38 protein-coding genes and 1 pseudogene are annotated in these 47,273 nt (G+C 65.3%); 17 read left to right on the plus strand and 22 right to left on the minus strand.

Annotation, left to right across the window (positions count from 1 at the left end; genetic code table 11):
- Positions 1–291 precede the first annotated feature (291 nt).
- Genes AB3X99_RS39130 through AB3X99_RS39140 form a run of 3 tightly spaced genes read right to left on the minus strand, consistent with a single transcriptional unit; the run spans position 292 to position 6,443 of the window.
- Positions 292–2,778: a glycosyltransferase family 4 protein gene (locus AB3X99_RS39130; protein WP_368661859.1), complete on the minus strand. Its 2,487-nt coding sequence runs from the start codon at positions 2,776–2,778 to the stop codon at positions 292–294.
- Positions 2,775–4,241 carry a flippase gene (locus tag AB3X99_RS39135; RefSeq protein ID WP_069266039.1) on the minus strand — a complete coding sequence of 489 codons (1,467 nt, stop codon included), beginning with the start codon at positions 4,239–4,241 and terminating at the stop codon, positions 2,775–2,777. Before AB3X99_RS39135 ends, AB3X99_RS39130 begins: the two co-directional genes overlap by 4 nt.
- Positions 4,242–4,271: 30 nt before the next feature.
- A complete protein-coding gene (locus tag AB3X99_RS39140) occupies positions 4,272–6,443 on the minus strand; it encodes a hypothetical protein (RefSeq protein WP_368661873.1) in 2,172 nt (723 codons plus the stop codon).
- Positions 6,444–6,852: 409 nt separating this feature from the next.
- Here AB3X99_RS39140 and AB3X99_RS39145 point away from each other — a divergent pair, with 409 nt between their 5' ends.
- From AB3X99_RS39145 to AB3X99_RS39155, 3 genes are read left to right on the plus strand one after another with little or no spacing between them, the layout of a single operon-like run.
- Entirely contained in the window at positions 6,853–7,947 is a 1,095-nt protein-coding gene (locus tag AB3X99_RS39145) for an acyltransferase (RefSeq protein WP_069266040.1), read from the plus strand.
- Between the two features lie 37 nt (positions 7,948–7,984).
- Positions 7,985–9,028 carry a GDP-mannose 4,6-dehydratase gene (gmd, locus tag AB3X99_RS39150; RefSeq protein ID WP_069266041.1) on the plus strand — a complete coding sequence of 348 codons (1,044 nt, stop codon included), beginning with the start codon at positions 7,985–7,987 and terminating at the stop codon, positions 9,026–9,028.
- Positions 9,015–9,971, plus strand: coding sequence for a GDP-mannose 4,6-dehydratase (locus tag AB3X99_RS39155; RefSeq protein ID WP_368661860.1), 957 nt, complete (start codon positions 9,015–9,017; stop codon positions 9,969–9,971). Before gmd ends, AB3X99_RS39155 begins: the two co-directional genes overlap by 14 nt.
- Before the next feature lie 79 nt (positions 9,972–10,050).
- Here the strand turns inward: AB3X99_RS39155 and AB3X99_RS39160 are convergent, their stop codons facing one another.
- The 10 genes from AB3X99_RS39160 to AB3X99_RS39205 all read right to left on the minus strand — a co-directional run bounded on the left by AB3X99_RS39160 (position 10,051) and on the right by AB3X99_RS39205 (position 22,942).
- A complete protein-coding gene (locus tag AB3X99_RS39160; RefSeq protein WP_069266043.1) occupies positions 10,051–11,208 on the minus strand; it encodes a glycosyltransferase family 4 protein in 1,158 nt (385 codons plus the stop codon).
- A gap of 28 nt (positions 11,209–11,236) precedes the next feature.
- Entirely contained in the window at positions 11,237–12,460 is a 1,224-nt protein-coding gene (locus AB3X99_RS39165; protein ID WP_368661861.1) for a glycosyltransferase family 4 protein, read from the minus strand.
- Positions 12,457–13,938 carry a glucose-6-phosphate isomerase gene (locus tag AB3X99_RS39170; protein WP_368661862.1) on the minus strand — a complete coding sequence of 494 codons (1,482 nt, stop codon included), beginning with the start codon at positions 13,936–13,938 and terminating at the stop codon, positions 12,457–12,459. The genes AB3X99_RS39165 and AB3X99_RS39170 overlap by 4 nt, the downstream gene beginning before the upstream one ends.
- Before the next feature lie 2 nt (positions 13,939–13,940).
- Positions 13,941–15,086 carry a glycosyltransferase gene (locus AB3X99_RS39175; protein ID WP_368661863.1) on the minus strand — a complete coding sequence of 382 codons (1,146 nt, stop codon included), beginning with the start codon at positions 15,084–15,086 and terminating at the stop codon, positions 13,941–13,943.
- A gap of 34 nt (positions 15,087–15,120) precedes the next feature.
- Positions 15,121–16,047, minus strand: a complete 927-nt coding sequence (locus AB3X99_RS39180; RefSeq protein ID WP_069266046.1) for a glycosyltransferase family 2 protein — start codon at positions 16,045–16,047, stop codon at positions 15,121–15,123.
- A 40-nt stretch (positions 16,048–16,087) separates the two neighbouring features.
- A complete protein-coding gene (locus AB3X99_RS39185; protein WP_342947192.1) occupies positions 16,088–18,334 on the minus strand; it encodes a polysaccharide biosynthesis tyrosine autokinase in 2,247 nt (748 codons plus the stop codon).
- Between the two features lie 60 nt (positions 18,335–18,394).
- Complete coding sequence (locus AB3X99_RS39190) at positions 18,395–19,570, minus strand: polysaccharide biosynthesis/export family protein (RefSeq protein ID WP_368661864.1); 1,176 nt, start codon at positions 19,568–19,570, stop codon at positions 18,395–18,397.
- Positions 19,567–20,016, minus strand: a complete 450-nt coding sequence (locus AB3X99_RS39195; RefSeq protein ID WP_069266049.1) for an exopolysaccharide biosynthesis protein — start codon at positions 20,014–20,016, stop codon at positions 19,567–19,569. The genes AB3X99_RS39190 and AB3X99_RS39195 overlap by 4 nt, the downstream gene beginning before the upstream one ends.
- Positions 20,017–20,069: 53 nt before the next feature.
- Positions 20,070–21,485, minus strand: a complete 1,416-nt coding sequence (locus tag AB3X99_RS39200; RefSeq protein WP_368661865.1) for a UDP-glucose/GDP-mannose dehydrogenase family protein — start codon at positions 21,483–21,485, stop codon at positions 20,070–20,072.
- Between the two features lie 77 nt (positions 21,486–21,562).
- Positions 21,563–22,942: an undecaprenyl-phosphate glucose phosphotransferase gene (locus tag AB3X99_RS39205; protein ID WP_069266051.1), complete on the minus strand. Its 1,380-nt coding sequence runs from the start codon at positions 22,940–22,942 to the stop codon at positions 21,563–21,565.
- Between the two features lie 498 nt (positions 22,943–23,440).
- Between AB3X99_RS39205 and AB3X99_RS39210 the strand changes: the two genes are divergently transcribed.
- A complete protein-coding gene (locus AB3X99_RS39210) occupies positions 23,441–24,961 on the plus strand; it encodes a mannose-1-phosphate guanylyltransferase/mannose-6-phosphate isomerase (protein WP_342947150.1) in 1,521 nt (506 codons plus the stop codon).
- A 59-nt stretch (positions 24,962–25,020) separates the two neighbouring features.
- Here the strand turns inward: AB3X99_RS39210 and AB3X99_RS39215 are convergent, their stop codons facing one another.
- Positions 25,021–26,247 (minus strand): transposase, encoded by a 1,227-nt coding sequence (locus AB3X99_RS39215; RefSeq protein WP_342947149.1) that lies wholly within the window; start codon positions 26,245–26,247, stop codon positions 25,021–25,023.
- A gap of 707 nt (positions 26,248–26,954) precedes the next feature.
- On the opposite strand from AB3X99_RS39215, the gene AB3X99_RS39220 reads away from it, so the two are divergent.
- Positions 26,955–27,386 carry a DUF2501 domain-containing protein gene (locus AB3X99_RS39220; protein ID WP_141710744.1) on the plus strand — a complete coding sequence of 144 codons (432 nt, stop codon included), beginning with the start codon at positions 26,955–26,957 and terminating at the stop codon, positions 27,384–27,386.
- Positions 27,387–27,479: 93 nt separating this feature from the next.
- Positions 27,480–28,016, plus strand: a complete 537-nt coding sequence (locus AB3X99_RS39225; protein WP_256094817.1) for a hypothetical protein — start codon at positions 27,480–27,482, stop codon at positions 28,014–28,016.
- A gap of 4 nt (positions 28,017–28,020) precedes the next feature.
- Here the strand turns inward: AB3X99_RS39225 and AB3X99_RS39230 are convergent, their stop codons facing one another.
- The gene (locus tag AB3X99_RS39230) at positions 28,021–28,623 is read right to left on the minus strand and encodes a DUF4337 domain-containing protein (RefSeq protein ID WP_069266055.1); all 603 of its coding nucleotides are present in this window, start codon (positions 28,621–28,623) and stop codon (positions 28,021–28,023) included.
- 365 nt (positions 28,624–28,988) lie between these two features.
- On the opposite strand from AB3X99_RS39230, the gene AB3X99_RS39235 reads away from it, so the two are divergent.
- Entirely contained in the window at positions 28,989–30,200 is a 1,212-nt protein-coding gene (locus AB3X99_RS39235; RefSeq protein ID WP_368661866.1) for a helix-turn-helix transcriptional regulator, read from the plus strand.
- Between the two features lie 95 nt (positions 30,201–30,295).
- Here AB3X99_RS39235 and AB3X99_RS39240 read toward each other — a convergent pair whose 3' ends face one another.
- The 5 genes from AB3X99_RS39240 to AB3X99_RS39260 all read right to left on the minus strand — a co-directional run bounded on the left by AB3X99_RS39240 (position 30,296) and on the right by AB3X99_RS39260 (position 35,232).
- Positions 30,296–30,997, minus strand: coding sequence for an ABC transporter ATP-binding protein (locus tag AB3X99_RS39240; RefSeq protein WP_069266058.1), 702 nt, complete (start codon positions 30,995–30,997; stop codon positions 30,296–30,298).
- Complete coding sequence (gene livG / locus AB3X99_RS39245) at positions 30,997–31,767, minus strand: high-affinity branched-chain amino acid ABC transporter ATP-binding protein LivG (protein WP_342947147.1); 771 nt, start codon at positions 31,765–31,767, stop codon at positions 30,997–30,999. Before livG ends, AB3X99_RS39240 begins: the two co-directional genes overlap by 1 nt.
- On the minus strand, positions 31,764–33,035 hold the full coding sequence (locus tag AB3X99_RS39250) for a high-affinity branched-chain amino acid ABC transporter permease LivM (RefSeq protein WP_342947146.1): 1,272 nt from the start codon (positions 33,033–33,035) through the stop codon (positions 31,764–31,766). Before AB3X99_RS39250 ends, livG begins: the two co-directional genes overlap by 4 nt.
- Positions 33,036–33,042: 7 nt before the next feature.
- The gene (gene livH / locus AB3X99_RS39255; RefSeq protein ID WP_368661867.1) at positions 33,043–33,969 is read right to left on the minus strand and encodes a high-affinity branched-chain amino acid ABC transporter permease LivH; all 927 of its coding nucleotides are present in this window, start codon (positions 33,967–33,969) and stop codon (positions 33,043–33,045) included.
- 147 nt (positions 33,970–34,116) lie between these two features.
- Positions 34,117–35,232: a branched-chain amino acid ABC transporter substrate-binding protein gene (locus AB3X99_RS39260; protein WP_069266179.1), complete on the minus strand. Its 1,116-nt coding sequence runs from the start codon at positions 35,230–35,232 to the stop codon at positions 34,117–34,119.
- Positions 35,233–36,246: 1,014 nt separating this feature from the next.
- Here AB3X99_RS39260 and AB3X99_RS39265 point away from each other — a divergent pair.
- From AB3X99_RS39265 to AB3X99_RS39275, 3 genes are all read left to right on the plus strand, one after another.
- Positions 36,247–37,236: an ABC transporter substrate-binding protein gene (locus AB3X99_RS39265; protein WP_368661868.1), complete on the plus strand. Its 990-nt coding sequence runs from the start codon at positions 36,247–36,249 to the stop codon at positions 37,234–37,236.
- Positions 37,237–37,385: 149 nt separating this feature from the next.
- The gene (locus tag AB3X99_RS39270; protein WP_368661869.1) at positions 37,386–38,282 is read left to right on the plus strand and encodes an ABC transporter permease; all 897 of its coding nucleotides are present in this window, start codon (positions 37,386–37,388) and stop codon (positions 38,280–38,282) included.
- Position 38,283: 1 nt separating this feature from the next.
- Positions 38,284–39,078 (plus strand): ABC transporter ATP-binding protein, encoded by a 795-nt coding sequence (locus AB3X99_RS39275; RefSeq protein ID WP_368661870.1) that lies wholly within the window; start codon positions 38,284–38,286, stop codon positions 39,076–39,078.
- Positions 39,079–39,183: 105 nt separating this feature from the next.
- Here the strand turns inward: AB3X99_RS39275 and AB3X99_RS39280 are convergent, their stop codons facing one another.
- On the minus strand, positions 39,184–39,585 hold the full coding sequence (locus tag AB3X99_RS39280) for a PaaI family thioesterase (RefSeq protein WP_069266065.1): 402 nt from the start codon (positions 39,583–39,585) through the stop codon (positions 39,184–39,186).
- A 346-nt stretch (positions 39,586–39,931) separates the two neighbouring features.
- On the opposite strand from AB3X99_RS39280, the gene AB3X99_RS39285 reads away from it, so the two are divergent.
- A complete protein-coding gene (locus tag AB3X99_RS39285; protein WP_368661874.1) occupies positions 39,932–41,077 on the plus strand; it encodes an alanine--glyoxylate aminotransferase family protein in 1,146 nt (381 codons plus the stop codon).
- Between the two features lie 32 nt (positions 41,078–41,109).
- Here the strand turns inward: AB3X99_RS39285 and AB3X99_RS39290 are convergent, their stop codons facing one another.
- Positions 41,110–41,856, minus strand: a complete 747-nt coding sequence (locus tag AB3X99_RS39290; protein WP_368606635.1) for a class I SAM-dependent methyltransferase — start codon at positions 41,854–41,856, stop codon at positions 41,110–41,112.
- Positions 41,857–42,053: 197 nt separating this feature from the next.
- Here AB3X99_RS39290 and AB3X99_RS39295 point away from each other — a divergent pair, with 197 nt between their 5' ends.
- From AB3X99_RS39295 to AB3X99_RS39320, 6 genes and pseudogenes are all read left to right on the plus strand, one after another.
- Positions 42,054–42,755 carry an HAD family hydrolase gene (locus AB3X99_RS39295; protein ID WP_368661871.1) on the plus strand — a complete coding sequence of 234 codons (702 nt, stop codon included), beginning with the start codon at positions 42,054–42,056 and terminating at the stop codon, positions 42,753–42,755.
- Between the two features lie 173 nt (positions 42,756–42,928).
- On the plus strand, positions 42,929–43,393 hold the full coding sequence (locus AB3X99_RS39300) for a MarR family winged helix-turn-helix transcriptional regulator (protein WP_069266182.1): 465 nt from the start codon (positions 42,929–42,931) through the stop codon (positions 43,391–43,393).
- A gap of 17 nt (positions 43,394–43,410) precedes the next feature.
- Positions 43,411–45,549, plus strand: a complete 2,139-nt coding sequence (locus tag AB3X99_RS39305; RefSeq protein WP_368661872.1) for an FUSC family protein — start codon at positions 43,411–43,413, stop codon at positions 45,547–45,549.
- A 37-nt stretch (positions 45,550–45,586) separates the two neighbouring features.
- A complete protein-coding gene (locus tag AB3X99_RS39310; RefSeq protein WP_342947141.1) occupies positions 45,587–45,796 on the plus strand; it encodes a DUF1656 domain-containing protein in 210 nt (69 codons plus the stop codon).
- 7 nt (positions 45,797–45,803) lie between these two features.
- A complete protein-coding gene (locus AB3X99_RS39315; protein ID WP_368661875.1) occupies positions 45,804–46,784 on the plus strand; it encodes an efflux RND transporter periplasmic adaptor subunit in 981 nt (326 codons plus the stop codon).
- Positions 46,781–47,273: pseudogene (locus AB3X99_RS39320) on the plus strand (TolC family protein); the annotation flags it as partial. The gene AB3X99_RS39315 and the pseudogene AB3X99_RS39320, both read left to right, overlap by 4 nt.

Consider the following 47,273-nt stretch of genomic DNA (forward strand, 5'->3'; position numbering starts at 1 on the left):
TTCGGTTATGCCCTTCGGCGCGCGCAGCGCCGCCGGAAGGATGAGCGCCTTGTCACTACCTTTGAAGGTGCGAGGTGACAGACGCTCCGGAGCCATTCACCATTTACGTCGAGATGTGAACTGTGGCGGGCGCTGGCGGTTTGAGCGGCTTTCTTTGCCTACTTTCTTTGCCGCCGCAAAGAAAGTAGGTGCCGCCCCGCACAGGGGCAACACTTGCATACCGACGCGAACACAAGGAAAGGCCAACGCGGCCAGAAGCCGCGAAAAAAGGCCTAAAAAAAGCAAAAAAACTTACTTGCCCCGAGCAACAACCCCATCGAGCACCCGCTCGACAGCATCGACATACTGCTGCTTCCCAAACCGCTCCCGGGCAGTAGCCAGCCCTTGCACAGCAAGCCGATCCCGCAACGCCGCGTCGTCGTGCAACCTGCCGATGGTGGCAGCCAGTTCCTTGGCATCACCTGGCGTACAAAGCAGCCCGCTTTCACCATGCTCGACGATCTCAGTCACACCACCATCGCGAGAAGCAACCACGGGCCTTTGCGCCAGCATCCCCTCAACGACCACACGCCCAAACGGTTCAGGCGTAATAGACGTATGCGCGATCACATCGACCGCCCGCATACAAGCCGCAATGTCATGCCGGAAGCCGAGAAAATGCACACGCTCCTGCAGCCCGTTCGCCTCGACGAATGCACGCAGCTCGGCAGCGTAAGCGTCCTCACCGAACAGCGGCGCACCAACAAACACAGCATGCGCACGCGGCTCGTCGAGCAACGCTTCGAGCAGCACATGCTGGCCTTTCCAGCGCGCCAGACGGCTGAAAGCACCAACCAGGAACGCATCCTCGGGCAACCCGATCTGCACCCGCAGTTGAGCCGGCGGCACGCGCGCGAGCGCACGGAACGGCGATTCATCCACGCCGTTGTGCACCACGTCGATGCGCTTCGCGTCGAAGCGCGTGAGCTGCGCAAACACCTTCGCCGATGCATGCGAGTTCGCGATCACATGCGCGAGCCCCAGCTTCGCGCAGCCCTTGATCACCGCGCGCTGCACGCGGCCGAAATGCTCGTCGCTAACAATGTCGCGCAAATGCCAGACCACCGGCTTGCGCGCGAGCTTGCCCGCAAGCACGCCGATTACCATCGCGCGCTGCGTGTTGGCGTAGAGCACGTCGGCTTCGCGCGCGCGGCGGCGCGTCTCGCGCACGAGCGCGGCGATGCCCGTAAGCACGCCCAGTCGCGGCGCCGTGCCGCCATCGCGGCGCACCTTGTTCAACGCACCCGAATCGATCACCTCCACGCGCGCGCCGGCTTTGTCGAGCGCCTCCCTGAAGGGCCCGTCGTTGAAGAGCAGCACGTCGATGCGCGAGCGCAAGCCCTTCACCACTTCCAGCAGCGATAGCTCGGCGCCGCCCAGCACGCCGCTCTGGTCGATGGCGAGCACGCGCGGCGCGTCCGCTGCGTCCGCTTCGATCTCGTACGGCGCTGCGCCGTGTGCCGAGCCCGCCTGCGCGATCGCCGGCACCGCTTTCGCCACGCGCGCGAAGAATTGCTCGCGGAAATGCCGCGAAGAAAAGCGCTCGGCATTCGCGCGGCAATCCTCGGCGCGGAATCGGCCAGGATCGCTTTCGAACGACTCGACGGCGTCGATGATCGCGTCCGCGTTTTGCTCTTCGAAGAAAATGCCCGTGGGCCGCGAACCGGTGTCGCGCACCGTTTCGAGCGCGCCGCCCTTGCCGAATGCAATCACGGGCGTGCCGCAGGCCTGCGCCTCGACCACCGAAATGCCGAAGTCTTCTTCCGCTGCGAACACGAACGCCTTGGCGCGGCGCATGCGGTCGTGCAGTACGGCGAACGGCTGATAGCCCAGCACTTCCACATTGGGCGTCGCCTTCGCGCGCACCTTGTGCATGTCGGGGCCGTCGCCGATCACCACGAGGCGCCGCTCGGGCATGCGCGCGAATGCCTCGACAATCAGGTCGATCTTCTTGTACGGCACGAGCCGCGAGGCCGTCAAATAGAAGTCGTCTTTAGTGGTTTCCAGCTCGAACGCGTCGATATCCACGGGCGGATAGACCACCTCGGCCTGGCGCTGATACACCTTCTGAATGCGTCGCGCAATGAACTCCGAGTTGGCGACGAACTGGTCCACCGAATTCGCAGTGCGCACGTCCCAGTTGCGGATGTAGTGCAGGATCAGGCGCGCGAGCATCGACTTCGGCCCGCGCGTGAGGCTCGACTCCTGCAGGTACTGATGCTGGAGATCCCACGCATAGCGGATCGGCGAATGCACGTAGCTGATATGGAACTGGTCCGGTCCCGTGAGCACGCCCTTGGCCACCGCATGGCTGCTCGAAATCACCACGTCGTAGCCCGACACGTCGAGCTGCTCGATGGCGAGCGGCATGAACGGCAGGTACGCGCGATAACGCTTGCGCGCGCCCGGCAGCTTCTGGATGAACGAGGTCGTCGCGCGCTTGCCGCGCAAGAACGTGCGGTCTTTCGCATCGACGAAATCGACGACCGAGAACAGGTCTGCATCCGGAAAGCAGGCGAGGATCTGCTCGAGCACCCGCTCCGCGCCCGCGTAGGTCACGAGCCAGTCGTGCACGATGGCCACGCGCGGCGCACGGCCTGCGGCGAGGGCGGGCCGCAGTGGCCGCAGCGGCATGACGGCGCCCGTTTCGGAGCGTCGCGGTTTGGTGGCGTCGCGCCGTTGAAGGGGCGCGGCAGCGCTTTCGGACGGCGCCGCTTCGTCGATCAGTTCGTGACTCATGCGCTTTTCCGTGAATTCAGTCGAAAGAGAAGGGAACGGGCGTAGCCGCGCAGCATCGGCGTGGTCGCAACCGACCACACCACGTTGGCAAGTGCGAGCACGACACCGGCGCCGATTGCGTACAGCGCGTCCGGCAGCCACCACGCAAGAGCGAGCGCAGCGGCGAGAAAACTCAGGTGAGCGAACATATCGACGATGATCGTGCGGCTATGAATGCGCGAAAGCCACAGCAGTACGACGTAGTCGAACAGTGCGCGAAACAGCACGGCGGCGGCCGCGCCCGGCAAGCCGAAGCGCGAAATGCCGAGCCATAGCAGACCGGCAAAGAGCGGCAGTTCCACGAGCCCCACGCGCGCGGCGGCGGCAGGATTGTTTTGCGACTGGATGAGAATGCGCGTGACGCCCGCCTGCCCGACGAGCCACACGGCGATGATCAGCACGCGCCCAACCGGTGCGCCATGCGCGGCGATCACGGGCCCGACCCACGCATGCAGGAAGGGCTGGAGCACCACGATCGCGCCGATGGCGATCGGCGTGAACACGGCATTGAGAAACTGCAGCGACTGCGCGGCGATTTCATCGGCATGCTCGCGGCCCAGCGCGGACAGGCGCGGAAACAGCGTGCGCACGAGCGCATTGGGCACCATGTTCAGGCGCGTGACGAGGTTCTGCGGCACGGTGTAATACGTGACGAAGCGCGCACCGAGGCCCGCGCCCAGCATCATGCGGTCGAGCGAGTCCGCGACCATCGTCGTGATGCTCGCGACCAGCATCCAGCCGCCGAAATTGAAGAGCGCCTTCGACGTATCGAGGCGCGGCCCGCGCACCTTGCGAATGCCGAGCACGCGCAGCGCCGAGCGGCCGAGCAGGATCGCGGCGGCCAGACGCGCGAATACGGCGGCGGCCAGCACGGTCTGCAGATTCGGCTCGTACGCCCAGGCAGCGGCAAGCGGCAGCAGCTGGAACAGGAACGTGCCGAGCGTCTGGTTCGTGTTGTAGATGCCGAAGCGCTCCGCGCCGTTGATCGCACCCGCGAACACCCACGAGACGTTCGCCACCGGAATCGCCACGGCGAGCCAGGGCAGCGCGAGATAGACTTCGTGCCGCAACTCGGGCGTGACGTGCGTGAAATACGCGGTATAAAGCGCGCCGCCCGAATAGATCAGCAGGCCGCCAATCGCGCCGGTCGTGAAGTTCAGCCAGAACGCGCTCCAGAACACACGCTCGCAGGCGTCGGCGTCTTTCGACGCATACGCCTTCGAGATCTGGTTCTGCGCGGCCATGCTCATGCCGAGGTCGAGCACGCTGAAGTAGCCGATCAGCGTCCAGACGAGCGCGATCACGCCGTAGCGCTCGACACCGAGCAGGCGGATGTAGGAAGGCACCGTGACGAGCGACACGAAGGTCGGCAGCACGAGACCGAACAGATTGATTGCGACGTTGCGCAGTATGCCTTTATCCATTGGGTATCCAGTTGCGGGGCCCGTAGCGGGTCAGGCCGGTTTCCAGCGGTACATGAGCACCTTGCCGCGCGCGTCTTCCTCGACGAACACGAGGTATTCGCCGTTCGCTTCGCGATGCGCGGTGATGCCGAACGGCACGTCGACCCAGCCCGAGGTATTGCCCACTTCGGCGCCCGGGCCGCAGGTGCCGATCTCCTTCGCACTGTCCTTGTCGTACACATGGACGTTGCCCGCGGGCTCGACCACGAACACGTACTGGCCTTCCACCGTGAGCCCCGCGGGCGTGACGGGCGGTTTCGCTTTCGGGTCCCACGGCAGGCGCAGCATGTAGTGCTGCTCGGGGTGGCCGCTCGACCACTTGTCGTAGCGCACCAGCACGCGCCCCGCTTCCTTCCAGAAGCCCGGATCGTGCGGCGCATCGGCCGTATAGCCCGTCACGTAGAGCGTGTCGGTCTGCGGCTCGTAGATCGCGCGATGCACTTCGGTGAACGGCGCGGGGACCGCGTATTTGTCGAGCTTGTCGTACGAGTAGATCGGATTGCCCTTCGCGTCGAGCCCGCCATAGCGGAAGCGCCAGATGCCCTTGTCGTCGCGCGCGCGCCAGATGTCGCCGCGCGTGTCGATCCACCAGCCCCACCCGCCTGCCAGATGGTCGCGGCCCGGATTGCGCGTGAATTCGTCGGCGTCGAAGGCACCGTTTCCGTTCGCATCGCGCCAGATCCAGTCGCCGCCGGGCGGCGGCGCGTTCGGCACGTTCTGCACCCCGCGGCCGCGGCCCGCAATGAAGCCGGAGGGAATCGCGGTCTCGCCGTCGCGCTGCGCGTCGAAGCGGTAGATCTTCAGGTGGTCCGCGTACATGTCGGTGAGGAACAGGAACGTGTGCCCGTTCAACACGCGCGCGATTGGAAGGCCCGGCCACTGGTCCGTGTGGAAAACGGGATCGTCGGGATAGCGGAAACGATTGGACAGGAATCCGACATATTTCCAGTCCTGCCCCGGCGGCTTCGACAAGTCGAGTTCGAAGCGCTTGTTGCCCGTGTAGACGCTGTCGGGGCGCTGCGGGTCCACCCACGCGCCGTCCACGAACAGCAGGCCTTCCAGGTTCCACAGGCGCTTGCCGGCAGGCGTATAGGCCTCCAGCGTTGCGCCAAGACCCGCGCCGATGTTGTCTTCGTGCTGCGGCCCGACGCCGTTGGTCGAGACGTAGATGTTCCCGCGCGCGTCGGTGCCGACGCCCGTGAGGCCATTGAAGCGGCCCGGCCCCGGCCGCCCCGCGACGCCCGAAAAAATGCCGCCGCTCTCGCCGAGCGTGGCGCTCTGCGTCCACCTCTTGCCGTTGCGCGTGAAAATGAGGATCTGCTGGCGCGGACCGTTATCGGCGATCAGCAGCCGTTGCTGCGGATCGAACGCGAGATCCACCGGCACCGAATCATCGGGCAGCGCGAGCGTGTCGTCGAGGCGCTTGCCGTCCGCCGAGTAGTGCTCGACGCGCGGATGCGCGGCGCCCTTACCCGCTTCGGCGCCCGAGAGCACCCACACCGACCCGTCGGCTGCAAGCGCGATGCGGCCCGGCGCCTGCACGTCCCATTGTCCCTTGCGCTGCATCGAATTCGCGTCGTACACCTCGATGCGGTTCATCGGCGTGTTGCTCACATAGAGCGTCGAATCCGTCGCGGCGAGTCCGCCAATGTCGGCATGCGTGCCCATGGGCACGTCGTTGATCTTCAGGAACGACGCGGAAAGCTGCGCATGCGGATTGAGCGGATCGGGCGAAGCCTGAAATGCGGCGGCGCGCTTGGGCTCGTCGAGCGGCCGGCGCGTGATGCCGTACCACTGGCTGCCCTTCGCAGGCCAGATGCCGCTGCCGACCAGATGACCCTTCTCGTTGCCCACGCCGACCGCTGCATACAGATAGCGATGATTCACGGCCACGGCGTTGCCGCCGGCTCCCCCCCAGCCATGCGTGCCGCCGGCGAAGCCGAGCGGCTTGCCGTCCTGGTACGCGCTGATCTCGGCGCCGCTCTCGTCCCACGGCGCATTGGTGAACACTTTGCCTTCGGGCGTGACGGCGATGGCCGTGACGTTGATTTGCATCCAGGTGCCCTGGCCGTTGCCAAAGCTATTGCCGATCCACGAGGTCGTCACATTGAGTTGCGGCGCGGCGATGGTCTGAACCGACGACGTGCAGATAAACGTGCACATCGCGGCCAGTGCCAACGTCCTGCGCAAGCGGCGATCGGGATTCGATAACGGCAAGGCAATTCCTCCGGTCAAGTGACGGCAATCTGCCAGGATCATGCCGTACAAATCCGCTGAAAAATCGCCTCCAAAAAAGGGAAAATAATTCAAAAAAATTCAGTATTTATGACCCATTTCTGAGTCATCCGGAAATAAACTCCTGAACACCGGATATCACGCCAAAAAGCCGTGCGGCGCGGTGTTCGGCACGCCCGCCACACTTTCCATTCGGCAATGCGTATTTCATATCGCGCAAATTCCGGCATTTAAATTCAAAAATCCAGAATCAATATATTTCGGCTTTTTGAACATTTAATTCTTTCTAGAATGAATCGCGAAGCAATCGCGCATGCATGACCCCACCGGAGAACCGATGACCGTAAGCCGCCCAGTCAGTCAACAAGGCCTCGCCGACCATTCCCACCGCATCGTTCAGCTGGACGGTCTGCGTGCCTTCGCCGTGCTCGCCGTGTTCGCGCAGCACGCGTTGCGCGCGCCGCTGTGGATGGGCGTCGACCTGTTCTTCGTGCTGAGCGGCTTTCTCATCACCGGCATCCTGCTCGAGCGCAAGGCGCGCGGGCAATCGTATTTCAGCTACTTCTATGCGCGCCGGGTGCGCCGTATCCTGCCGCCCTACGTGCTGCTGCTCATCGTTTCGTCGCTGCTGTTCGGCTTCGGCTGGGCACACTACTGGCCGTGGTATGCGTTCTTCGCGACCAATATCGGCGACGCACTCGGCCAGAGCGGGCACGACAGCCTCAACATTCTCTGGTCGCTCGCCGTCGAAGAGCAGTTCTACATCGTGTGGCCCTTCGTCGTGCTGCTTCTGCCGCAACGGCTCATGGCTGTCGTGGCCGCCGCGCTCATTTTTGTCGTACCCGTGCTGCGCGCCGTCGCGACCCCGTGGTTCGACTCGTACTGGCCCATTTACTACCTCACGCCGTTCCGCATGGATTTGCTGGCCGCCGGCGCGCTGCTCGCCGTGCTCGTGCGCCGCGACCGCAATGCGCTCGAGCCCTTCAAATGGCCCGCCGCCGTGCTCTTTTTCGCGGCGCTCGGCGTGCTGGCCTGGCTGCACCTGCACTACCCGCGCTTTCGAGGCATGAACACGCCGCTCTCCAACGCCATGCTCTATAGCGTTTCGCTCGTGCTCTGCACCTCCATCGTCGTGTTCGCGCTGCAGTCGAAAGGCATCGTGCGGCGCCTGCTGTCCAACCCGGTGCTCGTGTATATCGGCACGATCAGCTACACGATCTACCTCATTCATCTCACGATTCTCTATGCCGTGTGGCCGCTCCATTACGGCCGCATCCAGAGCGCCGCGATTGCGCTCGTCCTCACGCTCGCTTATGCGAGCGCGAGCTGGTTTCTCTTCGAGCGCCGCCTCACGCGCGGTCCGCGCCGCCGCCCAGCGGTTGAGCCGGTCGACCTCACCGCGCGCGTGAGCCAGTCGAGCCCGCAGTCGTAATTCCTGAATCCCGTTCGATACTTCAAAGGCACATCACATGAACGAACGTCGCAAAGCGATCATCACCGGTGTTTCCGGCCAGGACGGCGCCTACCTCACGCGTCTTCTGCTCGACAAGGGCTACAACGTCACGGGCACCTATCGCCGCACCAGTTCCGTCAACTTCTGGCGCATGAACGAGCTGGGGATCCTCGACCATCCGTCGCTCGACCTCGTCGAACACGACCTCACGGACGCGGGCTCGACCCTGCGCCTCGTCGAACGCGCCCAGGCGCAGGAGGTCTACAACCTCGCCGCCCAGAGCTTCGTGGGCGTGTCGTTCGACCAGCCCGCCACGACCGCCGAAGTCACCGGCATCGGCGTGCTGAACATGCTCGAAGCGATTCGCGTCGTGAATCCGAAGGCGCGTTTCTACCAGGCTTCGACCTCCGAAATGTTCGGCAAGGTCCAGGCCATTCCGCAATGCGAGGACACGCCGTTCTATCCGCGCAGCCCCTATGGCGTGGCCAAGCTGTTCGCGCACTGGTCCACGGTCAACTACCGCGAGTCCTACGACATCTTCGCGACGAGCGGCATTCTCTTCAACCACGAGTCGCCGCTGCGCGGGCGCGAGTTCGTCACGCGCAAGATCACCGACAGTGTCGCCAAGATCAAGCTCGGCAAGCTGAACATGCTCGAACTCGGCAACCTCGACGCCAAGCGCGACTGGGGCTACGCCTCCGAATACGTCGAGGGCATGTGGCGCATGCTGCAGGCCGACGAGCCCGACACCTACGTGCTCGCCACGGGCCGCACCGAAACCGTGCGCGACTTCGTGAAGATGGCCTTCGCCGCCGCCGGTTTCCAGCTCGAATGGTCGGGCAAGGGCGAGCGCGAAACCGGCATCTGCGTCGCCACGGGCCGCACGCTCGTGCGCGTGAGCCCGCGCTACTACCGCCCCGCCGAAGTCGATCTGCTCATCGGTGACGCGACCAAGGCGCAGGAGAAACTCGGCTGGAAACCGCAGACTTCGCTCGAGCAGCTCTGCCAGATGATGGTCACGGCCGACCTTGCGCGTAACGAACGCCATGACACATTCTGAGCCCGCTAGCCGTCCGCGCGCGCTCATCACGGGCATTGGCGGCTTTACGGGCCGCTATATGGCCGCTCGCCTCGCGGCGGACGGCTACCGCGTGTGGGGCACCGTGCGGACGGGCGAATCGCTGGACGCGGAAGCTTTCCCGTTCGGCGCCACCGCAATCGAGGCGGACTTGCTCGACCGCGCCGCGATCGCCCATGCGCTCGAAACCGTGCAGCCCGACGTGGTCGTGCATCTCGCCGCAGTGGCCCACGTGGCCGACAGCGACGTGGCGCGCACCTACGTCGTGAACGTCGTCGGCACCCGCAATCTGCTCGAGGCGCTCGCGCAGCAAAAGCACGTGCCGCGCGCCGTCTTGCTGGCCAGCAGCGCGAACGTCTACGGCAACGCCACGAACGGCGTGATCGACGAACAGGTCGATCCCCAACCCGCCAACGACTACGCGGTCAGCAAGCTCGCGATGGAATACGTCGCGAGGCGTTTTCAGGCGCAGTTGCCGATCATCATCGCGCGCCCGTTCAACTACACGGGCGTAGGCCAGTCGCCGGACTTCCTGATCCCGAAGATCGTCGAGCACTACGCACGCGGCGAAAAAGAGATCTCGCTCGGCAACCTGCACGTGGCCCGCGACTTCTCCGATGTGCGCGACGTGGTGAACGCCTATGCGCGGCTCGTCGAAGTCGCGCCGCGCGGCACCACCGTCAACGTCTGCTCGGGCAGCGGTCAGACGCTTGGTGCGCTGCTCGACATGCTCGCGCGCATCGCCGGCTACGAGATCGAGGTGCATGTCGATCCGCGGTTCGTGCGCGCCAACGAAGTGCGTCAGCTGATCGGGTCGAATGCGAAGCTGCGTTCCATCGTTGGCGACAGCTCGCGCAAACACCTCGAAGAAACCTTGCGCTGGATGTACGAAGAGGCCCGCGAACGCGTAGTCGAAACGCAATAGCGCTGCTTGCTTCCTCTTGCTCTACAAATAAACCGCCGCTCTCCCGAGCGGCGGTTTTCTTTTGGTCGATCGACTCGCTTCAGTGAGCGGCGATGGCTTCCGCGTACACACCGGCCACGCGCTTCGCGATCACGGCGTTGTCGAAGTGCTCGCGCGCGTACGCCTTGCATGCCTCTTCATCCGGCAGCTTGATGCGGCCCGAAAGCGCGCCGTCGATGCCATCGGCGATCGCGTTCGCGCCCGTGCTCGGCAGCACGAGATCTTGCGACAGACCCGCCACCGCCTCCGGCAGACCGCCCACGGGCGTCACCAGAACCGGCGTACCCGCGGAAAGCGACTCCACCGTGATCAGGCCGAAACCCTCCAGCGCCACTGTCGGCACCACGCTCAGCGTGGCCGCGCGATAGAGCGAGGGCAGGTGCGCGTCGGGCACGAAACCGAGCAGCTTCACGTTGTCAGCCAACCCTGCTTCGTCGATACGCTGCTGAAGTTCGGACTCCAGACGGCCTCGCCCCGCGATCAGCAGGAGCACGTCCGGGTGGCGTTGCTTCACCATCTTGATCGCGTCGATCAGGTCTTCGAGGCCCATGCGGCGCACGAGGCGGCGCACGGCGAGGATGATCGGGCGGCCTTGCGGCAACTGGAGCTTCAGGCGCGCTTCCGCCGTCGTGCAGGCCGGGTCGAAATGCGCCGTATCCACGCAGCCCGGCACGATGCGCACGCGCTCGGGCGAAATAGCGTAGCGGCGCGTGAGAATGTCGCCAAACGCCTTCGACAGCACGATGAGCCGCGAGGAGCGCTCATACACCGACTGCTCCAGCGAGTGCTTGATGCGCTGGCTCAGCGTGGCCGCACCTTCCACGAAACTTTCGTCGGCCCACGGGCCCTGGAAGTGCGAAACCTGCGGAATGCCGCGCGTGACGTCGAGCCCGGGGAAGGTGTACAGCGCGAAGTGCGAGGAAATCACGTCGGGGCGGTGGCGGCGAATCTCGCTGCGCAGCGCACGGCGCGCGTCCATGAGGCGAAACGGCAGCGAGCGCGAAGCGGAGCCGAAGCCGTGAATCGCGCCGCCGCTGTCCTGGGCCACCTTGGGCGAGCCGGCCACGACGCCGCGCACGCGCACGCCCGCGCCGGGCAGCGCGCCGACGAGCGAGTAGTACATGCGGTCGAGGCCGCCTGCGCGCTCGGGAAACCAGTGCATGCCGATCTGCAGCGATTGAATGGATTGTGTGGTCATCGCGTGTCCTTATTCTGCACGTATGCGGTTATCGGGGGGTCTCTGCGCGCTGGAGCGTTTGACCGCCCGGCAGCGTCGCAGCAGCGAACGCGGGTTCTTCGCGGCGTACGGCCTCGCTCGCGTCGCCGGCCAGTTGCCGGTAGAGCGCGATGTACTGCGCGGCCATGCGCGCCCAGCCGAACTGCGTGGCCAGTTCCGCCGCCGCCTCGCCCATCGCGAGCCGGCGCGGCGTGTCGGTGGCGAGCGTCTTCACGGCGTTGGCGAGCGCGGGCACGTCGTCGGGGTCTTCGAGCACGATGCCGCAATCGGACGTGATGATTTCGGCGCCGCCTGCCGTACGCGCGGTGACGACGGGCAAGCCCGCCGCCATCGCTTCGAGCAGCGAGAGGCTCATTGCTTCGTAGCGCGAAGGAAATACGTAGGTATCGACGGAGCGCATGAGCGTAGGCATCTCGCGCACGAGGCCGAGAAAATGCACCCGCGACTCGATGCCCAGCTCGCGTGCGAGGTCGGGATACGGGCTGCCCGGCAGGTAGCCCGCCACGGCCAGATGCACGTTGTCGGGCATCTGCTTCATGGCGTGCAGCACCGTGCCGAGGTTCTTGCGCGGCGTGCGCAGATCGCCCACGAAGAGCAGCAGGAACGCGTCGGCGGGCAGCGAGAACTTCGCGCGGTCCGCGCTCGCGGCCGAGAAGCCACGCGTATCGACGCCGTTGTAGATCACGTCGAGCCGCTCCACGGGGTTGCCGCCCGACGCGCGAATTTCGTCGGCGACCTTGCGCGAAACGGCCGCGATCACGCGCGAGCGCCGATACGCCCAGCGCTCCAGCACCGCATTGGCGCGCGTGTAGACGAACTGGTAAGCGGACCACACGCCGCGCGTGAGACCGAACGGGTAGTACTTGCTGCGCGCCCAGCCGCCGTGCACGAAGTGTGCGGTGTTGACGTCGGCGTGCGCCCAGGTGATGAAGCCGTTCACATGGAGCACATCGTATGCGCGCCGGTTGCGGCGCAGCCACAGCGCGCTCTTCACCGCGAATACCTGCTGGCGCAGCAGGTTGGTGGGCCACGCGCGCGAAGGTTGCACATTCACCCATTTCACCTTAGGGTGGGCAAGCAGCTCCGGCGCGACATGCGAGGCGACCAGCGTCACCTCGAACCCCTCGTCGAGCGCGGCGCGCGCGATTTCATGATTGACGCGGCCCTGGCCGTCATTGTGGCGCACGACATGCGTGACGATTGCGACTCTCAATCGGAGACCTCCGTGGTAGGGGCCCGGCGTTGCAGCTTCGCCCAATGCCCCGCGCTGAGAATGGAAAACACGCTCGAAAAGAGCAGCAGGCCGCCGGTACCCACGAGCGAGTTGGTGAATACGAGCATGGCGAAGATCGATATCGCGAGGCTCAGGCACGCGCACACGTAGCGGTCCTCGGGAAAACGCATCGACACGCGCACCGCGCGCACGAGCAGCCACAGCACGCCCGACATGTAGAGCAGCGTGCCGGGCCAGCCCAGCACGAACGGAATGTTCATCACGCCGCTGTCGAAGCTGCCGTATTGGCCGAGCTGGCCGTTGTTACTGGAAAGCTTGGTCGATGCGCCGGTGGCGCCGAGACCCTCGCCCGTCACGTCGGTGAAGGCCTTCTTCGCGAAGTCGGCATAAAACTGGTTACGCGCCTCGTAGCTCTGGTCGTCCTTCAGGTTCACGAGCGTATTCAGACGCTGCTGCATGCGGTCCGCCACGGGACCGAACGTGAGCAGCGGCACGCACACGCCCGCCAGCATGATCGCGCTGACGATGATGCGAATGCGCACCTTGTTGCTCGACTTCATCAGCTGGATCACCATGGCGATTGCCCAGCCGCCCCACGTGGAGCGCACGAGCGAGAGCGCGAACGAGAAGAAACCGAACGCCGCTGCGATCCAGCGCACCCGATGCTTCGCGGCCATCACGAACACCATCGCGCCCATCATCGCGAACGCGAACGGGCCCGACGAGTTCATCGTGCTGAACACACGCACGCCGAGCGGCACGGGGTCGCCCTGCGAGTTCATGTCCGAGCCGATCATCCACATCGCATCCCATGGCGGCATGATGAAGAACTGCACGAGACCATACGCGCCCATCACGAGCATGCCGTAGATGAAGGTGTTGATGATGGTCTTGCTGCACTCGGGATACTGGCGCGTGAGCACCATGATGTGAAAGCCGATCAGGAACGGATAGATCCAGTTGGCAAGGTCATAGACCGCCGCGGCCGGGCCGCTGCCCACCACGCCCACCACGAACCCATAGCCGATGCCGAGCAGCGCGAGCAGGAGCGGCAGACCGCGCCGCTGCCCGAGGATCGGGTAGTAGCGCAGCAGCGAAATACCGCTGATCATCGTGACGGCGAGCGGCGCGACCTGAATGAGGCTGGTGGGCGTGAAGCCGCCCTTGCCGTAGTCGGCGAGGCGCCGCACTTCGGGGCTCAGGAACCACAGCCACCACATGAAGCCGATATAGCGCACCGGGTTCACGAAGTAGAGCCAGAATCCCACCGCGATCGACAGCACGGGAAACGCCAGCGTCAGCACGGTGCCCTGGTGCGCGCCGATCAGCAGCACCGTGAATACCCACAAGGCGAGCGGCGGCAGCGTATCGCGGCCGAGCAGGCTGCGCAGGCCGCCGCGGCGGCGGCCCGGCTGGCTCGCCGGCGCGGGTGCGGGGATAGCGGTCGTGACGTCCATGATCACATCCCGCGCGCGGCGACGCCCCGGCCTTGGGGTTCGCTCGCGATCGACTCGCCGTTGCGCGCGTCGCGCTCGTGCAGCATCTCGCGCGTGAGCTGCGCGTGCTGCCGCGCGAAGTGCTCAGTCGTGAGATCGCGCGTGCGCAGCTGCTCGCAGGCTTCGCGCGCCTGGGCGAGCGCCCGCGCCGGGTCGGCCACGAGCGCATTCGCCGCGTCGCGCAGTTGCTGTGCGTTGAACGGCTCGACGTACGAGGCGGCCTTGTCGTCGAAGTAATCTTCGAGCGCACCGACCTTCGTCGCGATCATCGGCTTGCCGAGCGCCGCGGCTTCCAGCATCACCGTGATGCCCGAAGCATGCGTGTTGGGACGCAGCGGCACGACGATGATGTCCGCCCAGTCATACAGCGCGTGCTGTTGCTTGATGCCGGAAACGCGCACGATCTCGACGTTGTCCGCGCGCGCCGATGCTGGCATGCGCCGGCGCGTGGCGATACGTACCTCGTAGCGCGAATCGTTGCCGAGCGCGCTGACGAGCGTGGTCCAGTCGCGGTCGCGGTCGTTGCCGATCGCGGCCACGCGCACGGGCGTATGCGGCGTCCACTGCGCAGGCGGACGCAGCGGAAAATCGCTGGTATTGAGCCCATAGAGCACGTGACGCGCCTCGCGCCCGAAATACTCGCCGCACAGCGCGGCATTCTCGCTCGCGAGCGTGGTGAGCAGATCGGCACGCTTGAGCAGCCGCTTGTAGATCGCACGGCGCAGCGCGCCGTAGCCGGGCCAACGGTCGAGCAGCCACACGCTTTGTGCGAGCAGCAGCGGGCGCGCGCCGCCCTTCTTCGCGTTCATCAGCAGCACCAGCGCCACGGCCAGATGCTCCTGCTCGGTGTGCGTCCAGATGACGTCGGACTGCAGAATGGCGCGGCGATTGCGCCAGGCGTGAATGAAGTCGAAACCGGCCGCGGCCTTCAGCGCACGCCGCATGAAGCGCATGGGCGTGCTTTCGCTCGCGTCCTGCGCGTAATTGAGGGCGAATTCCGCAGATTCCGCGTGGTGGTAGCCATACAGGCTGCCGATGTTCTCGCCTTTGCGATAGCGGCGCGGATCGGCGCCATAGAAAAGGTGGACGTGGACTTGCGTACTGCTCATTCGGGGTCCTCCCTGTAGTCGTTGGCCGCGCCAGTCAAACGAGCGCGCGGCGCGCCTCTCGTGCGCCGCCGCGCACCGCGCGCCAGCGTGCGAACGCCGCGCCCGCGGAATCGCCGCGCACGGCGCTCAGGCCCGTGTGCACGAGGCCCGGATACACGCGCGTGCCGACGAGCGCGTACCACCACCAGGCGGTTTCGCGGCGCAGCGGCGTGAGATGGCCGAGCAGGATCAGATGCAGGTTGTAGGCGGCGTTGCGGATCGAGGCGAGCGTCTGCGCGTTGCGGGGGTCTTCGCCCGGGCGCGGCGCGGGGTAATGGTCGACCGCCACGAGCGGGTCGTAGACGAGCTTCCAGCCCGCGCGCTTCACGCTCAGGCTGAACGCCATGTCGTTGTGCGTTTGCGCGCCGGTGCCGCGCAGGCGCCGGTCGAAGCGCAGGTCGCCGATCGCCGCGCGTCGATAGCTCATGTTCGCACCCTTGAGCAGGTCGACTTCGCGCGCACCGCCCGCGCCCAGATGATGGTTGCCGATGATGCGGCCCGAGCGCTGCAGCTTGCCCACCAGCGTGCGCTCGCCGTCGATCACGCGGCCGCCTTCATGCACCCAGTCGCGGCCGCCCAGCGCCCCGAGCTTCGGGTCGGCCTCGAAGGCCGCCGCAATGCGCGCGACCCAGTCGGCGCGCGGCGCGGCGTCGTCGTCGGTAATCGCGATCACGTCGCCCGTCGCGGCCTCGATGCCGCGATTGAGCGCCGCCACCTGCCCCGGCTCCTCGACGATGGCCACTTCCACGTTGAGCACGCGGGGCGTGACGTGTTCGGCGAGGCACGCGTGCGTCGCCTCGTCGTCGGCACGCGCCACCACCACGATCTCGTCGGGCGCGCGCTGCTGGCGCAGCAGCGCCGAAAGACAGCGCGACAGATCGTCAGGACGCCGATAGGTCGGCACGAGCACGGTCACTTTCATCGCGAGTTCTCCTTTGCTGTGCTTGATGGGGGCGTTTGCGTCATGCGCTCAGGTACTCGCGCACGTTCGCGTAGCCATAGCCGTAGTTGCCGCGCGTACGCGCCGGCACGCCGTTGAACACGCCGCCCTGCACGCGCACGCCGGCATTGCGCAGACGCTTGAGCGCGTCGGCGATTTCGCCTTCGGTGTGCATGCCCGAGCGCAGCACGAGGAACGTCGAGCCCGCATGGCCGCCGATGATGGCGGCATCGGTCACGGCGAGCACCGGCGGCGTGTCGATGAGCAGCACGTCGTAGCGGTTCGACAGGCCTTCGAGGTACTGGCCCAGACGCGGCGACATCAGCAGCTCGGAAGGATTGGGCGGACGGCGGCCGCACGACATGAAGTGCAGGTTGTCCACTTCGGTCGCGCGAATCGCCTCGTCCAGCGAAATCTGCCCCGAGAGCAGCTCGGAGAAGCCGTTTTCCTGGGGGCCGCCCAGATGGCGTTCGAGCGCGCCGCGGCGCATGTCGCCGTCGATCATCAGCACGCGCTTGCCCGAATGGGCGAGCAGCACGGCGAGGTTCGCGGTGAGGAAGCTCTTGCCCACGCCCGGCACCGAACCCGTCAGCATGACGACGCGATTGCGCGCGTCCATCACGCTGAACTGCAGCGAGGTGCGCAGGCTACGCAGGCTTTCGACCGTCAGGTCCTTCGGGCGCGAGTTCGCGAGCACTTCACGCAGACGCGTGCCGCCGCGCACCGGGGCCCGCTTTTCGAGCGCCAGCTGCTCCGGCGAAAGCGGCACGAGACCGTACACCGGCAGCTGGAACGAGCGCTCGATCTGGTCCGGATCGACGATGCCCTTGAACATGTTGCGGCGCATGAGCACGAAGCCCGTGCCGAGAATGATGCCGAGCAGCGACGCCGCCGAGACGATCAGCAGCTTCTTGGGCTTCGACGGATTGCCGGGGCGCAGGGCCGGATCGACGATATGCACGTTGCCGCCCGTGCCCACGCGCTGCACCGAAAGCTCCTGGATGCGGTTGAGCAGCAGCACGTAGATGTCCTCGGCCACCTTCGCGTCACGCTGCAGCTGCACGGCCTTCACTTCCGTGGCCGGCAGGTCGCGGAACTTCGTGTCGTACTTCGCGCGCTCGCCCTGCAGTTGCGCGAGCTGCTGGCGCGCCGCGATCAGCACCGGGTGCTGGTCGCCGAAGCGCTGCTGGAGCGAGGCGATCTGCAGTTGCAGCGCCGAAATTTGCTGCTCGTACTGCACGCTGCCGTCGAGATAGATCTTCGCTTCGTCGCTCGCGTTGATCGAGCCCGACTTGCTTTGATAAGCCGTGAGCGCCGCTTCGGCGTTCTCGAGGTCCGACTTCAGGCGCGGCTGTTCGCTGCGCAGGAAGTCGAGCATCTTGCTCGCGTCGGCCTGCTTGGTCGCCACGTGCTCGCGCAGATACGACTGCGCCACCGCGTTGGCGATTGCTGCCGCGTGCTCGGGGTCGTTGTCTTCGAGCGAGATGTCGATCACGCCCGTTTGCTTGCCCTGCTCCTGAACCTGGATCGCGTTCTGGAAACCGCTGATCGCGTCGAGGTCGTTCAGGCGCACGACCTTGAAGCGGGTGCCAGGACGCGCTACGAGCTTGTTCACGAGCAGCTTGACGCCGCCGCCCTGCTCGACCTGGCCGACGGCGCCTTCGAGCAGGCGCGCGCCGTCCGGGGTCGAAACCACGTAGCGGTCGTTGTCGAGCGCGGTGAGCGTGAGCTTCTTGCCTTCGAGCTCGGGCGTAACCTCGATCGAGTCGATGTTGATGACTTCGCCGCCCCACGCGAAATTGCTGAGCCAGTTGCTCAACCCGAACCACGGACGCGCCGGCGTGCCCGGTGTCGCGAGACGCGCGGACAGGCTGCCGATCAGCGGCAGCATGACCGGCGTGACGGTGGTGTTCAGCTTGAACTGCTTCACCACCGGCTCGACGACACTGCGGCTCTTGATCATCTGGATCTCGGCGTCGGTGGGCAGACTGCCCGTCGACGATCCGGAGCTGATGTTCGCGCCGGTTTGCGTTTGCGTGAGGGCCTGCGACGTGTAGTCGGAAGGCTCCACGCGAACCTGGGTGTCGGCCGTATAGACCGGCTTGGCGATGAAGCAGTAGAACACGGCCATGGCGATCACCGCCGCCGCGATCGCGATGAGCCAGCCGATGTCGTCGATGATGACGCGCAGCAACTGGCCGAGGACGACGTCCTCTTCCTCGGTGCGGGCCGCCGGGGCCGCCTGGCTATTGGCTTGTATGGTCACGATTCAATCCCGTTGTTTAGGTGTTGCTCCTGGGTCCTCTTTCGAAGCTTTTCGATCACGTGCTTACTTCGCGATCTGCTTCAGATAGAAGACGGTCTGGATGGTCGGCAGCACCTGCTGCAACACACGGTTGAAGGTCGTCGAAGCGGCCGTGCCCACGTACACCACATCCAGCGGCTTGAGCTGGAACTGCGACGAAAGCATGATCGCGTCGGGCTTGGTCATGTCGAGACGATAGATCTCTGGCTGCGTTGGGTTGTCCTTCATGCCGCGCATCACGAAGATCTGGCGCGGGTTCGCGTCGGTATCGAGAATGCCGCCCGCCTGGGTGAGCGCGTCGGCGATCGTGAGGTCGCCGCGAATCAGGTTCGTCTGCAGCGGCGTCTTCACTTCGCCCATCACGAAAACTCTGCTATCCGAACGATCCGGAATATTGATGACGTCGCCGTCCTGCAGCAGCACGTTCTGAGTCGAATCGCCGCCGTCGAGCATGCGGTTCGCATCGAGGATGTACAGCTTGCCGTTGCGCGTGAGGCGCACGCGGTTGATGTCGGCGTTGTCGGTCGTGCCACCCGAGCGCGTGATGGCGTCCACCAGCGTGAGCGGCACGTCGCTCATCGAGAGCGGGCCCGGCGTCTTCACGTCGCCCGTGATCTGCACCTTCTGGCTGCGGTACGCGAGCACGCGCACGTCCACCTGCGGGTTCTTCACATAGGGGCCGAGGCCGGACGCGAGCTGGTCGCGGATCTGGCCGGGCGTCTTGCCCGCGGCCATGATGCGGCCCACGAACGGGAAGAAGATCGTGCCGTCCTTGGCCACGGTCTGTCCGTACGGGTCGGCCTGGCCCGGCAGCGCGTTGGTATAGGGCTGCGTGAGCGCCTGACCCACCGTCTGCGTCGTGTTGCCGCCCGTGGAGAACGTCGAGCCCTGCGGCGTCGACAGCTCGGGGTGATCGAACACGGTCACGCCAAGAATGTCCTGCGGCGCGATGTGATACGTGTAGTCGGCAGCGCTCGAGAACTTCGAGGGCGGCAGCGGCGCCTTCGGCTGGGCTGCGGCCGCCTGCGCCTGCTGCAGCACGACTTGCTGCGTGATGAGAGTCACGTTGAATTGCTGCTGCGGCTGGTTGTTCGGCTGTTCTTTCAGGCTCGACGTGTCGAGATAATTGCCGGGCGCCGTCGCGCACGCGGAAACGAAGACGCTCAACGCGACCACCGCCGTCAGTTTCAGTTTTGTCATTGGCATATTCGGCTCAACCATCCCTTAACCATACGATCCATCAATTCAAGACTCTGGCGATACGCGGACTCATGGAGTCCATGCGGATCGCTGACATCAGAGTTTTCCCAATTACCGAGCGCGTACACCTTGCCGCGCGCGGTGGGTTCAATGCGCTCGACCGCGGCGACCTGGCGGCGCTCGGTGACGAGCACGAGGTCTGCGGAGCGCACGAGGCGGCTGGTGAGGCGGCGCGACTGGTGCCCGCCGACCTTCACGCCGCGCTCGGCAAGGAGCCACTGCATCACGGGGTCCATGTCGTCGCCATCGCGCGCACGCAGGCCCGCCGATTGAAACGAATCCGGCCGTGAGCCTGTCTGTTCGCTCAGACGCTCGCGAAAGAGCTGTTCCGCCGCCGGCGAGCGGCAGACGTTGGCGTGGCAGACGATGAGCACGTTCTTGATCATGATCGCGTGACTCCCTTCCTTTACATGGCGCTAAGCACGAAGCCCGGCACCGCTCAGGCCACTGCCTGCGTTGCGGCGATTTCGGCGCGCGCGCGGCTTGCCTGCGTCGCGCTCGCACGGCCCACGGCGTGGTACTCGATGCCGAGTTCCTGCAGCGCGGACGGCTCGTAGAGATTGCGGCCGTCGAACACGATCGGCATCTTCAGCTGCGACTTCAGCGTTTCGAAATCGGGCGCCTTGAACACCTTCCATTCGGTGGCGACCACCACGGCATCCGCTTCGCTCGCGGCTTCCATCGCGTCGTTCACGAACGACAGCCGCGCCTGATGTTCCGGCGCGTGCGCGAGATCAAGCGCGAGTACACGCTGCGCCTCGGCGGTCGCAACCGGGTCGTAAGCCTTGACCGTGGCGCCGCGCGCGAGCAATTCGGCGATGAGCGTGCGGCTCGGCGCCTCGCGCATGTCGTCGGTGTTCGGCTTGAACGCGAGCCCCCAGACGCCGAACGTGCGGCCGGTGAGGTCGGAGCCGAAGCGCGTAACGATCTTCTGGGCGAGCACCTGCTTCTGCGCTTCATTGACGGACTCCACGGCACGCAGGATCTGCAGCGGCTCGCCGAAATCCTCGGCAGTGCGCATGAGCGCCTTCACATCTTTCGGGAAGCACGAGCCGCCATAACCGCAGCCCGCATAGAGAAAGTCGTAGCCGATGCGCGGGTCCGAGCCCACGCCGCGGCGTACGGCCTCGATATCGGCGCCGACGCGGTCGGCGAGATTCGCGAGTTCGTTCATGAACGAAATGCGCGTGGCGAGCATGGCGTTGGCCGCGTACTTGGTGAATTCGGCCGAATGCACGTCCATGTACAGCGTGCGCTCGTGATTGCGGTTGAACGGCGCATACAGGCGCTTCATGACCTCTTTCGCGCGCTCGCCCGGCACGTCGTCGTTGCAGCCGAGCACGATGCGGTCGGGCCGCGCGAAGTCCTCGACTGCCGCGCCTTCCTTGAGGAACTCCGGGTTCGAGACCACCGAGAACATGTGGCTCTCGCCGCGCTTGCGCAGTTCGGAGGCGATCGCGTCGTGCACGAGCGCAGCCGTGCCCACCGGCACCGTGGACTTGTCCACTACCACCTTGAAACCGGTCATGTGGCGACCGATGTTGCGCGCGGCCGCCAGCACGTATTGCAGGTCGGCGGAGCCGTCTTCGTCGGGCGGCGTGCCGACGGCGATGAACTGCACGTCGCCGTGCGCAACCGCCGCTTCCACGTCGGTCGAGAACTTCAGCCGGCGCGCGCGCACATTGCGCTCGATGATTTCCTTCAGGCCCGGCTCGTGGATCGGCACGATGCCCTGATTGAGCAGGTCGATCTTGCGTTCGTCGACGTCGAGGCAAAACACGTCGTTGCCAATGTCGGCAAGACAGGCGCCCGTCACGAGACCCACATAACCGCTGCCAATGATCGTCAGATTCATGCCCACCTCAAAAGTGATTGATTCTTCATGTCACGCGAAACGTTGCGCACATTTGCATCGCGCGCACTCGCTTCGCCTCAATATGCGTTCTGGCCTGCGAAGCCCTTCCACATGGTCATCGCCACGATGCGCAGGTCGAGCGCGAAGCTCCAGTGCTGCATGTAGTGCAGATCGAAGCGCACGCGGTCGCGCATCTTTTCCACGCGATCGGTTTCGCCGCGAAAGCCGTTGACCTGCGCCCAGCCCGTGATGCCCGGCTTGATGCGATAGCGCGCCATGTAGCCGCGCACGAGGTCCTTGTAGATGTCGTCGTGGGCCAGCGCGTGCGGGCGCGGCCCCACCACCGACATCTCGCCCTTGAGCACGTTGATGAACTGCGGCAGCTCGTCGAGGCTCGTGCGGCGCAGGAACGCGCCCACGCGCGTCACACGCGGATCGTTGCGGCGCGCCTGGGTGATCTGCCCCGCGACTTCCGCATGGACCTTCATCGAGCGGAACTTGTAGATTTCGAACTCGTTGCCATCCAGCCCCTTCCGGCGCTGCTTGAAGAACACCGGGCCCTTCGACGTGAGCTTCACGGCAAGCGCAATCACGGCCAGCAGCGGCGCGAGCGCGACCAGCACGCCGCCCGCGAACACGATGTCGAACACGCGCTTGGGCAGTACGCGCAGATCCGTGACCGGCGAGGCCGCGAGATTGATGGCCGGCACGCCGAGCAGATCGACCACGGGCTGGCTGAAGAACGACAGGCTGCGCACGTCCGGAATGAAGCGAATGTTCACGAAGTCGTTGCGCAAGGCCGTGACGATGCGATGGATCGTGCGCTCCTTGGTGATCGGCAAGGCGAGCCACAGCTCGCGCACTTCGTTCTTGCGCACGAATTCGAGCATCGCCTGCAGGTTGCGCTCCACGGGCACGCCGTCGATTGCGGCGGCGCCATCGGCGTCGCTGTCCTCGTCGAACACGAGCGCCGGGTGAAAGCCCGCTTCCGGGTGAAAGCGCATGTGTTCGATCAGGAAGCGCCCGTAGCGCGGACCGCCCACCACCGCCACGGCCTTCTGGTTGTAGCCCTCGCGGCGAATGCCACGCAGCACCATGTGCACGAGCGCCTTCGAGAGGATCAGGAGCGCCACCGAGGCGACGACCCAGTACGCGAGCCACAGGCGCGAGAGCGAATCGGCGCGGTGCAGGCTGAAGCTCAGCAGGATGCCCGTGCCCTCCACGGCGAGCCAGGCGGCGCACACGCGGGCAAAGAGGGCGTAGAGCGACTTGCCGCGCCACGACTTGTAGATGCCGAATGCCGGGAACATCCAGATCGCGAGCACGCAGTTGAACGCGAGCGCCACGCTCTCCGCGTCGGTGAGCGGCACGAGCTGGCCACGGTGCAAGGCGGCCGCGAGCAGCGCTCCAGCGGCGATGGCGGCAACGTCGAAAATTCTGGCTAGAACGCTGAGCATGTCCGGCACCTCGGGTTTAAAAAATGAATCGCGGCCACGCACTGCAAATCATGGCCGGTCGCTTCAAAAGTTTCTGGGACTGCGTCGCCACAAAAAAACGTCTGGCGTCGCGAATTCTGATCCGAATAAACCCTAATAAGGCGCGATAAAAATTCTGGCCGCAAGCCTTAAAAGTATCTCCAATTGTTTCGGCCCTTGCGGGCCATTTTTTCGCGGCTTTTGTCGGCAAAGATTACCGGAACACACGCCTGCATTGGTTCACAACCCGGTCATTCCGGCAGATTTTTCCTGCCATGACGCCTGAATTTGGGTTCCGACAAGAAATTGCGGCGACCTGCAACGGAATTTTTATTGAATTTTTTATCTGAATTCTGTTGTGACGGAAGCATGATTTAAATTTAATTCGAATATTTTCCGTTTTCTTCTTTACGACTCGATTTATGACGATTTTAAGCATGCTACAAATCGCATCACCGATACCTTTTACAGGAGAGCGAGATGACGGATACGGGTTCCGCTACGGCATCGGCAAAAGCGTCCCAGACGCGTGCCGAAACGCGCAGTGCATTGCAGGTGTGCCCTGTAGTGCTAGCGGGCGGCGCGGGCTCGCGGTTGTGGCCATTGTCGCGCGAGCAATATCCGAAGCAGATGATCAACCTCGTTGGCGAGCAGTCGCTGCTGGCCAACACCGCGGGCCGCCTCGATGCGCTCGCCGAGCGCGTGACGCTCGCAGAGGAATTGCTGATCGTCTGCAATGAAGAACATCGATTCACCACCGCCGACCAGGTTCGCGCGGCGGGCAAGCAGGCGCGTCTGATTCTCGAGCCCGTGGGCCGCGATACGGCGCCCGCGCTCACGATCGCCGCGATGTCGGTGGCGGCAAAGCACGAAGACGGCATTCTCGTGGTGATGCCGGCCGACCATGCGCTTGCCGACCTCGAAGCGTTCCAGAACGCCGTGGCCGAAGGCGTGCGTCATGCCGCGAATGGCCAGATCGTGACGATGGGCATCGTGCCCACGCATCCCGAAGTGGGCTATGGCTACATTCACGTGGGCGAGCCGCTCGCGAATGGCGAACCCAACGGTGCGCGGCGTCTGAACGGTTTCGTCGAAAAGCCCTATTTCGAGCTGGCGCAGCAGTACGTCGCTTCGCAGCGCTACTGGTGGAACAGCGGCATTTTCATCGTGCGCGCATCGACCTGGCTCAAGGCGATTCGCCATTTCCATCCGGCCATCTACGCCGCATGCGCGGAATCGATCGAGAACGGCAAGGCCGACGGCGACTTCTTCCGCGTGGATAGCGAAGCGTTCGCACGTTCGCCTTCGAACTCGATCGACTACGCCGTGATGGAACCGCTCTCCGGCGACCCGACGGTCGCGAGCGGCGTAGTCGTGCCGCTGACGGCAGGCTGGACCGACCTCGGTTCATGGGACACCGTCTGGCAGGTTTCGCCGAAGGACGACGAAGGCAACGTCGCGCACGGCCGCGTGATGTTCGAAGGCGCCAGCGATACCTTCGCGCATTCTGACGGCCGGCTCGTGGCCTGCCTCGGCACGAAGGACCTCGTGGTCGTGGAGACCCCGGACGCCCTGCTCGTCGCCGACCGCTCGCGCGCCCAGGACGTCAAGAAGATCGTGCAGCGCCTGAAGCAGGAACGCCGCACCGAAGCCGTGGCGCACCGCCTCGTGCATCGCCCATGGGGTCACTACGACAGCGTGGACAGCGGCGAGCGCTTCCAGGTCAAGCGGATCGTGGTCGAACCGGGCGCACGTCTCTCGCTGCAGATGCATCACCATCGCGCCGAGCATTGGGTCGTCGTCCGCGGCACAGCGCTCGTCACGCGTGGGGAAGAACGCTTCATCGTTTCGGAGAACGAGTCAGCGTACATCCCCCTTGGCGTGTCGCATCGACTGGAAAATCCGGGCAAGATGCCGCTCGAGATCATCGAGGTGCAGTCGGGCTCGTATCTCGGCGAAGACGATATCGTGCGTCTCGACGATCAGTACGGCAGGCAGTGAAGAAAGCAGTAGCGGCCATGCAGGAAGGCCGCGCGCATCACGCGCGCGGCCTTGCAAGATCAACGCGAGAGCGTGCGGTAGCGCGTTCCGGTCGTGCCATCGGTGCGTCGCTCGGCGGTGCCGGACGACGTCGTATTGGCTTCGCTGCCCGTGAGCAGTGCGCCCGTGGCGGTGTAACGCTGTACCGGCGCTTGCAGCGGCGCGAGGCGCACACTGCCCGGCACGGCCGGAGGCAACGCGCGCGCGGCGGCGGCATTGGACGGATCGCCGCGCGTCACGCCTGGCGCCTGGATGGGCGCGTGCGGTGCGACGTCGGGCAGCGCCGTTTGCGAAGCGCTCGGTGCAGCGCCCTTCGACGCGGCATGTTTGGCCGGATGCGAACCCGGCCACGAAACGCCGGACGCGGACTCAGCGATGCCTTCGCGATCGAGCCATTCACGCGCCCAGTCGAAGGCGAAATTCCTGGCGGATTCGCGATCCTGGAACGGCGGCCCGATCAGGCCCGAGCGCTCGATGCGCTTGCCATCCTTGAGAATTTCCACGGCCCCGCGGAACATGCGGTTGCGCACGGGCTGCACGGTGAGGCTCATCGTATAGCCGCGCCATTCCGCGACCTGCACCACGCCGCCCGCCGGATGCGCGCTGCGATGCGACGCGTCGCGCGGCATCGCGCGAGTCGCAACCGGCTTGCTCACGCGGGAAGGCGAGAACGGTGCGAACGGCGCATCGTTCTGCGAACGCGTCGCACTCGCAACAGTCGTTGCACTCGTTGCGGCCGATACGACAGGCGCGTCGATCGAAACGGGCAATGCCGCTTCGCCGCCCGCGAGCTGACGCATCATGCTTTCCATGGGATCGGCAAGCGGCGCGTCGGCGAGCGCAGCGGGCGCCTGCCAGGCTTCGGGGCTCTTCCAGAACACGGCCGGCTGGCCATCGTCCTCGGCGACTTCCTCGACTGCGACTGCAACGGGTTGCGCATCGGCCTGCGCCGGCTGAGGCACATAAACGAACTTGCGGCCGCGCTGCGAGAGCAGCTCGACCAGCTCGATCAGGGTGCCGCTACTGTGCCATTCCTCAAAACGACGACGGCAGGTAGGCCCGGACGGATAACGCGCGGGCAGACGCGACCACGACTCACCGGTGGTGAGAATCCACAGGACGGCATTGGCCACCACGCGCGGCTCGGCACGAGGGCGGCCGCGCCGGTTGAGCCTGATTGGAGGTTCATCTGACACGAGCGAAGACACCTGCATCCACTCGTCGTCGCTCAGTTCTTCGAAATTCATGCTGTTCTCCACGCAGCCGGACCGGGGCTGCAGTGACGGAGCACTGGCCTGCGGATCTTGTTGCCCGCGTTGGCTAGCTCGGTTGCACCATATGCTTGTATGACGTGTTCATTTGCGTCGCGATGCGCACTCTGGCAGTGCGTTCTTTCACTGTATTGACGCAATACACGTGGTCTCACTCGTGCAAGGGAGAATTGTGCAGGAAGCATACCACCTGAAACCAGCCGATGAGGAGGGCCGTAATAAGTGTTACGGTTCGAAACAATCTCACCCTTGAATAGCCGGAAAGATCGCCAAAAAAAGCCTGAAACGCAGTGTTTTACAGCGCAGATACACTTGTAACAGGTTCAATCGTTGCGTAGCTGGCACACGATCCCCGCCCTACGCAATTCCGAACGCATGCATACCACTTAAGACACATCCGCCTCGATGAACGCCAGGTTTGCTCCTGCAGCGTTATCGTTGTGCCCGCAACAAATGACATGGCGATGAAAACATCAGATGCATCATGAAACGTTCACGGCGAGTCCCGGCGGTCGCACCTCGCAGCGGTTGCACCGCCGCCAACCGAACGCTCGTGCGGCGTCACGTAGCGAAGCCGGCTAAACGAATCCGTCTATAGTAAGGGCGCACTGAACCACCACGGAGATTCGTGTATGCAAACGTCTGTTCCGGGCGTCGCCACGCCGCGCATCGCCACGGCGTTGATGGCCACCATGACCCTGGCGCTGCTCGCCCCCTGGGGCGCCGCACAGGCGCAGCTCGGCAACCTGCTCAACCAGGGCGGCAGCAACAGCGGTTCGGCACAGGGCGCGCTCGGCAATCTGGGCGGCCTCGGCAACTCGCTTTCGGCACCCTCGCTCACCTCGAACAGTCTCGGCAATGTCACCGGCGTGCTGCAGTACTGCATCAAGAACAATTACCTGAACGCCGACGCCGCGAGCAACGTGAAGGATTCGCTGCTCGGCAAGCTGCCCGGCGGCGCGAACACGACGGATAGCGGCTATACGCAGGGCACGAGCGGCATCCTCACGGCCGGCAACGGACAGAAGCTCGACCTCACGGGCGGCGGCCTCAAGGAGGAGGCCACGAAGCAGGTCTGCGACAAGATCCTGAGCCAGGCGAAGTCAATGCTCTAGCCGCCCCCATCCAGCATGAAGATGTGCGCGGGCGCACGGCCCGCGCAATTTATGTGCCGTAAGCTTTGAACACGAACGAAGTCCGGCTGTCGAATGGAGTCATCCGGTCTTCTCTCGGCATTGCTGCTCGTAGCTATGACCAAGCACTACACTCCCGTGATATTCGCGCTCCCGGCCGCCACGCTGCGGAGCGCGCTGAGCGGCCTTGCCGCTTTTGCCGCCCTGCTGGTCCCGGTGGCCGCGCATGCGCAAGCCACGCAATCCGCCACACACGACCAGCAGTTCGACTGCAAGTCCGATCCTCACACATTCATTTCGTCGCTGATTGACGAAAAATCCATCGAGCCCGAGCCGAGCCGCGTCGAAGCGAATTCGGTCAACGCGTTCAGCCCGGTGCGCGGCAGCCGCCTGAGCGCGTTCGGCTTCCCCATTTACGTGGTGCTCGGCTACGACCGCGACGACACGCTCTTCAAGCGCGGCGCCGGCAAGGAAATCACCTCGCCGCTCTACGGTGTGGTCGTGTCCGCGCCTGCGGAGAAGGTGCGCTCACGCGTGCGCGAGACCAACAGCGACGCCACCGTGCAATCGGTCGTGCCGCTGCTGCTCACGGCGATCGTGTGCGGCGGGTGAGCGCTCAGCCGCCGAAGAACGCCAACGCGCCCAGCCCCACCCCGACGATCGCGACGCCCACCGACGTATTGAGTAGCCAGCGCCGCCGCGTAAGCAGCGTAATCGCCGTGAGCGCGATCGAGATCTGGATGAGCGTCGTGGCCTGCGCCCAGCGATGATGGCCATGCAGCACGTGCTCGCTGAGCGCATCGTCCTGCTCGACGATTTTTTCGAGCGCCTCCGCCTTGGCGCGGATCGGCTCCTTTTGCTGGCGATAACGGTCGGCGTCGGCGGCAAAGCGCTTCTGCGCAGCGTCCGAATTCGGCGCTAGCGCGGAGAGTTGCGCGCCCAGTTCCGCGAGGTTCTGCTTCTCGCCCTTCGCCTGATAGTAAGCCCATTGATTCGCGGCTTCGGTCTTGCGGATCGCCGCTTCGTTCTTGTAGTAGAGCGCCTGGTTCTCGCTGTTGCCGCTCTGGTAGGCAAAGATCGCTCCAATCGAAGCGAGGATGGCCGTCATCACCGCCATGCGGCCCGGGAACGGATCGCCCTCGCCGTGGCCGCCATGGCCCGCCGCGGCGTGTTCGACCGCGTGGTCGTGCGGTCCATGCACTTCGTACTCTTCAGACATCCAAAGACTCTCCGCTTTCTCTGACTTTCACTGACGCGCACCGCCTTTTCCCCGTGCGGCGCGCCTGTTTGGACGCTCAATTATCGTGAGCGCGACGCGCTTGTCCAGTACCCGCAATGCATCGGATGTAACGAAACCCGAAATCTCTTCTGACGAAAGCGAATCGTAGGTTTGATCGTCTATTCATTCAGAATAGGTACCCCGGGATGTTGCAGTGCATCCCCTCCCGCCCGCCGTTTGCAAACGTGGATTCAAGCCCTGAGCGCCCCCTTGCGTCGTTGCAGTGCCACATGGCCCTGTATGCAGCCTCGTGCGGCCTGCCCTGAGGCCTTCTGCCGTCGATAATTTCCAGCCTGGAGACCATCATGGGGCCCATCACGGCCGCACACGCCGCGGCTATCGATACTGTGGCACACAGCGCGCGCGCGCGGTACGGCGAGCCCGATGATACCGGCGGCCTGATCGACGCGATCTACGATGCCGGCTTTGACGCGCAACGCTGGCCGGATGTGTGTGCGCGCATCGCGCAACGCATCGGCGCGCAACACGTCAATCTCACCATGCTGCCGCCCGAAAGCACGTTCTCGCTCGCCGAGTGGGACGGCATCGACGCTTCGTTTGCCCAATCGTACGCGCAGCACTACGGCGGCTTCGATCCGCTCGTGCCGCAGGTGCGCCGCTGGGCCGCCGGCACGCTCGTCACTGACACGATGATCCACTCGCAGGGGAGCCTGCAACGCAGCGCCTTCGTGCAGGAGTGGGTGCGCCCGCAGCGCTTCTACACGGTGGCCTTCGCCAACGTGCTGCGTGAAGGCGATATGGCCGCCGTGCTCGGCGCGCTGCGCCATGAAACACGCTTCTATAGCGAAGACGAACTGGACGCGCTGCGCACGCTGCTGCCACATCTGCGCAATGCCTTGCGCGTGCAGCGGCACACGGCGCGCACCCTCGCCTCGCGCGATCAAAGCGCGAATGCCCCCGCGGACGCACTCGACGCGCTCGCGCATGGCGTCCTGATCGTCGACGCCGATGCGCACATCGTGTTCGCGAATCGCGCCGCCACGGCGCAGCTCGCGCGCGCAAACGGGCTGCGCACCGAACACGCCGTGCTCAGCGCCGCCACGGCTGCCGCCACCCAGCAGTTGCGCTCGCTGATCGCGCGAGCCGCGGGGCGCGACGTGCGCGGGCGCAGCGGCGGCGCGATGCTGATCGCCCGCCAGCTGCCCGACGAACCGCTGCAGGCGCTCATTTCGCCGCTAGGCGAGCACCGTCACGCCGACTATTTCGCCCACGGCTCGCGCGCCGGCACGGCCATGCTCATCGTGATCGATCCGCAATCGTCGCGGCGCGGCGTGGAAACGCGTCTTATCGCGCTGTTTGGACTCACGCCCGCGGAAGCGCGCGTGGCCTGCGAGGTCGGCAAGGGCCTCAACCCTAAGGACGTGGCCGAAGTGCTGCAGGTGCTGCCCTCGACGGTGCGCACGCATCTGCATCACGTGTTCGCGAAAACCACCACGCGCCGCCAGGCCGAGCTGATGCGTCTGATCGCGCAGCTTGCGATTGCACGCGGCGATTGATTCGACATTTCGTCGACGCAAAAGAAGCGGCCCGCGCATCCCGCGTTCGACGAACGCGGATGGCGCGGGCCGCAGTGCGGTCTTGTCCGCGACGATCAACCGCCCAGGTAGGCCCGCTTGATGTTGTCGTTGGCGAGCAGATTGTCGGCGCTATCGGCGAGCACGACGCGTCCGGTTTCCAGCACATAGCCGCGATCGGCCACGTGCAGCGCCTTGTTCGCATTCTGCTCGACGAGGAACACCGTCACGCCCTCTTCGCGAATCGTGCGGATGATGTCGAAGATCTGCGCGATCACGAGCGGCGCGAGGCCGAGCGTGGGCTCGTCGAGCAGCAGCAAACGCGGCTTGCTCATGAGCGCGCGGCCAATGGCGAGCATCTGCTGCTCGCCGCCCGACATCGTGCCCGCGCGCTGCTTCGCACGCTGGTTCAGGCGCGGGAACAGCTTGAACACGTGCTCGATGCCCGCATCGATCTCGTGCTGCGAGGCGAAGAAGCCGCCCATCTGCAGATTGTCGAGCACCGTGAGGCTCGGGAAGACGCGGCGGCCTTCCGGCGAAATCGCCATGCCCTTGCGCATGATCTCGTGCGTGGGCATGCGCGTGATGTCCTCGCCTTCGAACGTCACTTTCCCCGCGGATGCGCGCGGCGTGCCGCACACGGTCATCATGAGCGTGGTCTTGCCGGCGCCGTTGCTGCCGATCAGCGTGACGATCTCGCCCTTGTTCACTTCGATCGACACGCCCGCCAGCGCTTGCACCGCGCCGTAGTGGGTATGGACCTTTTCCAGCTTCAGCATCAGTCCTCTCCGAGATAGGCCTTGATCACGCGCGGGTCGTTGCGCACTTCGTCGGGTTTGCCGATCATGATCGGCTTGCCGTGCTCCATCACCAGGATGCGGTCCGACACGCCCATCACGAGGCTCATGTCGTGCTCGATCAGGAGTACGGAGATTCCGAACTCGTTGCGCAGGCCGTCCACCATCTGCTGCAGCTCGACCTTTTCCTGCGGGTTCAAGCCTGCCGCGGGTTCGTCGAGCATCAGAAGACGCGGATCGGTGATCATGCAGCGCGCGATTTCGAGCCGGCGCTGATGGCCGTACGACAGCGTGCCCGCTTCGCGATTCGCGACCTGCTTCAGGCCCACGCGCTCGAGCCAGTACGCAGCACGCTCGAGCGCGGCGCGTTCGGCGCGGCGATAGGCGGGCGTCGCGAACAGGCCGCTCAGCATGTTGCGGTTGACCTTCAGGTGCTGGGCGACCATGAGGTTTTCCAGCACCGTCAACTGTTTGAAGAGGCGAATGTTCTGGAACGTGCGCACGAGGCCGCGGCGCGCGACCTGGTGGCTTGGCTGGCCAGTGATGGCGTGGCCTTCGAGCACGATGGCGCCCGCGGTGGGCTTGTAGAAGCCGCCCACGCAGTTGAACACCGTGGTCTTGCCCGCGCCGTTCGGCCCGATGATCGCAAAGACTTCGTCCGGACGCACGTCGAAGTCGATGCCGTCCACGGCCAGCAGACCGCCGAAGCGCATCTGCAAGCCGGCTACTTTCAACAACGCTTGTGCGCTCATTGCGGCAACTCCACGTGCGGACGGCTCGCGGGCAACAGGCCCTGCGGACGCCACATCATCATCAGCACCATCACCAGACCGAAGATCAGCATGCGGTATTCGGCAAAGCCGCGCGCCACTTCGGGCAGCACCGTGAGCAGGATCGCGGCGAGCACCACGCCCAGCTGCGAGCCCATGCCGCCCAGCACCACCACGGCGAGAATCAGCGCGGACTCGATGAAGGTGAACGACTCGGGCGTGACGAGCCCCTGGCGCGCCGCGAAGAACGCACCGGCGAGACCCGCGAACGACGCGCCCAGCGTGAACGCCGAGAGCTTGATGCGCGTGGGGTTCAGGCCCAGCGAGCGGCACGCGATCTCGTCTTCGCGCAGCGCTTCCCAGGCGCGGCCCATGGGCATGCGCAGCAGGCGGCTCGTGACGAACAGCGTGAACGCCACCAGCACGAGCGCGAGCAGGTACAGGAAGATCACCATGTGCTCGCCGCTGTACTCGATGCCGATCAACTCGTTGAACGTCTTCGCGCCTTCCACGCTCGCGTGGCGGGCCATTTCGAAGCCGAACACGGTGGGCTTGGGAATGCTGGAGATGCCGTCCGGGCCGCCCGTGATGCTCGTGAGATTGTTGAGCAAGAGGCGGATGATCTCGCCGAAGCCGAGCGTGACGATGGCGAGATAGTCGCCGCGCAGGCGCAGCACCGGGAAGCCGAGCACGAAGCCGAAGGTGGCCGCGGCAAGCGCGGCGAGCGGCAGGCATTCCCAGAACGTGAAGCCGAAGTACTGGTTGAGCAGCGCATACGTGTAGCCGCCCACTGCGTAGAAGCCCACGTAGCCGAGGTCGAGCAGACCCGCGAAGCCCACCACGATATTGAGGCCGAGGCCGAGAATCACGTAGATGAGCGCGAGCGTCGCCACATCGATCGCGCCGCGCGAACCGAGAAACGGGAACACCGCGCCGAACGCGAGCAGCACCCAGATCGCCACGCGCTGCTGACGCGCGCCGAGCGCGGGGGCCCGGGGCAAGCGCACGTGACTCGTGGCGCGCACGAACATCGGCTTGACGAGCTGGAACACGAACACCACGGCGGCCGCGATCCACACCGGGCGCCAGTGCTGCTGCAGCACGACCTGATAGCCATCCAGCGTGAGTTGCAGGCCCAGGATGGGGGCCGTGAGGATGATGGTCGCCACGGCGGCGGCGAGCGCGCCTTTCACCGTTTGCGACGAGGACGGGCCAACTGCTGCCACGCGAACCGAAACAGTCTGACTCATTTCGACCTCACACCTTTTCGACGTCCGGCTTGCCGAGCAGGCCGGTGGGACGGAAGAGCAGCACGAGCACGAGCAGGCCGAAGGCCACGACGTCCTTGTACTCCGCAGGCATGTAGCCCGACGCGAAGGTTTCGGCGAGACCGAGCAGCACGCCGCCGAGCATCGCGCCCGGAATGCTGCCGATGCCGCCCAGCACCGCGGCCGTGAACGCCTTGATGCCCGCGATGAAGCCGATATACGGATTGAGCTTGCCGATCGTGAGACCGATCAGCACGCCGCCCACCGCCGCGAGCATGGCGCCGAGCACGAAGGTGAACGAGATCACGCGGTTCGTGTCGATGCCGAGCAGGTTCGCCATCTTCATGTCTTCCGCGCAGGCGCGGCACGCGCGGCCCATGCGCGAGCGCGAGATGAAGAGCGTAAGCGCGATCATCAGCACGAGCGTCACGCCGACGATCAGCATGCGCGAGTACGGAACCGTCACTTCGAAGTTGCCGCCCATGTTGAAGTCGAGCGCGCCGGAAATGAGCATCGGCACGGACACGTCGCGCGCGCCCTGCCCGATCTGCACGTAGTTCTGCAGGAAGATCGACATGCCGATGGCGGAGATGAGCGGCACGAGGCGCGGCCCGCCGCGCAGCGGCCGGTACGCCACGCGCTCGACCGCGAATCCGTAGAGCCCGGTGACCACCACCGAGATGATGAGCGCCGCGCCCAGCACGAGCGGCAGCGGATAACCCGCCGAGGTGCCGATGGCCGTGAGCGTGACGAGGCCCACATAGGCGCCGATCATGTAAATCTCGCCGTGAGCGAAGTTGATCATGCCGATGATGCCGTAGACCATCGTGTAGCCGATCGCGATCAGCGCATAGATCGCACCCAGCGTGAGCCCGTTGACGAGCTGCTGGGTGAACTGAGGAAGAAAATCATTCATGCGTAAGCCCCGCGGCCGTGAAGCCGATGAGAGACCTGTGGAGAGACCTTTGGAACCGTACCAACCCTTTTTTAGTTGCGCGCACAACCGCTATGAAAACGCCCCGTCCACGAGAAGGTGGGGCGTTGGCAGCGTGCAGCGCCGGGATCAGTTCGCAGCGGTCTTGGTGGCGTCCTTGTGCCACGTGTAGACGACGAAGCGGAACGACTTCAGGTCGCCCTGTGCGTCGTATTCGACCTTGCCGATCGGCGTGTTGAAGGCGTTCTTGTGCAGGTAGGCCGCGACCTTGGTCGGGTCCGTGCTCTTCGCGCCGGCGATGCCGTCGGCGATCACTTCGACTGCCGCGTACGACGGCATCTGGAACGGGCCGTTGGCGTCGCGCCTGGCGTCGGCGAAGGCCTTCACGAGCTTGGCGTTGGCAGGGTCCGAAGCGAAGTCGGCCGGCAGCGTGACGAGCATGCCTTCCGAAGCCGGGCCGGCGATGGCCGTCACGTCCTTGTTGCCCACGCCTTCCGGACCCATGAACGTGGCCTTCACGCCCTGTTCACGCGACTGGCGCATGAGCAGGCCCATTTCCGGGTGGTAGCCGCCGAAGTAGACGAAGTCCACGCCCTGCGACTTGAGCTTCGTGACGACTGCCGAGTAGTCCGAATCGCCGGCGTTGATGCCTTCGAACACGACGACAGGAATGTGCGCCTTGTCGAGCGCGGCCTTGACCGAGGTGGCGATGCCCTGGCCGTACGACTGCTTGTCGTGCAGGATCGCGACCTTCTTCGGCTTGACCTTGTTGATGATGTAGGCGGCGGCAGCCGGACCTTGCTGGTCGTCGCGGCCGATGGTGCGGAAGATGAACTGGCGCTTCTTGCCTTCGGTCAGCTGCGGCGCGGTGGCCGACGGCGTGACCATCACGACGCCTTCGTTCTCGTAGATGTCCGAAGCGGGAATCGTCGAGCCCGAGCAGACGTGGCCGACCACGTACTGGATGTGCTGCGAAACGATCTTGTTGGCGACGGCGACAGCCTGCTTCGGCTCGCACGAGTCATCCATCAGGACGGCTTCGAGCTTGTTGCCGTTCACACCGCCGGCGGCGTTGATCTGCTCGATCGCAGTCAGCGCGCCCGCCTTGACCATGTCGCCGTACTGGGCGACCGGGCCGCTGAACGGGCCGGCAATGGCGATCTTCACGGTGTCGGCGTTTGCGCTTGCACCAAAGGCGAGCAGCGCGGCGGCCACGGAAACGGAGGTAAGGCGGGACAACGACATCATCAGGAGCTCCTCGATTGTTTTCGGGTCAACCGGTCAGACGGAATGACCTGCGCAAACGAACAGCGCCCCAATGATCTTCAATGGGGAACAACCACGACGAGCACCAGAGAAAAAAGACGTGACGGGGCCCGGCGTGTATCAGCGCCCTGGTAGGCGACTGAGTTCGGAGAGACTGCTGAGTTACAGACTCTGTTGCGCAAGCATTCCGCCTGCCCCGTTCGCTGCAATTCGTACCGGAAAGGTGGACCGGCCTGAATCAGCGACCGGCGGATGCTATCAATAATCCCATTTCACCGCAACCAGGGGTTTTTTCGGATATCGAGTTGAGCTTTGAAATCGGTCAATAGAGGGGCATGTCGGAAAGCGCTTGAAAACGCTCGTGAAAATAGTCTTTCGGGCGGACGGCGGGCTAGTCACCGGGCTGCGATGACCGACTGGCGGGGATGTATGGAATTCCTGCATTTCTTGATTTTTACGCGCTGTCGATTGTTATTTTAATTCCAATGAAATCTGATCGACGAATGGCATCTTGCAATAACTTTAAAAGTTAATCTTTTATCGCGATAAAAGCGTCGATCCCATAATCGATCAATCGGGATTACCCTAAATGCAAAATGCGCCAAATCATTGATTTCAAAGAACAAATATTACGAAATCCTTAAAATTGAAGTTCTATATTCGCTGAACTGGCACCATAAATCTCACACCACCCTACTTTTCCGCCTTCCACTATGGAACCGCGAAAGCTTTCGTTAAAGCGCGAATTTTTCTCATAATCGAATCGAGTGAGTTCGAATTAATCCGCGCGACACCGTGGCGCGCCCGCCTCACTGGCTCGGCACCGCGTTCCAGCCCCGCAAGAGACGGTGGTATCCTCGCTCCCTCGCCGCGCCCGCATGCACCACTACGGCGCATGCCGCGTGCTCTCGCGCCGCGCGTGAAGCCGGCGACGCCACACCGTGCAGATCCGAAAAAACCGCAAGAACCCAGCACTGGGGGAGATCAAACAGAATGAAGACCTTCAAGCAGGCAGCCGCTGCCGCCACCCTTTCCCTGCTCGCCGGCGCCGCCGCACTCGCACTGACTTCGGCCGCCGCACGCGCCGCCGAAACCGCGACCGTGGAAGTGCTGTCGATCGTCGATCATCCCGCGCTCGACGCGATCCGCGACGGCGTGCGCGACGAACTCAAGGTCGCGGGCTACGACGCCGGCAAGAACCTCAAGTGGGAATACCAGAGCGCGCAGGGCAACACGGGCACCGCCGCACAGATCGCGCGCAAGTTCGTCGGCGACAACCCGAGCGCGATCGTGGCCATCGCGACGCCGTCGGCGCAAGCCGTTGTGGCCGCAACGAAGTCCGTACCCGTGGTGTACTCGGGCGTGACCGATCCGGTGGCCGCACAGCTCGTCAAGACGTGGACGCCCAGCGGCACGAACGTGACCGGCGTGTCCGACAAGCTGCCGCTCGACAAGCAGGTCGCGCTCATCAAGCGCGTCGTGCCCAATGCGAAGACCGTCGGCATGGTCTATAACCCCGGCGAAGCGAATTCGGTCGTCGTCGTGAAGGCGCTCAAGGCACTGCTCGCGCAACAGGGCATGACGCTCAAGGAAGCCGCCGCGCCGCGCACCGTGGACATCGGCCCCGCAGCGAAGAGCCTGATCGGCAAGGTCGACGTGATCTACACGAACACCGACAACAACGTCGTTTCGGCCTACGAAGCGCTCGTGAAGGTCGCCAACGACGCGAAGATCCCGCTCGTCGCCTCCGATACGGACAGCGTGAAGCGCGGCGCCATCGCGGCGCTCGGCATCGACTACAGCGACCTCGGCCACCAGACGGGCAAGGTCGTCGTGCGTATTCTCAAGGGCGAGAAGCCCGGCACGATCGCCTCGGAAACCAGCAGCCAGCTGCAACTGTTCGTGAACCCGGCCGCCGCGCAAAAGCAGGGCGTGACGCTCTCGGCCGACCTGCTCAAGGACGCGACCACGGTCGTGAAGTAAGGCGCAGGCATGGCGCATCACACGCAGCCGCACTGCCTGGCCCGATAACGGCCACTTACACGCGCAACGGCGCGCCGCCCCATCCGGGCGGTGCGCCGCGCGTCGACTCCGGCGCACCGCCGCCGCAGACCGCAACAGGATCCTTCCCCATGTCCCTCTACTCGCTTCTGGGCGCGCTCGAGATCGGCCTGATCTTCAGTCTCGTGGCCCTCGGGGTGCTGATCTCGTTTCGCATCCTCAACTTCCCCGACCTCACCGTCGACGGCAGCTTCCCGCTGGGCGGCGCCGTCGCCGCCACGCTGATCGCGGCCGGTCACGATCCGTTTCTCGCCACCGCCTGGGCGGTCGTCGCTGGCGCCATCGCCGGCTTCATCACCGGCTGGCTCAACGTGCGCCTGAAGATCATGGATCTGCTCGCGAGCATCCTGATGATGATCGCGCTCTATTCGATCAACCTGCGCGTGATGGGCGCGCCGAACGTGCCGCTCATTTCCGAATCGACGGTATTCACGCTCATCCAGCCCGCCTGGCTGCCCGACTACGTGCTGCGCCCGCTCGCGCTCCTCGTCGTCGTACTGGCCGCGAAGTTCGGCGTGGACTGGTTCTTCTCGTCGCAATACGGCCTCGCGCTGCGCGCGACGGGCGCGAACCCGCGCATGGCGCGCGCACAGGGCATCGCCACGGGCCGCGCGACGCTCGCCGGCATGGCGCTCTCCAACGCGCTCGTCGCGTTGGCCGGCGCGCTCTTCGCGCAAACCCAGGGCGGCTCGGACATTTCGATGGGCATCGGCACCATCGTGATCGGGCTTGCGGCCGTGATCATCGGCGAGAGCATCCTGCCCGCGCGCCGGCTCATGCTGACCACGCTCGCCGCCGTGCTCGGCGCGATTCTTTATCGCTTCTTCATTGCGCTCGCGCTCAACAGCGACTTCATCGGCCTCAAGGCGCAGGACCTGAATCTCGTTACTGCAGTGCTCGTGACGATCGCGCTCGTGCTGCCCGCCACGCGCAAGAAGCTGTTTGGCCGCAAGAACGGGAGGGCATGAGATGCTCAGCGCCAAAGACCTCAAACTGACTTTCAACCCCGGCACGCCGATCGAAACGCGCGCGCTGCGCGGCCTCACGCTCGACATCCCGAGCGGCCAGTTCGTGGCCGTGATCGGCTCGAACGGCGCGGGCAAGTCCACCTTCCTCAACGCGATCAGCGGCGACCAGAGGGTGGATGGCGGCACGATTACCATCGACGGCCAGGACGTCACGAAGAAACAGGCATGGGACCGCGCGCATCTCGTCGCGCGCGTGTTCCAGGACCCGATGGCCGGCACCTGCGAGGCGCTCACCATCGAAGAGAACATGGCGCTCGCGATGGCGCGCGGCAAGCGCCGCGGCTTCGGCTCCGCGCTGAAAAAGCAGCATCGCAAGCTGTTCCGCGCGAAGCTGCGCCTCCTGAATCTGGGCCTCGAAAATCGCCTGTCCGATCGCATCGGCCTGCTTTCGGGCGGCCAACGCCAGGCGGTGAGTCTGCTGATGGCGTCGCTGCAGCCTTCGCGCATCCTGCTGCTCGACGAGCACACGGCGGCGCTCGATCCGAAAACGGCTGCATTCGTGCTGGAGCTGACCGCACGGATCGTGGAAGAGGCCAAGCTCACGACCATGATGGTCACGCATAGCATGCGCCAGGCGCTCGACTACGGACAACGCACGGTGATGCTGCACCAGGGGCAGGTTGTGCTCGACGTCTCGGGCGATGCGCGCCGCGGCCTCGACGTGCCGGACCTCCTGCGCATGTTCGAGCAGACCCGCCACGAGAAGCTCGACGACGACGCGCTGCTGCTGGGGTAAGTGTCCACGCCCAGCGTTAAAAAGCCCGCCCTTCAATCGAAGCGGCGGCCTTTTGCTTTTCAGCGAAATTATTTCGGATACCGATTCAAATGGGCGGCGTTTCGGTCATGCCTTCTTCGGATACGAATACTTGAAGGTCCCCTGCGCACTCGCGATCAGCAAACGATCGTCCACCCACGCCTCGGCGCGCGCAAAGAAGATCGAACGGCCGCCGCGCTCCAGAAACCCCTTCGCGCGCACGAACTGACCAAGCCCCTTGTCGAGGTAGTTGGTCGTGAGCGAGAGGGTGAAGCCATGACGCGGCGGGTCGCCGACCGGCGCGAAGAGTCCCGCGTAGCCGGCGGCAGCGTCGAGCAGCGTGGCAATCGCGCCGCCTTGCAGCACGCCCTGGCGATTGAGCTTCGAGGCGTCGATGGGCATCACGAGCTCCGCGTAGCCCTCGCGCCACTGCGCGACGCTCACGCCGAGCGTTTCAAGAAACGGGTTGTCCACGGCGAATTGCGACATACGCGGTCTTCCTTGCATTATCGGGCGATGCGATTGATTATAGGGTGGCTGCCGCAATGCCGCAGCGGGCCGCTGCGCCGCCCGTACGACTGTTCAGCGAAATTCCGCGCAACTGTACATGGTCAGCGCTGCCGCGCCACACAACACTGCCTGATGGCGCGCCAATCGCGCGCGTCTCACGCAACTCCCTTCAAGGTAAAACCAGGTACTCAAGATGAACGACAACGCGCTCCACCCCGACCCGCTGGCCACTTCGCGCACAGCGGCGGCAGCGGCCGAGGCCGCGCCCGTGCCTTGCCCCAGCGTCGAAACGCTCGACCGCATCCTGCCCGAGGAGCCGCTCCTCATGATGGGTGCGGGCCCCGTGCCGATTCCCGACGCCGTGGCCAAGGCCAATACCGTCGTCATCAATCACCTCGGCGACACCATGGCGCGCGTCATTCACCAGGTGAAGACGATGGCGCGCTACGTGTTCCAGACGCGTTCGAACTGGGTGCTCGGTGTGGCCGGCCCCGGCTCGGCGGCCATGGAAATGGCGATCTCGAACCTCGCGTGGCCGGGCACGCGCGTGCTCTCCATCGTCAACGGCTTCTTCAGCCAGCGCATGGCCGAAATGGCGGGCCGCGTGGGCGCCGAGGTCACCACGCTCGACGTCGCCGACCGCCAAATCGCCTCGCTCGAAGCCGTGGCGCAAGCCATCGAGCGCACGCGCCCGGCCGTCGTTACGATCGTGCACGGCGAAACCTCCAATACGGTATGGAACCGCGAGCTCAAGGAAATCGTGCAACTCGCCAAAGCCGCCGGCACGCTCGTGGTGGTGGACGCCGTCTGCACGCTGAGCACCATGCCGCTCGAAATGGACGCCTGGGGCATCGACGTCGTCATCACGGGCGGCCAGAAGGGCCTCTCTTCGATCCCTGGCGTTTCGCTCATCGCCTTTTCGGACGCCGCCTGGGAGCGCGTGCGTACGCGCACCGCACCGAACACGCACTGGTGCCTCGACGCCATACTCGCCGAAAACTTCTGGCACAACGCCGGCTATCACTACACAGCGCCCGTCTCGGGCGTGCTGGCGCTGCACGAAGCATTGCGCCTCGTGTGCACGGAAACGCTCGAAAAGCGTTTTGCGCGCCACCTGCGCTGCTCGCTCGCGCTGCAAAGCGGCGTGAGCGAGCTGGGTCTCGCGCTCTATACGCCGCAAACGTGCCGCCTGAATTCCGTGGTCGGCATCGGGCTGCCCGAGGGCGTCACCGCCCGCGAGGTGTGCAATCACATCTCGCAGCAATACCAGGTGGAGATTGCCGGATCGTTCGGTCTCCCGATCGTTCGCATCGGGCAGATGGGCGAACAGTGCCGCGAGCACAACCTCTTTCGCACCGTGCATGCGCTTGGTCGCACGATGAGCGATCTCGGCGTGAAGGTCGATCTGCCCGCCGGAGTTGCCGCGCTCGAAGAATCGCTTTCGGCCGGCTCGCGCGAAGCGCGGCGCTAAGCGCTTGCGGCGCCATGGCGCCGCTCGACCAGTCAAACGCGCCGTGCGCGCACACAGATGAACGCCGGGGCCTGTGCCAGTTCCGCGTGCAGCGCCGGCGACACCGCCTTCATTTCCGGTTGTGGCATGGGTTCGAGCACGCGGTCGATGGCCCAGCCCGCTTCCATGAGCGCGTTGAAGATATCGGCAAGCGGGCGCCTGAACGCTTCCACCCACGGCTTCGGCTCGCCGAAGCCGCCCCAATGCAGGCCGAATCGCGTCGTCTCGAAGTAGGTGCGCGAACCGCGCGTGCGCGTGTCGATCCAGTCGCGCATGGGATGCGACATCGAAAACACCAGCAGTGCGCCGGGGCGCGCCACGCGGTGAAACTCCTGAAATGTCGGCGCGAGGTGCTCGACGTAGTCGAGGGCCAGCGAGCACACGATGCGGTCGACCGAGCCACTCGCGAGCCAGTCGAGCGGCCGACCGAGATCGCCCTGCGCGATGTCGACCGCGAGGCCTGCGCAGCGCGCCTTCGCCAGTTGGACCATCGCGGGCGTGACGTCGAAGGCCTGCACCCGTGCGCCCTCGCCCGCCAGCTCCGCGCTCACGATGCCGGGCCCGCAGCCCGCGTCGAGCACGTCGAGCCCCGCTACCGCGCCTAGCAGCGAGCGTGTGGCGGGCCGTTCGTAGAGCGCGTTGTGCGGCTTGACCGGGGCCTGCTCGGCGTAGCGGTCGGCGAATTGTGTGTAGCTGGCGCGGCCGGGGAGTTCGTTGGGGGTCTTTTCGTCGGTGGACATCAGAGCGGTGGGGTAGCGATTGGGTACGCTATTGTCCATCGTTTCGCACGGGCCGACCAACGCCGCGCCCTGCACGGCTTGCCCGAGAGAAAGCCACGCAAACGCGACCCCGGTTATCATCGCGCTCTTGCGTGCGCGATCCCGATGCGCGCCGCATGACGCAACCGCAGGCAACTGAAAGCAACCGCAGGCAAACGATGTCCCCCATCCCCTTCGACGCCATCCCCTTCGACGCCATCCTCTTCGACTGCGACGGCGTGCTCGTCGACTCAGAACGCATTACGCACGTGGTGCTCACGCAGATGCTGGGCGAACTCGGCTGGACACTCACGGTGGACGAAGCCATGCGCATCTTCGTCGGTAAGGCCGTGAAAGACGAGGCCGCGCGCATCGAAGCGCATACGGGGTTCGCGATTACCGACGCCTGGCTCGAAGGTTTTCGCGCGCGCCGCAACGACGCGCTAGAGCGCGACCTCGTCGAGATTCCGGGCGCGCCCGCCGCCGTGCGCGCGGTGCACGCGGCAATGAACGGGCGCATCGCCGTCGCCTCGGGTGCGGACCGGCGCAAGGTCGAGCTGCAGCTGCGCAAGGTGAACCTGCTCGACTGCTTCGCAGGCCACATCTATAGCGGCCACGAAACGCCGCGCAGCAAGCCGCATCCCGATGTCTATCTCGCGGCGGCGGCCGGCCTCGGCGTGCAGGCCGCCCGCTGCGCCGTCATCGAGGACACGGTCACGGGCGCGCGCGCGGGCCTCGCCGCGGGCGCCACGGTGTTCGGCTTCAGCCCGCCCGAGCCCGGCCACAGCAGCGCTCAGGCGCTGCTCGAGGCGGGCGTCGCACACGTATTCACCGACATGGTGCAGCTTCCCGCCCTGCTTTCCCGCTGGTCAAATAGTTAAGCGCGTACGAAACAACGCCAAAAAAGCCGTGCGCCTCGCGCACTGTTGGCCGTACGCATCACCCCGCATCAGATAGAAAGCAGGCCGCCGACGAGTCGCATACCATCCGATTCGTGGCGCTGCGAAAGAAAAAGATAGTTTGCTATCGAATCGCTTTGGGCTATGATCCGCCGATGTCGAATCTTCATACTTTACGCCTTGCGGTCAGCAGCACGCTCGTCGTGGCGGCACGCAAATGGCGGCGCACGACGCACGGCGCCCTCACCGCATACAACGTCTCCGAGGCGTGCGCCGCGCCGCTGCTCACTGCCGGGCGCCTTGGCGAAGCCGTGCGCCAGGTGACGCTTGCGGAGCACGTGGGCATCGAAGGCCCTTCGCTCGTGCGCCTGCTCGACCAGCTGTGCGCCGCGGGCCTCGTGCGCCGCGACGAAGACCCCGACGACCGCCGCGCAAAAACGATCTCGCTCACGAGCGAAGGCCGCGCCGTGACCGAGCGCATGGAGGACGAGCTGCGCTCGCTGCGAGCCCGCGTGCTCAAAGGCGTGAGCCGCGCCGACCTCGAAGCGACGCTGCGCGTGCTCAACGCGTTCAACGCCGTTCCCCCCGCAGACCAGGCTGACCGGCCCTTACACGACTGAAAGCAGAAAGCGGACTCATGACCTACCCCTCCATCCGCGACTGGCTCTTTTCGGTCAAGACCTTCGCCGCGTCGATGCTGGCGCTCTATATCGCGCTCAAGTTTCAGCTGCCGCGCCCCTATTGGGCGATGGCCAGTGTGTACATCGTCTCGAACCCGTTCGTCGGCGCCACGCGCTCGAAGGCACTGTACCGCGCGCTGGGCACCGCGCTCGGCGCGGCCGCCGCCGTCGCGCTCGTGCCGCCCTTCGTCGAAACGCCGCTGCTCTTCAGCGCGATCGTCGCGACCTGGACGGGAACGCTGCTCTATCTGGCGATCTCCGACCGCACCGCGCGCAGTTACGTGTTCATGCTCGCGGGCTACACGATGCCGCTCATCGCGCTGCCCACCGTGAGCGATCCCACCACGGTGTTCGACGTGGCGATCGCGCGTACGCAGGAAATTACGGTCGGCATCATTTGCGCGAGCGTGGTGGGCAGCAACATCCTGCCTAGCCGCCTCGCGCCCACACTCATCGAGCGCGCCGACGCGTGGTTCCGCGACGCCGCCTGGTACGGCCGCGAAACGCTCTCGGGCCATATTGCGGGCAAGGCGCTTTCGGCGTGCCGTCAACGTCTCGCCGCCACGGTCAATCAGCTCGAATTCCTGCTGAGCCAGTTGAGCTACGACCACACGCACCCCGAGATCCTCGAGCGCGCCGAGTCGCTGCGCGGGCGCATGCAGCTTTTTCTGCCGATGATCTCCGCGCTCGCCGACCCGCTCGTCGCGCTGCGCCGCGATCTGCACGTGTGGCCGGAGGGCCTCGACAGCCTGCTCGCCGACGCGGCGCGCTGGTTCGACGAACCGCTGCCCACGCGCGCCGCCGAAATGCACGACGACGCGGGCGACCCGACCGCAGAGGATCTGCGCAAGCGCATCGCGACGCTGCAGCCCGCGCGCGACGCGCTCTCGAGCTGGGAAGGCGCGCTGCTCTCGAACGCGCTCTGGCGGCTCGGCCAGGTGATCGACGTGTGGCAGGACTGCCGCGCGCTGCGCGCGCTCATCGCGCACGAAGCGAAAATCGGCTCGTGGCGGCCGCGCTATCGCCATTGGCGCCTTGGGGGCACCGAACGCTTCTACGATCGCGGCCTCATGGTGTTTTCGTGCCTCGTGCCGGTGAGCGCGATTCTCGTGGCCTGCTGGCTGTGGGTCAGCTCGGGCTGGCACGACGGCGCGGGCGCGGTAACGCTCGCGGCCGTGGCCTGCTGCTTCTTTGCGGCATCCGACGAGCCCGCGCCGCTGGTGTTCCGCTTCTTCCTCGCTACCGCGGCGAGCGTGGTGTTCGCGGGCCTCTATCTGTTTGTCGCGCTGCCCAAGGTGCACGACTTCGCGATGCTCGTGCTGCTGTTCGCGGGCCCGTTCATCCTGATCGGCACGCTCATTCCGCGCCCGGCCTTCAACATGGTGACGATGCTCGTGGCCGTGAACACGGCCACCTTCATCAGCGTGCAGAGTGCTTACGAGTCGGACTTCTTCGTCTTCCTGAACAGCAATATTGCCGGTGTGGCGGGCCTGCTGTTCGCCTACCTGTGGACGCGCGTCACGCGCCCGTTCGGCGCCGAACTCGCGGCGCGGCGCCTCCTGCGCTCGAGCTGGAGCGACGTCGCGCTCTCGGCATCGCCCACGCCTATCGCGGACCAGCGCAACCTCACGTCACGCATGGTCGATCGCCTCATGCAGCTCATTCCGCGTCTCGCGGCTTCCGACGAGCACCGCCATCCGTCGATCGAGAGCTTCCGCGACCTGCGTATCGCGCTCAATTCGCTCGATTTGCGCCGCTCGCGCCACAAGCTCGACGGCGACGTGCCCGACGCGATCGACCGCGTGCTCGCGGGCGTGAGCGACCACTATGCGCGCTGCGCGCGAGCGAGCGAGCGCCAGGACGCCCCGTCGGCGCTGCTCTCCAGCATCGACGACGCCATGCGCCGCGTGGCGGCCCGCGCGCGCGCGCAACTGCCGCCGGCCACCCTTGCCGACGCCGATGCCCAGCCCGCGCCGCGCGCGCTCGTCTCGCAGCGCTGGCTGCGCGACACGCTGCACGCGCTGGTGGGCCTGCGCATCGCGCTCTATCCGGCCCTTGCGGCACAATCGCCTTCCAACCCGGAGGCCGCGGCATGAGCGCGCGTCCCTCTCATCCTTTTTCGAAACTCGCATCATGATCGGCGAAATCGATATCTTTGGCGTGTTCGTGCCCGCCGTGCTCGTGCTGATGCTGATCGCGTACCTCGTCAATGTCGTGATCGGCAAGGTGCTCACGCGCGTCGGCTTTTACCGCCTCGTGTGGCATCGTTCCATTTTCGATCTCGGCATCTATGTCTTCGTGCTGGCTGCCGTCATCATCGTGTCGCATCGCTTCGTGAATTAACGTGAACGTGAAAAAAACCTGGTTCTCCGCAGGACAGATCCTGCTGACGCTCATCGTCGTCGTGGTCGCCGCCCTCGTGCTGTGGCGCATCGTCAACTACTACATGTTCTCGCCGTGGACGCGCGACGGCCGCGTGCGCGCCGACGCGATCCAGGTCGCGCCCGACGTGGGCGGACTCATCACCCGCGTCGACGTCGTCGACAACCAGCAGGTCAAGCAAGGCCAGGTGCTGTTCGTGATCGACCAGGCGCGCTACTCGCTCGCGCTGCGCCTCGCGCAGGCCGCGCTCGAGCAGCGCAAGGCCACGCTCGCCCAGGCGAAGCGCGAATACGCGCGCAATATCGGGCTCGGCAATCTCGTGGCGGCGGAAACGCTGGAGGAAAGCCGCACGCGCGTCGATCAGGGCGAAGCCGCGGCCGCCGACGCCCAGGTCCAGGTCGACACCGCCAGGCTCAATCTTCAGCGCACGACGATCGTGAGCCCCGTGGACGGCTATTTGAACGACCGCGCGCCGCGGGCTGGCGAATACGTCACGGCAGGCCGCGCGGTGGTCGCCGTCGTGGACATGCATTCGTTCCGCGTGGATGGCTATTTCGAGGAAACGCGCCTGCACGGCATTCAGATCGGCCAACCCGTGGAGATCACGGTGATGGGCGAGACGCGCCCGCTGCGTGGTCATGTGCAGAGCATCGTCGCGGCGATCGAGGACCGCGACCGCCAGGCGGCGCCGAACCTGCTGCCCAACGTGAATCCGGCGTTCAGCTGGGTGCGTCTCGCGCAGCGTATTCCGGTGCGCGTGGCGCTCGACGAAGTGCCCGCCGATTTCCGCATGATCGCGGGCCGAACGGCAACCGTGGCCGTGCGCACGGAAGCGAACAACGACCGCCAGGCCGCCCACGCGAACAACGCAAGCGGCGCCGTCGCTTCGCAGCCCGCCATGAATGCGAGCGCCCCCGCCGCTTCCCAGGCTGCCGGAGCTTCGCAATGACACGCCGTAGTCTCTGGCGCCGCCGCTTGTCGCCCAACGTCTGGCCCAACCTCGCGCTCGCGCCGCTCACGCTCGCGCTGGGCGCGTGCATCACGCTCGGTCCCAACTATCACGTGCCGCAGGAAGCCGTGGTCAATGCGCCGCTCGCGCAAGGGCCGATCGACGGCGCGGACCATGCGCCCGTCTCGCAACTGGGCGTGCCCGCCAACTGGTGGCAGCTTTACGACGACCCCACGCTCAACGAACTCGTGCAGGAAGCGCTGAAGTCGAACACCGACCTGCGCGTGGCGGCGGCGAATCTCGCGCGCTCGCGTGCGGCGGTCGACATCGCCAATGCACAGGGCGGCTTCTCGGGCACCGCGCACGCCACCGCCGAGCGCGCGCAGGTGTCGGGCGAGCAGTACCTCCTGTTCGAAAAGGTGCCTGTCGCGACGCTGGGCGACCTCGGCGTCAACATCTCGTATGAATTCGACCTGTTCGGCAAGCTCC

The organism is Paraburkholderia sp. BR10882, assembly GCF_040948855.1.
GTDB classification, from domain to species: domain Bacteria; phylum Pseudomonadota; class Gammaproteobacteria; order Burkholderiales; family Burkholderiaceae; genus Paraburkholderia; species Paraburkholderia nodosa_A.

Bases quoted from the DNA above. Each gene is read 5' to 3' on its own strand.
- AB3X99_RS39270 (WP_368661869.1), top strand. From the start codon at position 37,386: ATGTCCCTCTACTCGCTTCTGGGCGCGCTCGAGATCGGCCTGATCTTC.
- AB3X99_RS39135 (WP_069266039.1), bottom strand. From the start codon at position 4,241: ATGGATAAAGGCATACTGCGCAACGTCGCAATCAATCTGTTCGGTCTC.
- AB3X99_RS39230 (WP_069266055.1), bottom strand. From the start codon at position 28,623: ATGTCTGAAGAGTACGAAGTGCATGGACCGCACGACCACGCGGTCGAA.
- gmd (WP_069266041.1), top strand. From the start codon at position 7,985: ATGAACGAACGTCGCAAAGCGATCATCACCGGTGTTTCCGGCCAGGAC.
- AB3X99_RS39145 (WP_069266040.1), top strand. From the start codon at position 6,853: ATGACCGTAAGCCGCCCAGTCAGTCAACAAGGCCTCGCCGACCATTCC.
- livH (WP_368661867.1), bottom strand. From the start codon at position 33,969: ATGAATGATTTTCTTCCTCAGTTCACCCAGCAGCTCGTCAACGGGCTC.
- AB3X99_RS39215 (WP_342947149.1), bottom strand. From the start codon at position 26,247: ATGAATTTCGAAGAACTGAGCGACGACGAGTGGATGCAGGTGTCTTCG.
- AB3X99_RS39160 (WP_069266043.1), bottom strand. From the start codon at position 11,208: ATGACCACACAATCCATTCAATCGCTGCAGATCGGCATGCACTGGTTT.
- AB3X99_RS39250 (WP_342947146.1), bottom strand. From the start codon at position 33,035: ATGAGTCAGACTGTTTCGGTTCGCGTGGCAGCAGTTGGCCCGTCCTCG.
- AB3X99_RS39190 (WP_368661864.1), bottom strand. From the start codon at position 19,570: ATGACAAAACTGAAACTGACGGCGGTGGTCGCGTTGAGCGTCTTCGTT.
- AB3X99_RS39155 (WP_368661860.1), top strand. From the start codon at position 9,015: ATGACACATTCTGAGCCCGCTAGCCGTCCGCGCGCGCTCATCACGGGC.
- AB3X99_RS39235 (WP_368661866.1), top strand. From the start codon at position 28,989: ATGGGGCCCATCACGGCCGCACACGCCGCGGCTATCGATACTGTGGCA.
- AB3X99_RS39140 (WP_368661873.1), bottom strand. From the start codon at position 6,443: ATGTGCACGTTTATCTGCACGTCGTCGGTTCAGACCATCGCCGCGCCG.
- AB3X99_RS39170 (WP_368661862.1), bottom strand. From the start codon at position 13,938: ATGGACGTCACGACCGCTATCCCCGCACCCGCGCCGGCGAGCCAGCCG.
- AB3X99_RS39295 (WP_368661871.1), top strand. From the start codon at position 42,054: ATGTCCCCCATCCCCTTCGACGCCATCCCCTTCGACGCCATCCTCTTC.
- AB3X99_RS39220 (WP_141710744.1), top strand. From the start codon at position 26,955: ATGGCCACCATGACCCTGGCGCTGCTCGCCCCCTGGGGCGCCGCACAG.
- AB3X99_RS39240 (WP_069266058.1), bottom strand. From the start codon at position 30,997: ATGCTGAAGCTGGAAAAGGTCCATACCCACTACGGCGCGGTGCAAGCG.
- AB3X99_RS39175 (WP_368661863.1), bottom strand. From the start codon at position 15,086: ATGAGCAGTACGCAAGTCCACGTCCACCTTTTCTATGGCGCCGATCCG.
- AB3X99_RS39180 (WP_069266046.1), bottom strand. From the start codon at position 16,047: ATGAAAGTGACCGTGCTCGTGCCGACCTATCGGCGTCCTGACGATCTG.
- AB3X99_RS39275 (WP_368661870.1), top strand. From the start codon at position 38,284: ATGCTCAGCGCCAAAGACCTCAAACTGACTTTCAACCCCGGCACGCCG.
- AB3X99_RS39300 (WP_069266182.1), top strand. From the start codon at position 42,929: ATGTCGAATCTTCATACTTTACGCCTTGCGGTCAGCAGCACGCTCGTC.
- AB3X99_RS39265 (WP_368661868.1), top strand. From the start codon at position 36,247: ATGAAGACCTTCAAGCAGGCAGCCGCTGCCGCCACCCTTTCCCTGCTC.
- AB3X99_RS39260 (WP_069266179.1), bottom strand. From the start codon at position 35,232: ATGTCGTTGTCCCGCCTTACCTCCGTTTCCGTGGCCGCCGCGCTGCTC.
- livG (WP_342947147.1), bottom strand. From the start codon at position 31,767: ATGAGCGCACAAGCGTTGTTGAAAGTAGCCGGCTTGCAGATGCGCTTC.
- AB3X99_RS39195 (WP_069266049.1), bottom strand. From the start codon at position 20,016: ATGATCAAGAACGTGCTCATCGTCTGCCACGCCAACGTCTGCCGCTCG.
- AB3X99_RS39130 (WP_368661859.1), bottom strand. From the start codon at position 2,778: ATGAGTCACGAACTGATCGACGAAGCGGCGCCGTCCGAAAGCGCTGCC.
- AB3X99_RS39280 (WP_069266065.1), bottom strand. From the start codon at position 39,585: ATGTCGCAATTCGCCGTGGACAACCCGTTTCTTGAAACGCTCGGCGTG.
- AB3X99_RS39310 (WP_342947141.1), top strand. From the start codon at position 45,587: ATGATCGGCGAAATCGATATCTTTGGCGTGTTCGTGCCCGCCGTGCTC.
- AB3X99_RS39290 (WP_368606635.1), bottom strand. From the start codon at position 41,856: ATGTCCACCGACGAAAAGACCCCCAACGAACTCCCCGGCCGCGCCAGC.
- AB3X99_RS39205 (WP_069266051.1), bottom strand. From the start codon at position 22,942: ATGCTCAGCGTTCTAGCCAGAATTTTCGACGTTGCCGCCATCGCCGCT.
- AB3X99_RS39210 (WP_342947150.1), top strand. From the start codon at position 23,441: ATGACGGATACGGGTTCCGCTACGGCATCGGCAAAAGCGTCCCAGACG.
- AB3X99_RS39200 (WP_368661865.1), bottom strand. From the start codon at position 21,485: ATGAATCTGACGATCATTGGCAGCGGTTATGTGGGTCTCGTGACGGGC.
- AB3X99_RS39285 (WP_368661874.1), top strand. From the start codon at position 39,932: ATGATGGGTGCGGGCCCCGTGCCGATTCCCGACGCCGTGGCCAAGGCC.
- AB3X99_RS39305 (WP_368661872.1), top strand. From the start codon at position 43,411: ATGACCTACCCCTCCATCCGCGACTGGCTCTTTTCGGTCAAGACCTTC.
- AB3X99_RS39225 (WP_256094817.1), top strand. From the start codon at position 27,480: ATGGAGTCATCCGGTCTTCTCTCGGCATTGCTGCTCGTAGCTATGACC.